This window comes from Rhizobium sp. J15 (assembly GCF_002531825.1).
Classification (GTDB): Bacteria; Pseudomonadota; Alphaproteobacteria; order Rhizobiales; family Rhizobiaceae; genus Rhizobium.
Map to the genome: position 1 here is coordinate 1 of NZ_NWSX01000021.1, position 57,671 is coordinate 57,671.

The following is a 57,671-nucleotide window of genomic DNA, read 5'->3' on the forward strand; positions in this document are numbered from 1 at the left end:
TGCCGCGCAACTCCATGCCGCGGGTGTAGTTCGGGCCCGGCTCGCCGGTCTTCTCGATGCCCATGTCGCCGGTGGCGACGCCGATCACCGCCCCCTTGTCGTCATAGAGCACTTCGGTGGCGGCAAAGCCCGGATAGATCTCGACGCCGAGTTCCTCCGCTTTGGTCGCCAGCCATCGACAGACGTTTCCGAGCGAGACGATGTAATTGCCGTGATTGTTCATCAAGGGCGGCATCAGCACATTCGGCAGGCGGATCGAGCCGGCCGGGCCGAGCACCAGGAAATGATCGGCCGTCACTTCAGTCTTGAAGGGATGATCGACATCCTCGCGCCAGCCGGGCAGCAGCCGGTCGATGCCGATCGGATCGACGACGGCGCCTGAGAGGATATGGGCGCCGACCTCGGCGCCCTTCTCCAGCACCACGACCGACAGTTCCGGATCGACCTGCTTCAGCCGGATCGCCGCCGCCAGACCGGCCGGACCGGCGCCGACGATCACGACGTCGAATTCCATGCTCTCGCGTTCGGGCAGGTCAGTCATCTCGCTCATCCATTCGTCTCCGCTTGGCCGCAAGCGGCCTCATCCCTCATGAGCACTTCTTGTCAAAACGAGATCGGATTGTCGAGCCGAGATACGACAGCCGATCTTCCAATTCGCACAATGATAGGCCTACTCCGTCAGGAGTATATAACGTTTACGTGAACGTCAATTATCAAACGGCGGCAAGCCCGTCAGCCTCCCTTTCCTTTTCCGCCGCTTGCGCCTTATACATCGCTCTAGGATATCGGAGGACAAAGTCATGGATCTCGGCATCGAAGGCAAACGCGCGCTCGTTCTCGCCTCCTCACGCGGCCTCGGCCTCGGCATCGCCGCGGCGTTGGCGCGGGAGGGCGCAAACGTGCTGCTGTGCGGGCGCAGCGGCGAACAGCTGGAGGCCAATTGCAAGGCGATCAACGCCGAAGGCAAGGGCAAGGCCGACTGGATCTGGGCCGATCTCGGCGACGAGCGCTTCGTCGAGACAGTCACGACGGCGGTGAAGGAAAAATTCGGCGGGCTCGATATCCTCGTCAACAATACCGGCGGCCCGACACCCGGCACGACCGAGGACATGACGGCCGAAAAGCTCGAGACCTATTTCCTCTCCATGGTCGCCCGCGTGATCACGCTCACCAACGCGCTGCTGCCCGGCATGAAGGCGCAGGGCTGGGGCCGCATCCTGACGGTCGCCTCGTCGGGCGTGATCGAACCGATCGCCAATCTGGCGCTGTCGAATACGCTGCGCCCGGCCCTTGCCGGCTGGAGCAAGACGCTTGCATCAGAAGTGGCAGGCTTCGGCGTCACCACAAACCTGCTCCTGCCGGGCAGCATCCTGACGGGAAGGCTCGACGACCTCGACGGCGCCGCGGCGAAGCGGACAGGCAAGAGCCTCGAAGAGATCCGCGCCGACAAGGAAGCGCGCATCCCGGTCGGCCGCTACGGCAAGGTCGAGGAGTTCGCCGCAACCGCCGCCTTCCTTTGCAGCCAGCCGGCGAGCTATATCACCGGCTCGCTCATCCGCTGTGACGGCGGCGCTGCCCGGTCCGTCTGACGGCCACGCTCAATCCGCGCGGGCCGCGACGGCGGCCCATGCCGCGGCACTTCGCACCATCTGTTCGACGTTAGCAGGATCGTCGGCAAGCTCGGCGAGCTCGGACAGGCGATGGAAGCCCGTCAGGATGGCAATGCGCCGCCGGTCGAGCCTGCGCCCGGTCAGGCTTTCATAGGCCGACACGATACGCGCCGTCAGATCCGGCGATATGAAGTTCGAATAGATGAACTCCTGGTGCAGCGGGCCAAAGCCGGAATCGGCGAAATCGTAGATGCCGTTGAGCCGTTTTTGCCCATGGTCGAAGGCCATGTTCCAGCCGTGGCCGTCGAAGAAGCCGTAGATATTTCCATAGGGATCGGGCGGCAGGATTTCGAAATCGGAAACGACCCTCTGCGCAAAACGCCTGATCTCAGGCGGCAGCAGCGGCAGGGCCTTGGTTCGCACGGCTTCCGGCGATTGCCACGGCTGGATCGCCCCGGCACCGGCCTCATGCATGCGATCGGCCTCGATCACATGCAGCTCGGCGTAAAACCGCGCGAGATCATCCGCAAGGCGCCGACGGTCGCCCTCCCCGAGCGCTTCGTAATCCTCGGTGATCAGGTGTTCGCCTTCGATCTTGGTGTGGCTGGAGAAGAACGGCGGCCCTTCGTGAATGCGCATGTCGGGTACTGCCATCGACAGCGACGGCCGCACGACGCCGAGCAAGGCAGCTTCCTTGCGAAGCGCCCGTTCCGCGCTGAGATCGCGGGGGAATTTGAAGATCAGCGTGTCATCGACGTCGACCGCTATCGAATCCCATCCCTTCGCCGCCAGCTTGAAGACAGCGCCGGTGAGATGAGGAAACACGTTTGTGATGAGAGAGCGAAATTCGCTGGCGTCCAACTCGGTCATGACGACCTACCTTCTCTTTCTTCCGCCTTCTTGCCGCGCAATGGACGGAGCTGCAGGTCGACGTCATCCCTGGTCAGAATTTGCCCGTCAAACCGCGTGAGGTTACACTGGCATTATATTAGTATAGTTTGAATATTACGGAATATTCATTACAAAAATTTAAGCCCTTATAACCACTTAGTGATCGCGACCGGGCAATTATGTCTTTTTTGCGCCGCAATAGAAGCGGCTCAATCGGGGCATAAATTTTCGCAACCTTGCCCAAGACCGGTCTCGCCCATGAAGAAATTTTGGATCACCGTCAGCGTTATCGCTGTTGCCGCCGTCGGCCTCTGGCAATTCGGCAATTTTATTCCCTATGCCGCCCAGGTGCCTTACCTCTCGAAGCTGATCAAACAGCCGGCAGGCGGCACCGGCGGGGAGCAGGCGCAGGCCGATCAGGGAGCGGATGGCGGGCAACATCAAGGCGGCGGCCGCCGGCGCGGTGGCGGCGGCCCAACGGTCGTCAAAACGGTCGCCGCGGTGAAAACGGCACTGCCGACCGATGTGACGGCGTCCGGATGGGCCGATGCCGACGACAACACGACCATCGCGGCGCAGGAGCAGGGCCTGATCGTCAGCATCAACGGCCAGGATGGGGCGACCGTCAAAGCCGGCGACCTGATCGCCAAGCTGGACGACCGGACGGCCAAGGCCGCCGTCGACAAGGACAATGCGATGATCGTGCGCGACACCGCGACCCTTTCGGAATCCGAGACGGCGCTGGTGCGGGCACAGGACCTGTTCGACCAGAAGGCCGGCCCCCAGCAGAGCCTCGATCAGGCGAGAGCCGCCCGCGACACCGCCGCCGCCACGGTCGACGCGGACAAGGCGACGCTCGCCTCGGATCAGATCATTCTCGAAAATACCGACATTCGCGCGCCCTTCGACGGCCGGCTCGGCGACATCGCCATCAGCAAGGGTGCTTTCGTCAATGCCGGCTCGGCAATCGTCACCATCGCGAAATACGATCCGATCTACGTGAAATTCCACCTGCAGGAACGCTATCTGCGTGAGCTGAAGAACGCGCTCGCAGCCGGCCCGGTCGAGGTCAGCACGGTTCCCTCCTCCAGCAAGGGGCAGGTCCGCAAGGGTGAGATCAGCTTCTACGACAATACGGTCGACACCGCCTCCGGCACGATCCTCGCCAAGGCGAAATTCGAGAATGCCTCCGGCGCGCTCTGGCCCGGCCAGTCGGTCAATATCGTCGTGCATTTCGACAATGCCGAACAGCAGGTGGTCGTGCCGACGGTCGCCGTCAGCCCCGGCCCGGACGGTTTCTTCGCCTTCGTCGCCAAGGACGGCAAATCGCATCTGACCCCCGTCACCGTCGCCCGGGCCAATGGCGGCTTTACCGCGATAGAATCGGGCCTTTCGGAAGGCGACCATGTGGTCGTCGAAGGTCAGGGCCAGCTCAGCGACCAGCAGGCGATCAAGGAGCAGTTCGACGACAAGACGCTCGATGTCGCATCCGCCGACGAGCCCAGGCAACAGCAGCCGTCCCAGACGATCGCGGTCGGAGGTCAGCAATGATCCCCAATTTCTGCATTCAGCGCCCCGTCGCGACGACGCTGCTTGCCATCGGCGTCATTCTGGCCGGCCTTGCCGGTTATCAGCTCGTGCCGGTCGCAGCCCTGCCGCAGGTCGATTTTCCCACCATCAACGTTTCGGCGCAGCTGAGCGGCGCCTCGCCGCAGACCATGGCGACCTCGGTCGCCACGCCGCTGATCAAGCAGTTCGAGACCATTCCCGGGATCAGTGAGATCAGCGCCTCAAGCTCGCTCGGCAGCACCAGCATCGTGCTGCAGTTCGACCTCAACCGCGATATCGACGCGGCAGCGGCCGACGTGCAGGCCGCGATCTCGCATGCGACCCGGCAGCTGCCCGACAACCTGACGACGCCGCCGAGCTACCGCAAGACGAACCCGGCCGATGCGCCTGTCATGCTGCTCTCCGTGCAAAGCAACACCATGCCCCGCAGCAAGCTCGACGAGATCGCCGAAGACATCATCTCGCCGTCGCTTTCAACGCTGCCCGGCGTTGCCCAGGTCAGCGTTTACGGCGCGCAGACCTATGCCGTGCGCGTCGAGGTCGATCCGAACAAGCTTTTGACCCGCGGCATCGGCATCGATACCGTCAACAAGGCGCTGGCTGCGGCCAACAGCCAGCAGCCTGTGGGAACGCTGCAGAACAATTCGCAGAGCATGACCATCACCGCGAACACCCAGCGCACCAATGCCGACCAGTTCCGCTCGCTTGTCATCGCCAATCCGAACGGCGCGCCGATCCATCTCGGCGATGTCGCCGATGTGCAGGACAGCGTCGAGAACCAGTATACCGGCAGCTGGTATGACGGCCAGCGCGGCATCATCCTCGCCATCCAGCGCCAGCCGGACGCCAACACGGTCGACGTCGTCGACGCGATCAATGCCAAGCTGCCGCAGCTTCACGCCGAAATCCCCTCCTCGGTCACCACTGTCGTCATGAACGATGCCGCAAAGCCGATCCGCGCGGCTATCGCAGACGTGAAGTTCACGCTGCTGCTGACCATCGGCCTCGTCGTCCTCGTCATCTACCTCTTCACCGGCCATGCGACCGCAACGATCATTCCGGGGCTTGCCGTTCCGCTGTCGCTGATCGCGACCTTCGGCATGATGTATGTGCTCGGCTACAGTATCGACAACATTTCCCTGCTCGGGCTGACGCTCGCGGTGGGGCTGGTGGTCGACGACGCGATCGTCATGCTGGAAAACATCCTGCGCCATGTCGAGGAAGGCATGCCGGTGCGGGAAGCGGCGATCAAGGGTGCCGGCGAGGTCAGCTACACCATCATTTCCATGTCGGTTTCGCTGATCGCAGTCTTCATCCCGATCCTCCTGATGGGCGGCGTCGTCGGCCGCGTGTTCAATGAATTCGGCATGGTGGTCGCCATCGCCATCATCTCGTCGGCGATCGTCTCGCTGACCGTGACGCCGATGCTCGGCTCGCGCCTGTCCAACAATCACAGCCGCCCGCCGCTTCTCATCCGCCTTTTCGATGCCGGCTTCGAACGGACGCTCAACGGCTATGACAGGGCGGTCGGCTGGTGCCTTCGCCATCGAGTCACGATCCTCGGCGTCTTCCTCGGCTCGGTGGCGCTGACGGTCTATTTCTTCATGACGCTGCCGACGAGCTTCTTCCCGCAGGAGGATATCGGCCGCCTGACGATCAGCACCCAGGCCCGGCAGGATATTTCCTATTCCGCCATGGAGGCGCTGCAGAAACAGGCCGCCGCCGCCGTCAAGGCAAACCCGGCCGTCAACCACGTGATGTCGACGATCGGCGGCAACCCGAACAAGCCGCAGAACAACGGCTCAATGTTCGTCGAACTCAAGGACAAGAAGGAGCGCCCGCCGCTCGACCAGACGCTGCGCGAACTGCGCACGGCAATCAACAAGATCCCGGGCATACAGGCCTTCGTGACGCCGAACCAGAGCCTGCGCTTCGGCGGCCGCCAGACCGCCAGCCAGTATCAGCTGGTCATCCAGGCGCTGAGCGCCGACCAGACCAACCTCTGGGCCGGCAAGATCCAGGCGGCGATGCGCAAGGAGCGGCTGTTCACCGACGTGACCTCGGACGCCCAGAACAACGCCCTGCAGGCCAATATCGTCATCGATACCGAGCGGGCGGCCGCCTACGGGATCGACAACGACACGCTGCGCACGACACTGCAGGAATCCTTCAGCGGATATGCGGCCGCGGAAATCCAGTCGACCGGCGACAGCTACGACGTCATCGTCGAATATGACACGAGCAAGCCCTGGGACGACCAGAAGCTGTCGGAAATCCGCGTCGCCTCATCCAATGGCAGCCTGGTGCCGCTTTCGAACTTCGCGCATGTCCAGCGCACCACCGGTCCCGTCACCATCAACCAGACCGGCCAGCTCGTCTCGACGACCGTCTCCTTCAACCTGCCGGAGGGCGTCTCGCTCAGCGACGCGACGGCGGCGATCGACCAGATCAAGAAGGACATCGGCATGCCGGCCGACGTCTTCACTTCCTATGGCGGCACGGCGGAGATCTTCCAGCAGTCGCAGGGCAATACGCCCTATCTGATCCTGGCGGCGGTCTTGACCATCTATGTCGTGCTCGGCGTGCTCTATGAAAGCTTCATCCATCCGCTCACGATTCTCTCCGGCCTGCCGGCGGCGGCATTCGGTGCGCTGCTGGCCTTGAAGATCATGGGCTTCGATCTGTCGATCATCGCGCTCATCGGCCTGTTGATGCTGATCGGCATCGTCAAGAAGAACGCGATCATGATGATCGACGTGGCGGTGGAGACCATGCGCACGACGGGAGAGAAGGCGACGGCGGCGATCCATGAGGCCTGCGTGCGGCGCTTCCGGCCGATCATGATGACGACCTTCTGCGCCCTGCTCGGCGCCCTGCCGATCGCGCTCGGCACCGGCGCGAGCTCGGAGCTGCGCCAGCCGCTCGGCATTGCCGTCGTCGGTGGCCTCGTCGTCTCGCAGCTGCTGACGCTGTTCATCACCCCGGTCATCTTCGTCGAGATGGACCGCTTCGGAAACTTCCTCGGCCGCCTGATCGGCAACAAGAAGGTCGAGGAGCCGGAGGTGGCGGAAGCAAGGGCAATGGCTGCCGAATGATGACGGCCCTCTGAGTTCGGCATCACCCATCAGCCCTTGCGGCGCACTTCTTTTCCCTGCCCGGGAGAAGAAGTGCGCCAGCGACCACATCCGCTTTCGATCCTCTTGAATGTGTCACGCCTCTGTGGCATCACCCGCCCTCCTTGATCCGGGCGCTGACACGCCCTTTCGCGGAGCAACGCTCCGTCTCCAATAACAATCGGCATGAAAGAGGTGCGGGCATGGCTCAGGCGCTGGGTTTGGACTTCGGCACGACCAATACGGTTCTCGCCATGGCGGATGGCGGAGCAACGCGCTCGATGGCGTTCACGAGCACGGCGGGAACGGCCGACAGCATGCGCACGGCGCTTTCCTTCATGAAGGATGCCCAGCTCGGCGCGTCGGCGCTGAAGGTGGAGGCGGGCCATGCGGCGATCCGCCAGTTCATCGACAATCCCGGCGAGTGCCGGTTTCTGCAGTCGATCAAGACCTTTGCGGCGAGCGCGCTCTTCCAGGGCACGCTGATCTTCGCCAAGCGCCATAATTTCGAGGATCTGATGGAGGTTTTCATCAGGCGCCTGCGCAACTATGCCGGCGACAGCTGGCCCTCGGACGTCAGCCGCATCGTCACCGGCCGGCCGGTACATTTCGCCGGGGCGAACCCCGATCCGGTGCTCGCGACCGAACGTTACAACGAGGCGCTGTCGCGTTTCGGCTTTCCCGAAATCCACTATGTCTACGAGCCGGTCGCAGCCGCCTTCTATTTTGCGCAGAACCTGAAGCAGGACGCGACGGTCCTGGTCGCCGATTTCGGCGGCGGCACGACCGACTATTCGCTGATCCGCTTCGAGACCATCGCCGGCAGGCTGACGGCAACACCGATCGGCCATTCCGGCGTCGGTGTCGCCGGCGATCATTTCGATTACAGGATGATCGACAACATTGTCTCGCCGCTGATCGGAAAGGGAAGCCATTTCAAGAGCTTCGACAAGATCCTCGAAGTGCCGTCCAATTATTATTCCAGCTTCGGCCGCTGGAACCAGCTGTCGATCTTCAAGACCACACGCGAATTCGAGGATCTGAAGAAGCTGGTGCGCACCAGCCTGGAGCCGGAAAAGCTCGAAATCTTCATCGACCTCATCGACCACGACGAGGGCTATCCGCTCTACCAGGCGGTTTCGGCGACGAAGATGGCGCTTTCGGCATCGGAAGAAGCGCCCTTCGATTTCGCGCCGCTCGGGCGCGGCGGGCACCGCAGCGTCCGGCGCAGCGACTTCGAGGGCTGGATTGCCGAGGATCTTGCCCGCATCGAAGGCGCGCTCGACGAGGTGCTCGAGAAGACCGAGACGAAGGCGTCGGAGATCGACAAGGTGTTCCTGACCGGCGGTACCTCCTTCGTGCCGGCGGTGCGCCGCATCTTCACCGAGCGCTTCGAACGCGACCGGATCGAAAGCGGCGGCGAGCTGCTGTCGATCGCTCATGGCCTGGCGCTGATCGGCGAACGCGACGACATCGCGCAATGGACTGTGCAATAGAACAGGCAGGAGCGGGCAATTTGCCGCCCGCCCTTTCAATGCCCATTTCTCTCCGCTAGACTTGCCGCATGATCTCCGCCAACGACCTTTCCCCCGCCGAGCTCGCAGCGCTTCTGCATTTCCATGCGGATGCCGGCGTCGAGTGGCTGCTGGAGGAAGAGGCGATCGACCGTTTCGCCGAATTCGAGGCGATGAAGGCCGCGCGCCGTCCGGCGTCGGCGCAGCAGGAGCGTCCCGCGGCCGGGGAGCGGTCAAACGTCGGAGAACGTCAGACATCGCCGCGCCCGACTGCCGCAGTCCGTCCGGCCCCGGTCTCTGGCCCGCAACCGGCGATCCCGGATGGCGAGGCGGTGCAGCAGGCGCGTTTCGTTGCCGAAAGCGCGCGCTCGCTCAGTGAACTCAAGACCGCGCTCGAAGGCTTCAACGGCTGCAATCTCAAACATAGCGCCCGTTCGACCATCTTTGCCGATGGCGATGCCGAAAGCGGCATCATGGTGATCGGTTCGGCGCCGAGCGCCGAAGACGATCGCGAGGGCACGCCTTTCTCGGGAAAATCCGGCCAATTGTTCGACAAGATGCTGGCGGCGATCGGGCTCAGCCGCTCGAGCGTTTTGCTGACCCAAGTCATTCCCTGGCGCCCGCCGGGCAACCGCGCGGCCTCGGCAGCCGAAATGGACATTTGCCGCCCCTTCATCGAGCGGCAGATCGCGCTGGCCGAACCCCAGGTCATCCTGCTGCTCGGCAATTTTTCGGCGCGCTTCTTCTTCGGGGAAAACGATACTATCCACGGGTTGCGCGGCCGCTGGAAGGAAATTGCGGTCGCCGACCGCGTCATTCCCACGATCGCCAGCCTGCATCCTCAGGATCTGTTGACCGCGCCCGTCAACAAAAGGCTCGCCTGGAACGACCTGCTGGCTTTTCAAGCAAAACTTAAGTCCCTCCCCCTGCTTAGAAATTAGCCGAAATTGAATAATTTATGAATCGATCCATGCGTTTTTCGCATGGCTGCATCGCGCCATGACGCATTGCGGAATCTATGCTGCATTGCAATATAGGCCTGTGTCTTGGGAGGAATCACAGGAACCAAGGCCATGAACAAGAGATTTCGTCCTATCCATTGCGGGTTTGAAACCCTTCGCCTAGCCAGCGATCCAGTTCGCTCCAGTCAGGGCTACAGCCGTCTCGGCTTTGCCACGAACGAACAGATGATTGCTCGCGGCACCGGCATCAACAGCCGTACGGCGCGCCCGACCGCCATTTTCTCCGACTTCCAGCAATATTGAGCGGCAGGCGTTTTCGCCTGCCTTTTACCGGTAAGAGTAACAAGATGACGATCCTGATATCGCTCCTGCGCAACATCGAGACTTTCGAGCATATCCGCGTCGCGGTTTGTGCAGCGCGGGAATATGAGCGCGAGCTTTCGGTCAAGCCGGCCGATGCCGGCGCAAGCGTCGCGGCCATCGTTCTCTGATCAGACAGCCATCCCATCGATCTGGCTTACGCTAAGCCCTGGCATCGTGCGTTCCTGATATCGATTCCGGTTTCCCGAGCGATGCGGCAGCCCACTCGAAGGCTTCGTCGACATAGGCGAATTTGACCGCCTGCCAGGCGCGATATTGCTCGACGAAATCCCGCGATACCCAAAGATGCGTCTTGCGCGTTTCGTCGTGCCAGCCGAGGCAGCCGCGCTGCGCCGCCTTTGCCAGCAAGCGCTGCAGATGGGTGCGCGACATCATGAAATCGGCGGCGAGCGCGCGGGTTTCGACGCGGCCGACGGGGAACCTGTCGGGCTCGGCGTTTTCGATATCCATGCGGGACATGAGGTGGTCGACGACGAGGCCGCCGGCTTCCGTCCAGAGGAACAGCGCCACCTGCTCCGGCGGTTCGCGCCAGGCGGCATCTTCCAGGCAATGGCAGGCGATACGCGGCTGGATGAGCCGCATCAGGGACGGATTTGCCTGGAAAATAGCGGCCCTTTCACCGCCATCGAGCAGGTCGAGCGCAGCGAGATTGGCGTGAATCCAGGCAAACATCGCCTGATGGCTGACTTCGGCCGGTTCGAAATGGCGCGGCCGCCGCCGCTCGTCGCCAGGCGTGTGGGTGATGAAGCGGTAGGTATAGAGTTCTTCGATGAAGGCGAGCACGGTGTTTCGGCTCGCGACCTTGTATGCGGTGATGCGCCCCGTCAGCCGCACGGCGGTCAAGCCCGATGTCGGATCGCTCGGATCATATTCCAGGTTGAGGGCAAAGGCGGTCTGGGTCAGAAGCCAGCGCTGCTGGGAGGCGAGCAAGCGCGCCAGCCGCGGGCCGGCATCGAACATGCCGCGCAACTGCCCGGCAAGAAAGCGGATGCTCATCAGAAAGGAAGGGTTCCCAACCAATTGCTCCGCCGTGAACGCCATTATGCTTTTCTCCACCTCCGCTCGCAGGCCAGCGTTCGGAGCAGTGGTACCGAAAGCTTCTCCGGCATCAACGGCCATTCAGACATGCACAGCTTCGAATAAATGATATCCGCTCATGTTCAAAAATCATATTCTGCGGGCAAGCGGTATCACTAGAATTCACCAGTGTTTTCGTCCCTTGCGCGCGGCTTTCAAGCCATAGCAATCTCTGCGTTGAAAATCTTCCATATCATAAGCTTACAGGCCGGTCAGGCTTGCGGCGTCGAGGCCTTGTGCGCCTCCCTTTGCTCGATGCCCAGCTGATGCTCGCGGTAGATGATGAAGATGCCGGCGGCGATGATGATGGCTGTGCCGATCAGCATGGTGATGCTCGGCACGTCGCCGAAGACGAAATAGGCGACGATGCTGCCGAGCAGGATCGAGGTATATTCGAACGGCGCGACGGTGGAGACATCGGCATGGCGATAGCTTTCCGTCAGCAGGATCTGCGCCACGCCGCCGCAAAAGCCGGCGACGATCAGATAAAGCGCCGACGGCCAAGGCAGGACGAGCCAGCCGAAAGGCAGGGAGGCGAGCGAAAAAACCGATGCGGTGAGCGAGAAATAAAGCACAATCGTCGCCGTCTTTTCCTCTTCGACGAGGCGGCGCACCTGGATCATCGCCATGCCGCCGAGAACGGCCGAGAGCAGTACCGCGAGCGCGCCGACAGCCTGTTCGGCCTCCATGCCGCCGTCACGAAACAGGGTAAGTTTCGGCCAGGAGACGATGGCGACGCCGACGATGCCGATCAGGACGGCGCTCCAGCGATAGACGCGCACGGTCTCGCCGAGAAAAACCGCGGCGAAGATGACGGCGACGAGCGGCAAGGCGTAACCGAGCGCGATCGCTTCCGGCAGCGGCAGATGCAGGAGACCGTAAAAGCCGAAAGCCATCGACAGGATGCCTATCGTGCCCCGCTTCAGATGGCCGATCGGATTGGCGGTATAGAAGGCGGCGCGCAGCTGCCCGATATAGGCAAGATAGGCCATGATCGGAAAGAGCGCGAAAAAGGACCGGCAGAAGGTGACCTGACCCGGCGGAATGTCCGATCCGGCCAGCTTGATGAAGGTCTGCATGGCCAGGAAGACCACGACCGACGAGACTTTCAGCGCAATGCCTCTCATCGGGTTTCTGAGAACCGAGTGCATGATCCTGGCTCTTGATGCTGACTGGAACAGAATGGGGAGACGCGTTCGACTCGGGAACGCAGCGGATGACGCCTTCCATCGTAACGAAAGAAAATCCTAATGGGCGAAAAAACCGCAGGCCACGAGGGAGAATCTTAAAATTGCCTCCGGTGACAGGCTCGACTGCTCGTATCGCGTAAAATTTTCCTTCCCTTGAGCCATTCGCCCTAAAATGTTCACCACTCGACGCTGCTCATTAACCAATTGAAAACCATAGCCAAGCATCGTTTTTCCACGCTTATGTAGAAATTTTCTTCACCGCCAATCGATTGCCCGACCTTCCAGGATCATCTGATGAAGCCGCTCAGCGCAGAAACCATTGCCCAGTCGCAGAACGCGACGCCGCGCTCCATGCGCATCGTCACCGACGGCATCAGCATCGATCTCGAGCGGTTCAGCGCCGACAACACCCATATCGTCAAGCAGATCAAACTGCTGGCGATCAACGCGCTGATCGAAGCGGCAAGAGCCGGCGAGACCGGAAAGGGCTTTGCGGTCGTTGCCAACGAAGTGCAGCGGCTGGCGCAGATCGCCACCGACATCACCGGCAGGTTCGAGAGCAACGTGCTCGGCCGCATCGGCCTCAGCCGCGCCATGGCCGATTCCCTGGTCGAGGAGATGGAGGGTGTTCGCCTCACCGATCTCGCCCAGACGCTGGTGCAGCTCATCGTCCGCAATCTCTTCGAGCGCACCGCCGACGTGCGCTGGTGGGCGACGGACCCGGCGCTCTGGCAGGCGCTGCAGGAGCCCGGCCGAGACACAGTTGCGTTTGCAGCAGAGCGTCTCGGCGCCATTAACCGCTTTTACACCGTCTATCTCGATCTCGTGATGACCGACCTCTCGGGCAAGGTGATCGCATCGGCAAATCCCGATTTCCAGCGCAAGATCGCCGGGACGGGCCTTGGCGGCGATCCGTGGTTCCGCGCCGCATCGGCCTGCGCCTCCGGCGACGCCTATATCGTCGACGAGGTCAAATCCAGCCCGCTGCATAACAACAGGCATGCGCTCGTCTATGCCACAGGCATCCGCGAAGGCGGCAAACTGAACGGAAAGCTGATCGGCACGCTCGGCGTTTATTTCGACTGGCAGAATCAGGGCCAGGCGATCGTCGAGAAGGAAGCCAATCTGCCGCCGCAGCTGGCGGAAAAGACCACCGTCATGCTGCTCGACGGCAAGAGCCGGGTGATCGCCACCACCAATCCCGCCCTGCTCTTTTCCCATTTTGCGCTCGCCAATCCCTCGGGCCAGGCAAAAGGCAGCTACTATGACAATAACGGCTCCATCGTCGCCTTCGCGCGCACTCTCGGCTACGAGGATTACGACGGGCTCGGTTGGTACGGCGTGGTCGTGCAGCGGACGGAAAGCGACGCGGAGATCAAGGCGGCGCTCAATCTGAAATAGCGGCCCTTCTTCCGGCCGCTGCCTTCATCAGCTCGAAATAAGATATTTTGCCCGCGAACTTCGTGTTCGCGGGCAATTTGCTTTAACTTTAGTTCAGACTTTAATGTAATCATGCCCGGCAAATTTATGGCAGAGTGCGCCCGCCTCTGTATTCCGCAGTGTCCAATAACGGTCTTCAGGAAACACCATGCGAACAGATACCGGCCAGGTCATTCATCTGGCAGATTACCGTCCCACCGACTTCGTGCTGGAACGCGTGGACCTGACTTTCGAACTCGACCCGACGGAGACGAAGGTCGAGGCACGTCTCATCTTTCACCGGCGCCCCGGCGCCGATCCCACCGCGCCGATCGTTCTCGACGGCGATGAGCTGACGCTGTCGGGGCTGCTGTTCGACCAGGTGGAGCTGGACCCTTCACGCTACGACGCGACACCGGAAAGCCTGACCGTGCGCGATCTGCCGGAAAGCGCCCCCTTCGAGCTGACGATCACCACGATCATCAACCCCGAGGCCAATACGCAGCTGATGGGCCTCTACCGCACCGGCGGCATCTACTGCACGCAGTGCGAGGCGGAGGGCTTCCGCCGCATTACCTATTTCCCTGACCGTCCCGATGTGCTTGCGCCGTTCACGGTCAACATCATCGCCGACAAGGACGCCAACCCGCTGCTCCTGTCGAACGGCAACTTCCTCGGCGGCGCCGGCTACGGCCCCGGCAAGCATTTCGCCGCCTGGTTCGATCCGCATCCGAAGCCGAGCTATCTTTTCGCCCTTGTCGCCGGCGATCTCGGCGTCGTCGAAGACACGTTCACGACCATGTCCGGCCGCGAGGTGGTTCTGAAGATCTATGTCGAGCACGGTAAGGAGCCGCGCGCGGCCTATGCCATGGACGCGCTGAAACGCTCGATGAAGTGGGACGAAGAGCGGTTCGGGCGCGAATACGATCTCGACATCTTCATGATCGTCGCCGTCTCCGACTTCAACATGGGCGCAATGGAGAACAAGGGCCTCAATATCTTCAACGATAAATACGTCCTTGCCGATCCCGAGACCGCGACCGACGCCGACTATGCCAATATCGAGGCGATCATCGCGCATGAATATTTCCACAACTGGACCGGCAACCGCATCACTTGCCGCGACTGGTTCCAGCTGTGCCTCAAGGAAGGCCTGACGGTTTACCGCGACCACGAGTTCTCCTCCGACCAGCGCTCGCGTCCGGTCAAGCGCATCGCCGAGGTGCGGCATCTGAAATCGGAGCAGTTTCCCGAAGACAGCGGTCCGCTCGCCCACCCGGTGCGGCCGACGAAGTACCGCGAAATCAACAATTTCTACACGACGACCGTCTACGAGAAGGGCAGCGAAGTCACGCGGATGATCGCGACGCTGCTCGGTAAGGATAGCTTCAAGAAGGGCATGGATCTCTATTTCGACCGTCACGACGGCCAGGCCGTGACGATCGAGGATTTCGTCAAATGCTTCGAGGATTCAAGCGGCCGCGACCTGAAACAATTCTCGCTCTGGTATCACCAGGCCGGCACCCCGCTCGTCACCGCATCGGGCAGCTATGATGCGGCCGCAGGCAGCTTCACTCTGTCGCTCGAGCAGATGACGCCCGCCACCCCCGGCCAGGCGAGCAAGGAGCCGATGCATATTCCGCTGAGCCTTGCGTTCTTCGGCGAAAACGGCGGCAAGATCGAGCCGGCTTCCGTTGAGGGCGCCGAATATGCCGGGGACGTGCTGCACCTGACCGGCCGCACGCAGACGGTGGTGTTCCACGGCATCGGCTCACGGCCGGTCGTTTCGATCAACCGCAGCTTCTCGGCGCCGATCAATCTCCATTTCGACCAGAGCCCGGCCGATCTGGCGCATCTCGCCCGCCATGAGACGGATCATTTCGCCCGCTGGCAGGCCCTAACCGATCTGGCGCTGCCGAACCTCCTGAAGGCAGCCCGCGACGCCCGCGAGGGCAAGCCTGTCGTCTGCGAGGCGACCTTCGTCGAGACATTGATCGCGGCCGCCGCCGACGAGAGCCTCGAGCCTGCCTTCCGGGCCCAGGCGCTGGCGCTGCCGAGCGAATCCGACATCGCCCGCGAACTCGGCGGCAACAACGATCCCGACGCCATCCATGCCGGCCGGCAGGCGATCCTGAAACAGATCGCCGATGCCGGAAAGGACGTCTTTGCCGCACTCCATACAGCGACGACGGCATCCGGCGGCTTCAGCCCGGACGCCAAGAGCGCCGGCCTGCGCGCCCTTCGCAACAGCGCGCTGACCTACCTCTCCTATGCAGAACAGACGCCAGCCCGCGCCAAGGCCGCTTTCGATGCGGCCGACAACATGACCGATCTCAGCCATGCGCTGACGATCCTCGCCCATCGTTTCCCCGACAGCGCGGAGACGAACGAGGCGCTGGCCGCTTTCCGTGAGCGTTTTGCGGAGAATGCGCTCGTCATCGACAAATGGTTTGCGATCCAGGCCGGGATTCCGGGTGCGAAAACCCTGGAGCGGGTCCGCGCCCTCATGGACAATCCGCTTTTCAAGCGGACCAACCCAAATCGGATGCGTTCGCTGGTCGGCACCTTCGCCTTTGCCAATCCGACCGGTTTCGGCCGTGCCGACGGCGAAGGCTACCGTTTCCTGGCCGGCCAGATTCTCGATATCGACGGGCGCAACCCGCAGCTTGCCGCACGCATTCTCACCTCGATGCGCTCCTGGCGCGCGCTGGAACCGGTGCGCGCCGATCATGCGCGCGCCGCACTCGCCGAGATCGAGCGGGCTCCTGCCCTTTCGACCGACGTGCGTGATATCGTCGAACGCACGCTTAAAGGGTAATTTCATTCGGCCAGCCGCAATGCCCAAATGCGGCGGCTGGTCGACCAGTGATTCGAATCACGCGAAAAACACGAAAATATAAATAGTTAACGGATTTTTACCTTTGCCTCTGGACAAGGCGAATCACCCATGATTCTCTAGGTCAGGTTCGAGCGAGCGGCGCGCGAATCACATGAGGGACAAGGCGAAGAGATGATGGACGTGCGGCGGGCAACCGTGGCCGGAGGACGGCTGCGTGTCGATTTTGGCGGGCTGAAAGCCTGGCGCGACAGCCTTTCCGGTCAGGCAAAATCGGAACCGCTTCTTCGTCACCTGCCGAAGGCCGAGCTTGCCTTGAAGCGCGCCATTCCGGCTCTGATCGTCGCCTTCCTCTCCGTCGTCGCCGCTTCGCATTTCTTCGGCATGATGAGCGAATATGCGCGCCTGGAATCCTCGGCTCGCCATGCCACGGCACTGTCGGCGGCGACCGCCGCTGCCGTGTTCGACGATGCGGCCGAGATTTTCGACAGCGGCGATATCGGCAAGGCGCAGGCCCGCCTCGCCAAATACCTGCCTCAGGACCGGCTGGACAACGGCGCTTTTGTGCTGCTCGTGCAGGCAAGCGGCAAGGTTTTTGCCGCGACGACCGCCGGGCTCCCGCATGTCGGCAACAATGTCGGCGATTTCTTCCCGGAGGTTTCGGCGATCCGCCGTTTCGGCGATCGGGCCGGCGTCATCGAAACGACGATCGGCGGCGTGCCGCACTATGCAGAGATCACGCTGGTGGGCAATGCCGGCGGCTATATCGTCGCCGCCACCTCGCTCGAGGAGGTCGGCCGGCTCTGGCGCGAGGAGTTGGCGCTCAATGTGACGCTGTTTGCCGGCATTTCCTCGATCCTGCTCGTCATCCTCTATGCCTATTACACGCAGGTGAAGCGCGCCCGTGACGCCGACGACATCTTCCTGGAATCGAACTTGCGCGTCGAGACGGCGCTGTCGCGCGGCCGCTGCGGCCTTTGGGATTTCGATTTCGAGAACCGCGAATTCTTCTGGTCTCGCTCGATGTACGACATGCTCGGCCTGCCGGGCTCTGACAAGACGATGGGCTTCGGCGAAGCCGCAAGGCTGATGCACCCCGATGACGGCGGGCTCTACGAGATCGCACGCGCCATCGCCAACGGCCACTCCGGCCAAGTCGATCAGATCTTCCGCATGCGCCATGCCGGCGGCCACTATGTCTGGATGCGCGCCCGCGCCCAGGTGATCCGCAGCAATTCCGGTCGCATGCACCTGATCGGCATCGCCATGGACGTGACCGAGCAGCATCGGCTCGCCCAGCGCTATGCGGAAGCCGACCAGCGGCTCGCCGATGCCATCGAATGCACCTCTGAGGCCTTCGTGCTCTGGGACAAGAACGACCGGCTGGTCATGTGCAACACGCATTTCCAGCAGGCCTACGGCCTGCCGGACAGCGTGCTGGTGCCCGGCACCGAGCGCTCGACCGTCAATGCCGCCGCCGCCCGCCCCGTCATCGAGCGGCGGATCGCCGATGCCGATGGTTCCGGCTATTCGCGCACGACGGAAGTACAGCTCGCCGACGAGCGCTGGCTGCAGATCAACGAACGGCGCACCCGCGACGGCGGCAGGGTCTCGGTCGGCACCGACATCACGCTGATGAAACGCCATCAGGAGCGGCTGCGAGAATCCGAACGCCGGCTGATGGCGACGATCGGAGATCTTTCCGCCTCGCGCCAGACGCTGGAGATCCAGAAATCCGAGCTTTCGACGGCGAACGCCAATTACCAGGCGGAGAAGGAACGCGCCGAGGCGGCCAACAAGGCGAAATCGGAATTCCTCGCCAACATGTCGCATGAGCTGCGCACGCCGCTCAACGCCATCCTCGGCTTCTCCGAAATCCTGCAGAACCAGATGTTCGGGCCGCTCGGTTCGGCGAAATACGACGAATATGCCCGTGATATCCATGACAGCGGCAAACATCTGCTCAACGTCATCAGCGACATTCTCGACATGTCGAAGATCGAAGCCGGTCACCTCAAGCTGCACCGCGAGCGGATCGATCTCGTGCCGCTGATCGAGGAAAGCCTGCGCTTCACCGCCATTCCGGCCGCCGAAAAGAACATCGTCATCGACCAGCGCATCTCATCCGGCCTGACTTTGATGGCCGATCGCCGGGCGATGAAACAGGTGCTTCTCAACCTGCTTTCCAATGCGGTGAAGTTCACCGACAATGGCGGCCGCATCGCAGTGCGCACGCGCCGCATCGACGGCGCCGTCCTCGTCACCATCGCCGACACCGGCATCGGCATTCCGCGCTCGGCGCTCTCCAAGATCGGCCAGCCCTTCGAACAGGTGCAGAGCCAGTACGCCAAGAGCAAAGGCGGCTCCGGCCTCGGGCTCGCCATCTCCCGCTCGCTGACCTCGCTGCATGGCGGGCGCATGAAGATCCGCTCCCGCGAAGCTGTGGGCACGGTGATCTCGCTGCGTATTCCCGATGATGTTTAAGCTTTCACCGTCGTCGAGAATATCTTCCTGACCGCTTTCGAAAGCCGCTTCACCTCCCCCTCCAGCGTCCTGATGTCGGGGCAGTCGCCGGCGCGGCAGACGAGATCGATGAGGCCGGCCGGCGCGTCATTCGGGTCGAACAGGCCGTCGATGCAGAGGCGGATCAGCTGCGACAGGCTGGTGTAGAGCGCGAAGGCCTCGAGGCAGATGTCGAGATCGGCCGCCGGCATCAGCCCGTCGCCGAGCGCCTTCAGGGCCTCGCCGGTGCTCATGCCATTTACGGCAATGCCGACGCCCCGCGTCGGTGCGATCAACGCCAGATATTGCGCGATGAATTCGAGATCGATGACGCCTCCGGGCATCAGCTTCAGGTCCCAAGGGCCTGCCGGCGGTTTTTCCTTGTCGATCAAGTCGCGCATCTCGGCCACGTCATGCGTCACCTTGGCGATGTCGCGATCAGCCGTCAGCACCTCCCGGACGATATGCTCCGCCTCGGCGATCAGGCTCTCATCGCCTGAGATCAGCCGGGCGCGGCTGAGCGCCATATGCTCCCAGGTCCATGCCTCCTCGCGCTGATATTTGCCGAAGGCATTGATGCGGGTGGCGACCGGGCCTTTGTTGCCGGAAGGGCGCAGCCGCATGTCGACCTCGTAGAGCACACCTTCGGCGGTCGGCGCCGACAGGGCGGCGATCAGCCTCTGGGTGATGCGAGTGAAGTAGCGCGTCGCATCGAGCGGCTTCGGCCCATCGGATTCCGAGGCGGTGCCGTCATAATCGTAGAGCAGAATCAGATCGATATCGGAACCCGCCGTCAGCTCGAAGCTGCCGAGCTTGCCCATGCCCGCAATGGCGATGCGCCCGCCCGGATAATCGCCGTGCGCGGTCCGCATTTCGCTGACCACGGCATCGAGTGCCGCCGCGATGATGAGGTCTGCCAGGTGGGTGAAGGCGCGGGCGGCCATCGCGCCGTTGATCGCGCCGGTCAGCAGGCGGATGCCGATCAGGAAACGCTGCTCGGCGGCGAAGATGCGCAGCCGGTCGAGCACTTCCTCATAGTGGCGCGCCTGGACGAGCGAACCTTTCAGCCGCTCGCCGAGATAATCGCGCGTCGGCAGTTCGGCCATCAGACCAGGGTCGAGCATGCCGTCGAAGACATGCGGCTTGGCGGCAATTACCTCGGCCAACCGCGGCGCCGAGGACATGATGTTGACGATCAGCGACAGGAGCGCCGGATTGCTGCCGAGCAGAGAGAAGAGCTGGATGCCGGAGGGCAGGCCTGAGATGAAACTGTCGAAACGCAACAGCGCCTCGTCGGCGCGCTTGCTTTCGCCGAAGACGCGCAGGAGTTCCGGCGCGAGCTCCGTCAGCCTTTCGCGCGCCTCCACGGATTGCGTGGCGCGATAGCGGCCGTAATGCCAGGTGCGGATGATGCGGGAAATGTCGGAGGGCCTGTCGAAGCCGAGCTTCTTCAGGGTCACCAGCGTATCCGGATCGTCGCCCTGGCCGGTGAAGACGAGATTTCCGGTCTCGGCGGAAAGCTTGCTCTCCTGTTCGAAGAGCTGGGCGTAGCGCCGCTCCACCGTCTTCAATACGCCGACTAGCCGCTCGGCGAAGCTCGGCGTATCGGTGAAGCCCATCATGAAGGCGATGCGCTTCAGATCGGCATCCGTTTCCGGCAGCAGGTGGGTCTGCTCGTCGCGCACCATCTGGATGCGGTGCTCGACATCGCGCAGGAACCAGTAGGCCTCCGTCAGTTCGTCACGGGTTTCCGCGTCGATCCATTTCGCTTTGGTGAGTTCGCCGAGCGTTTCTTCCGTTCCCCTGCCGCGCAGCGCCGGCATGCGGCCACCGGCGATCAGCTGCTGAGTCTGAACGAAGAATTCGATCTCTCGGATGCCGCCGCGGCCGAGCTTGACGTTATGGCCCTTCACCGCGATCGCGCCGTGGCCCTTATGCGCATGGATCTGCCGCTTGATCGAATGGATATCGGCAATCGCCGCATAGTCGAGATATTTGCGGAAGACGAAGGGGGCGAGCCCGCGCAGAAATTCGCCGCCCGCCGCGAGGTCGCCGGCCACCGCGCGCGCCTTGATGAAGGCTGCCCGCTCCCAATTCTGGCCCCTGCCCTCATAATAGATCATCGCCGCATCGACGGGGATCGCGAGCGGCGTCGAACCGGGGTCGGGACGTAGCCGGAGATCGGTGCGGAAGACGTAGCCGTCCGCCGTCCGCTCCTGCAGGATGCGCACCAGCCGGCGCATCATCCGGGGAAAGATCTCGATCGCATCATCCGGGTCGGGCACGATGCCGGCCTGTTCGTCGAAGAAGACGACGAGGTCGATATCGGAGGAATAATTGAGTTCCGACGCGCCGAGCTTGCCCATGCCGAGCGCGATCAGCCCCGAGCCCTCGCTCGGCTTCACCGGATCCCGCAGCTTTAGCTTTCCGCCCTCATGCGCGGAGAGCAGCAGATGGTCGATCGCGGCAGCGACCGAAGCCTCGGCAAGCCTGCTCAGCCAGGCAGTCGTCACCCGGCCGTCGAAGATGCGTGAGAGATCTGCGAGCGCCACGAGGAAGGCCACCTTGCGCTTGATGATGCGCAGCCTGCTCATCACCGCGGATTCGGTGGGTGCGGCTCCCTCGCCGTCCGGCTGCCAGCAGCCGCGCGCCTCGGCCACCAACGCCTCGATCTGCGGCTCCAGCGGCTCGCTGACGGCGCCCGCCAGCACGGCGGGATCGAGATTGACGATTTCGCGCAGATAGGGCGACAGGGTCAGCACGGCCGCGATGAAGTCACGCAGCGGCCCCTCCGTCTTCAGCATCGCGGCCACCGACGGCTCGCTTTTACCGGCCTCCTGAAGGTCGGCCAGCGCCAGCTTCAGCTCCGTCTGGCTCAGCGGACGCAGCAGCCCTTCCGCCACATCCTTCAGGCCATGCGTCGATTTCGTCAGCATGCGCTCTCCCTGTCTTACCGCTGAAGGACGCCGTCCACGCAGAATCGCGGGAGCACCTCCTTCGATCGCCAATAAACTAGAGCCCCGGCGGCAAACCGCCAATACGCGATTCAGCCGATCGGATTTCGACGGAAAAATCAGGCAGCCTTGGCGGGGAAGATCATGCTGACGGTCAGGCCGCGCTGTTCGGGCTTGTCGGGATCGGTATCGGAGAGTTCCAGCCGGCCGTTGTGCAGCTCCATCACGGCTTCGACAAGCGAAAGCCCAAGCCCGGTGCCGGGCTTCGTGCGGCTTTCGTCGAGGCGAACGAAGCGCTTCACCACGTCGTCGCGCCTGTCGGCCGGGACGCCCGGTCCGTGGTCGGCCACCGAAAGGCAGATCCCATCCGGGTGGCGGGCGAGCTTCAACGTCACCTCGCCTGCTCCTTCCGTGTCGGAGGAATATTTGATCGCATTGTCGAGCAGATTGAAGATCGCCTGACCAATCAGCTCGCGATTGCCCAGCACCTCGACATCCGGCTCGATGCTGGATCTCAAGCCAAGCCCAGCCTCCTCCGCCGCCGGCTCGTACAGTTCGGCGCTATCGGCGACGATGGCCGAAAGCTCCACCGGCGACATCTCCGCCGCGACCGATCCGGCCTCGACCCGGGAGATCATCAACAGCGCGTTGAAAGTGCGGATCAGCTGGTCCGATTCGGAAATAATGCCTTCCAGCGCTGCGCGCCGGGTATCGCCGTCGCTCATGTCGAGCGCATCGGCCGCCTTGTTGCGCAGCCGCGTCAGCGGCGTCTTGAGATCGTGCGCAATGTTGTCGGAAACCTGCCGCAGGCCCTCGTTCAGCTTCTCGATGCGTTCGAGCATGGTGTTCAGCGACATCGACAGCCGGTCGAATTCGTCGCCGGATCCGCCGACCGGCAGGCGCTGCGAGAGGTCGCCGGCCATGATCTTCTTGCTCGCATCCGACATGCGGTCGATGCGTTTCAGGGCGTTGCGGCCGATGCCGAACCAGATGATGATCGCGCCGAGCCCCATGATCGCCAAGGCCACCATCAGCGCCTGGCGCACAAGCAGGCGGAAACGTTCCGGATCGCCAAGATCGCGGCCGATCAGGATTCTCAAGCCGTTGTCGAGCACGAAAATATTGGCGATGGCCTTATGCCGGCGCTCGACGCCGCCGCCGTCGGTATAGCGCTGGTAGGCGAAGGGAGCCGACGTCCAGCCGATCTCCTCGAAAACACCCGGCTGGACCGATGCGACGTTGCCCGCAAGGATATCCCCCGAGGGGCCGGCGATGATGTAGAGATTGGCACCGGGCTGGCGGGCGCGCCGTTCCATCGTGCGCAGGAGAAGGTTCATGCCGCCGGCATCATAAGCGCGCTGCACCTGCTCCACCTCCTGCTTGACGGCGTCACGGATCTGGCCCGTCAGCAGCCGTTCCGACATCGCCGTCACATAGAAGACGAGCGTTGCGGCGCAGATGGCGAAAAGCAGGATATAGAGTGCCGAAAGGCGGACAGCGGTGGACTTGAAGAGAACCCTGAAGCGGCTCATCCCTCATCCTTGATCATGTACCCCGCGCCCCGAATGGTTTTCAGGAGCGGCTGGCTGAAGTCCTTCTCGATCTTCGAGCGCAGGCGCGAGACATGCACATCGATCACGTTGGTCTGAGGATCGAAGTGGTAGTCCCAGACGTTTTCGAGCAGCATGGTGCGGGTCACCACCTGGCCGGCATTCTTCATCAGATATTCGAGCAGGCGAAATTCGCGCGGCTGCAGCGGGATTTCCTTGCCGCCGCGGCGCACCTCGTGGGAAAGCCGGTCGAGTTCCAGATCGCCGACGCGGTAGACGACATCCTGCTCCGGCGTGCCCTTGCGGCGACCGAGCACTTCGACCCGCGCCAGCAGCTCGCTGAAGGCGTAAGGCTTCGGCAGGTAATCGTCGCCGCCGGCGCGAAGGCCGGTCACGCGGTCGTCGACCTGGCCGAGAGCGGAGAGGATGAGGACCGGCGTATGAATGCCCTTGCGGCGCAATTCGCTGATGACGGAGAGCCCGTCCCGGCGCGGCAACATGCGGTCGATGACGATGACGTCGTAGGTATTTTCCGATCCCATGAACAGGCCGCTCTCGCCGTCGCTGGCATGATCGGCGACGATGCCCGCCTCGCGAAAGGCTTTCGTGAGATAGGCCGCGGCTTCGAGATCATCTTCGATGATGAGAATCTTCATGCGGCCGACATTACCCGCCGGCTGCGTTTCGGCAAGGCTCAAAGCATGTTCCTGCGGGGCGGCGCTCATCGAGATCGTCCTTCAAAGGTCAGATGAATTAAGCCGTGCGGACTTTCGTCCGCACGGCTGCAGTTTCCCGGGGGAGATCAGCCCTGGCCGTTGATCGGAAGCGCTACGAAGCGGCTTCCTTCGCTGGACTGGATCTGGAACAGCGCACGGGTGCGGCCGTCCTTCTTCGCCTGGTTCAGGACCTTGACGACATCGTCGGGGCTGGAGACCTCCTGATTGTTGACCGAGGTGATCTTCTCGCCTTCCTTGATGCCCTTGTCGGCGGCGTCGGAGTCCGGATCGATGCCGGTGATCGCCAGGCCCTTTCCGTCATCGGAAGGACCGACCGTCAGGCCGAGATCGGCAAGCGCCCGTTCGGAGGCCGGCGCCTGCGGCTGCTGCGGCTGGTTGTCGTCATCGGCGTTCGCATCCTTCTGGTCGGCCGGCAGTGTGCCGAGCTCAACGGTGAGCGACTGGGCCTTGCCGCCGCGCCAGACCGAAAGCTCGACCTTGCTGCCCGGCTGCATGGCGCCGATGCGGCGGCTGAGATCACGCGCATCCTTGACCGTTTCACCGTTCAGGGCGGTCACGACATCGCCGGCCTTCATGCCGGCCTTGTCGCCGGGCGATCCTGCCTGCGGGGCGACAACCAGCGCGCCGCTCGGCTCGGAAAGACCGATGGATTCGGCGATGTCCTTGGTCACCGGCTGGATCTGGACACCCAGCCAACCGCGCGAGACCTGGCCGTCCTTCATCAGATCGGCGACGACGTCCTTGGCGGTCGAGGCAGGAATGGCGAAGGCGATGCCGACGCTGCCGCCCGAGGGCGAGAAGATCGCCGTATTGATGCCGACGACTTCGCCATTGAGGTTGAAGGTCGGGCCGCCGGAGTTGCCGCGGTTCACGGCGGCATCCACCTGCAGGTAATCGTCATAGGGACCGGAGCCGATGTCACGGCCACGGGCCGAGACGATGCCGGCCGTCACCGTGCCGCCGAGACCGAAGGGGTTGCCGACGGCGACGACCCAGTCGCCGACGCGGACATTGTTGTCGTCGGCCCAGTTGACGTAGGTGAACTTCTTGCCCTTGCCGTCGACCTTCAGCACGGCGAGGTCGGTGCGCGGATCCTTGCCGATCAGCTTGGCGTCGAGTTCGGTGCCGTCATTCATGACGGCGACGAAGGCCTGACCATCGGAAACGACGTGGTTGTTGGTGACGATGTAGCCGTCTTCGGAGATGAAGAAGCCCGAACCCTGGGCGACCGGACGCAGGCGGCCCTTGCCGCCGGGACCGTTCGGACCCTGGCCGAAGCGGCGCGAATGACCCTGCTGATCATTCGGGTCCTGACCGAACTGCCGGAAGAACCGCTTCAGCGGGTGATCGTCAGGAAGATCGTCGAAGCCGCGGCCGTTGAAATCGAAGGAAAAGCCGTCATTGTTGTCGGCGACGGGATTGACGCGGTTTTCGACACGAACGGAAACAACAGCCGGCGAAACGGCGTCGACGACGTTGGCGAAGCTCGGAACCGCGGGCGCCTGGACCTTGACGGCCTCAGCATAAGACCGGGTAATTTCGAGCGGAACGCCAGTTGCGAGCACAGCGGCCGCGATACCGGCGACGGTAGACGCCTTGAGCACGGTGGCGAGGGACGGACGTCCGTTGAAATTCTTGAGCATTGGAGCACCTTCTCTTGTTCTTAAATCTTCAGACCGGCAGAACCGGATCAGTCGATGACTGAAGATATAGGACGCCGCACCTTACTGCGAACTGTCCGGCCAATGAAAAGTTCGTAATGTTTGGGATCTTTGCTTGCCCGCATCCGAGCATCGCGGCGGAGGATTGCCGTTTCGGCGTTATTTATCCAGAAGCTCGCTCAGCCGCGCCTGTTCTTCCGCCGTCAGCTTGCTGCCGGTCGGCTTGCCAACCCTCTTGCGGGCAAAGACCAGCAGCGACAAGCCGCCGGCAATGACCAGCAGCACCGGCGCGCCCCAGAGCAGCACCGTCTTGATATTGAAGCGCGGCTTCAGCAGCACGAATTCGCCGTAGCGCGAGACGATATAGTTCAGCACCTGATCGTCGCTGTCGCCATCTTTGATGCGTTCGCGCACCAGCAGGCGCAGATCCTTGGCGAGATCAGCATTAGAATCATCGATCGACTGGTTCTGGCAGACCATGCAGCGCAGCTCCGCCGAAAGCGTCCGGGCACGCGCCTCGAGCGCCGGATCGGCCAGCACCTCGTCGGGATTGACGGCGAAGGCGGAAATTGGCGCGAAGAGGATGAACAGAGCGACGAGGAGACGCGAGGGAAGCCGTGAGCGCGTCATTCCGCCGGCTCCATCGCGGGTGCTGCTGGCTTCGCCTTGGCCTTCCTGCGCGGCGCGCCGACGCGCAGGCGCCGGTCGGACAGGGAGACGAAGCCACCGAGGGCCATGAGAATGGTTCCGCCCCAGATGCAGAGGATGAACGGCTTCCACCAGATGCGCACGACGATGCCGCCGTCCTTGGTGGCGTCGCCGAGCGAGACGTAGAGCTGGCTCAATCCGAAGGTCAGGATGCCGGCCTCCGTCGTCGGCATCTGGCGGGCAGAATAGAGGCGTTTGGCCGACCAGGTGTCGGCGACCGTGACACCGGCGCGCCGGACGGTGAAGTGGCCGCGCTCCTCGCTATAGTTCGGCCCCCTGCCCGCCTGCATGCCGTCGAACTGCAGGCTGTAGCCGCCGGCTTCCGCCGTTTGCCCCGGCTTCATCTCGATGACATGTTCGCTCTGGAAGGTCGTGACCACGACGATGCCGAGCACGGTGACGCCAAGCCCGGCATGGGCAAGCGCGGTGCCGAAGGCCGAGCGCGGCAGGCCGGCAAGGCGGCGCCAGGCAACACCGATGGCGACCTTGCCGATGCCGGCGCGATACCAGAGATCGGCCGCCGCACCAAGGATCAGGAACAGCCCGGCCGCCAGCCCGAGCACGGAGAGCACCGGCCCGCCATGTTCGATATAAAAGAGGATCACAGCCGCGGCGAAGGCCAGCCCCGCCACCGCATAGAGCCGCTGCAGGGCGCCGAGCAGATCGCCGCGCTTCCAGGCAAGCAGCGGCCCGAAGGGCACGATGACGATCAGCGGCGCCATCAACAGGCCGAAGGTCATGTTGAAGAAGGGCGGACCGACGGAGATCTTGTCGCCGGTGATTGTCTCCAGAAGCAGCGGATAGAGCGTGCCGGTCAGCACCGTGCCGCAGGCAACCGTCAGGATCAGATTGTTGAGAACCAGCGCGCCCTCGCGCGAGATCGGCGCAAACAGCCCGCCGGACGAAAGCTTCGGGGCGCGCAGGGCAAACAGCGACAGCGCGCCGCCGATGAAGAGCAAGAGGATGCAAAGGATGAAAACGCCGCGGGAGGGATCGCTGGCGAAGGCATGCACCGAGGTCAGCACGCCGGAGCGCACCAGGAAGGTGCCCATCAGCGATAGCGAGAAGGTCAGGATCGCCAGCAGCACCGTCCAGATCTTCAGCGCCTCGCGCTTTTCCATGACGAGCGCCGAATGCAGCAGCGCCGTGCCGGCGAGCCACGGCATGAAGGAGGCGTTCTCCACCGGATCCCAGAACCACCAGCCGCCCCAGCCGAGCTCGTAATAGGCCCAGTAGGAGCCCATGGCGATGCCGAGCGTCAGGAAGGTCCAGGCGGCGAGCGTCCACGGCCTGACCCAGCGCGCCCAGGCAGCGTCGATCCGGCCTTCCAGAAGGGCTGCGACCGCGAAGGAGAAACAGACGGAGAAGCCGACATAGCCGAGATAGAGCAGCGGCGGATGGATGGCGAGGCCGATATCCTGCAGCACCGGGTTGAGATCCCTGCCCTCGGCCGGCGCCGGATCGAGCCGCAGGAAGGGATTGGAGGTCAGCAGGATGAAGAGCGTGAAGGCGACCGAGATCCAGGCCTGAACGGCAAGCACATTGGCCTTCAGCGTCTCCGGCAGGTTGCGGCCGAAGATGGCGACGAGCGCGCTGAACAGCGTCAGGATCAGAAGCCAGAGCATCATCGATCCCTCGTGATTGCCCCAGACGCCGGAATATTTGTAGATCAGCGGCACCAGCGAGTGCGAATTCTCCCAGACGTTCTCGACCGAGAAGTCGGAGACGACATGGGCGTAGGTCAAAACCGCGAAGGCGAAGCTCACGAGCAGGAACATTGCCAGCGAACCGACGGCGGCGACATCCATCATCGCCCGGTCATGGCGGCGCGCGCCGATGACAGGAACGATCGAAAGAATGAGCGCCGTCGCCAGCGCCAGCACCAGCGCGTAATGGCCGATCTCGATGATCATTGCGTCGCTTTCGCCTCCTGCCCCTGGCCTTCTGCGCCCTCGCCTTCCTTCCACAACCCCTGCTGCTTCAGCCTGTCGGCCACGTCCTTCGGCATATAGGTCTCGTCATGCTTGGCGAGCACGGTGTCGGCGATGAAGACATTCGTTCCCGATGAAAACATGCCCTCGGTGACGACGCCTTGGCCTTCGCGGAAGAGATCGGGAAGAATGCCGGTATATTTCACCTTCACCGCATTGGCGCTGCCGTCGGTGACGGCAAATTCGACCGTCGAACCGGCGCCGCGTACGACGCTGCCTTCACCGACCAGGCCGCCAAGCCGGATGCGGGTTTCCGGCGCCACCGGCGTCTTCGCCAGATCCGCCGGCATGTAGAAATAGGCCACAGACTGGCTGAAGGCGAACATCACCAACAGAACCGCGGCAATGATGAAACCCATCCCGCCACCGATCACGGCTAGGCGCTTCTGCTTGCGGGTCATTCCGTCATTCCCTCCGTGGCTATGCCGAGTTCCCTGGCAAGCGCCAGCAACTGCCTGCCCTGTTCACCGGCGGGCGGAAAGGCCGCAAGCCCGCGCTTCAGCGCGCCGGCTGCGCGCTCCCTGTCGTTCAAGACGGCGTAAGAGCGCACCAGCCGCATCCAGCCCTCGAAATTGTTCGGATCCTGGCTGAGTTTGGCATCGAGGCTTTCGACCATGCCGCGGATCATCTGCTGCCGGTCGCCGGCGCTCATGTCCTCCGCCGCCGCCACATCTTCCTCGGTTGGGTTGCCGGGAGCAGCCGGATTGGCGGCCGGCGCACCGCCGTTCATCGCAATATGTTCGCTGACGAGCGGCAGCCAGGGCGCATCGGGGGGTGATTGTTTCGCCAGCGCCTCAAAGGCCTGGCGGGCCTCGTCGCGCCGTCCCGCCTGCTCCAGACTCAGCGCAATATAGAAGCGCGCCCGCGGATTGTCCGGCTCCAGCGTCAGCGACTGTTCGAGAACCTGGCGCGCCTCCTCGGTCACCACACCGTCGGAGACCGCCATCAGCGTTTCGGCCAGACCGTCGAGCCGGATGGGGCTCGGGCCAAGAAGGCGGATGGCGTTGCGGTAGGCAGCCTGCGCGTCATCAACCCGCATCGTGCGCAAATAGATCGGCGCCAGCACGTCCCAGCCCTTGCCGTCATCGGGATTTTGTACCAGATGCCGCTCCGCCTTGGCGATCAGCATGGCCACATCGCTGCCGGGATTTTCCAGCCGCGCTTCCAGCGGCTGCGACGGCAGGTCCGGCCTGCCCGTCGTCAAATAAAGACAGAGCCCGAAAACGGGCAGGAGCAAGAGAACGAAGGCCTCGGTGACACGGTGATGCCGTGCAGCCTTCGGCTTCTCGGCAGGCTCATCGACAGAAACGGCAATCAGCCGCCGGCCGATTTCCGCCCTGGCATAATCGGCTTCTTCAGGGCTGATCAGCCCACCATCGAGATCCCGATCGAGTTCGCGCAGCTGGTCGCGATAGACCGCCGCCTCGCCCACGCGGCTATCCTCAGCCACCTTCGCTCCGCGCAGAAGGGGGTAGAGCAGGACGGCGGCGACGACTGCCGTCAGAACGGCAACGAGAATCCAGAACAGCATATCGGCCCAAATACGTGAAGCGCGCCGCTATTCCAACTGCCAAAGCCGGAATGACGAAGATTTGAGGCTATTCGCCGCAATAGGGACCGAAAACCACCTCAGCCGAGCGGCGACCAGGTGCCGTCTTCATTGCGGCAGGCAACGCCCCGCACCACCGTTTCCTTGCCGTCGGCGGTCACTGTGTGGGTATATTGCCGGCAATTCTGCGAACCGACCTGATAGGGTGCCGCCGCAACGACCTTGCCGCTGACGCCCTTGCCGGTCCAGAGGACAGGCTGGCCCACGGCCGCACCTTCCAGCGCCCGGTATTCCGCCTCGAGCGCCCGCTGCTTGTCGCTGTCGCTCAGGCTCACGCCGCTGCGGCCGACGATGCCGCCCTGCAGCGCGGTGATGAAGGTGGCCGAAGCCGGCGGCTTGCTCGAAAAAATGCCGCGCGAAGCGGCGCCCTTCGTCGTCGTGCAGCCGGATAGCGCAACGGCGACGAAAAGGGCCGAAACGATCATGCCTTGCGAGCGTAAAATCATTGCGTCGAACCACGATCAGAGGTCAAAATCAGCCGATCGAAGTGCAGCGTCCCCGTGTCAGCATTAAGGCAAAGCATGCTATGCAATTGCCACTATCTTTGTGGCATCAAGCAGTTGCTCATGCAACATCCTTTGTGACACCGGGGAGGATAAGCTTCGCCTTCAGCCCGCCCCATTCGCCGCGGGATAGCTCGAGCCGCCCCTGATATTCGTTGGAAATCTCGGTGACGATCGACAGGCCGAGACCGGTTCCAGGCTTGCTTTCGTCGAGCCTGCGGCCGCGCTTCAGCGCTTCCCGGATCTGATCCGGCTCCAGCCCCGGCCCGTCATCTTCGACGGCGAGCTCCACCCAGTGGCGGCGCGCGCTCGCCTCTGTGCCTTTCACGTCCTCGCCGGCCTCGACGGCGGAAAGCCGCACGCGGCTCTTGGCGAAACGCGCCGCATTTTCGAGGAGATTGCCGACGGTCTCCTCCAGATCCTGCTGCTCCATGGCGACGGCGAGATGCGGCGGTGAGACCGTAAGATCGAATTGGGTGTCGACGTTCAGGCGGCGCATGACGCGCACCAGCCGCTCCAGCGCCGGCTCGGCATCGGTGCGGGCGAGCACGGATTCGCGTTGCGCGGCGATGCGCGCCCGGTTGAGATAGGACTGCACTTGGCCCTGCATGGATTCCGCCTGGCTGCGCACCAGCTCGCCATGGGATTTTTCCAGCACCCGCGCCTCGTTCAGAAGAACGGCGATCGGCGTCTTCAGCGAATGGGCGAGGTTGCCGACCTGCATGCGCGCCCGTTCGACGATGCGGCGGTTGCTGTCGATCAGCGCATTCACTTCGTTTGCCAGCGGCAGGATCTCCCGCGGAAAATCGCCCTTCAGCTGCTCGCTCTCGCCGGCGCGGATGCGCTCCAAGGCAGCGCGCGCCTTGTCGAGCGGCTTGAGGCCATAAAGAATCGCCAGCGCATTGACGATCAGGCTGCCGACGCCGAAGCCGGCGAGCGCCAGATAGAGACTGTGGGAAAAGGTGCGCACGTCGTCTTCGACGACATCGACATTGCCGGTGACGCGGAAGCGCGCCGCGCGGCCGTCGGTGTCGAGCACCACTTCGGTTTCGGCCACCTGCACGCGGTTTCCGGAGGCGTCGGTCACCTGATAGTAGCGCTCGTAGTTCTTGTCGAAGGGCGCCTCGACGACGGAGGGAACCGGAATGAGCGCCGAGCCGAGCGAGGGCGATACCAGCGGCGCGGTCGTATAGGTGCCGAGCGGTTCCACCACCCAATACCAGCCGGTCTTCGGCTGGGCGAAGCGCAGGTCACCAAGCTGCGGACTGCCGCTCAGCGCGCCCTGGTCGCCGATCGTCACCGAATTGATGACGTTGTAGAGCTGCGCCCGCAGCAGGTCCTGAAAGCCGCGCTCCGCGCTCTTGCGGTAAAGCGTGGAGATCAGCAGGCCGATCACCACAAGCGCCACCGTCGACCAGACCGTGGTCAGCAGCAGCACACGTGCGGTGAGCGACTTAATTCGCATGTTTCGGCGCTTGGATGCGGTAGCCGAGACCGCGCACCGTTTCGATCAGATCGACGCCCATCTTCTTGCGCAGGCGGCCGACGAAGACCTCGATCGTGTTGGAATCGCGGTCGAAATCCTGGTCGTACATGTGTTCGACCAATTCCGTGCGCGAGACGACCTCGCCCATGTGATGCATGAGATAGGCAAGCAGGCGATATTCGTGCGAGGTCAGTTTCAGCGCCGTGCCGTTGACAGTCGCCTTGGAAGACTTGGTGTCGAGCCGCACCGGGCCGCAGACGATCTCGGACGAAGCATGCCCGGCCGCACGCCGGATCAGCGCCCGGATGCGCGCCAGCACCTCCTCGACATGGAACGGCTTGGTGACGTAATCGTCGGCGCCGGCATCGATGCCGGCGACCTTGTCGCTCCAGCGGTCGCGCGCCGTCAGGATTAGCACCGGCATGCCGCGGCCGGCGCCACGCCATTTTTCAAGCACCGTCACACCGTCCATCTCGGGCAGGCCGATATCGAGGATGATGGCATCATAGGGTTCGGTATCGCCGAGGTAATGGCCCTCTTCGCCGTCGAACGCCTGGTCGACGACATAGCCCGCCTCCTTCAGCGTGTCGGCAAGCTGCCGGTTCAGATTAACGTCGTCTTCGACTACCAGAATGCGCATCGGTCCGCCTTCGTCCGCTTCAAATCGATCATGTCCTGAATAAGCCGATTCCGCTTACATCGGAACCTTTACCGTCACTTTGCGTGGACGCTGGCCGTTCCCCTGCACGAGAACGGTGATGATGCAGGTATCGCCCACCGGTTGCACAGACAGCAGCTGGCCGCCGGTCTGCTCTACGACCTGGGCTGCGGCGGCGCTGCAATCGCCCGCCACCCGCACGACAAATGTTTCCGCGGCGTCCGGTGAGGGCGCCGATACCACCAGTCCGGCGGCCAATGCTGCGACGCTCAGAGGAAAGGCCATGTGCTATGCTTTCAAGGTAATCCAACTTGCTGCGAATATGTACTCACGCGACCTGAATGGCAAATGAATGCGCTGTATTGCAGGGTATTTAGAACCATTCTCGCCTTTTGGCGGCCGCCGATTTCAGCCGCCCGAATCGCCGCCGCGGCAAGCCTCGGCGCTAACTTCCGCACATCGAAACAATGCCTTTCCGCCGACATGGCCAAGGGGCTCGCATGCCTCCCCAAAGGAGCGGGCAACCGGCGAGACTCACGCGCGGCAACCGTTCCGAATCGGCTGCGCCGCACCGACGTCATGGTCACGGGCGGCGCCGACACGTCTCATCGCCCCAATCGTCCAGGAATTGTACCAGTCTTTCATGTCAATCATGCCATCGCTCTTATATTTTACTTTCGAGGAAAAGCGCAGGCCAGAGCGCCGGACCTGGTTTGGGCGGCTTTCACCGGCGGATTGAAACTGCTACGGTCGCGCAACTCCCGCATTTCACGCCTTCTCAGCACCGATGCCAAAATTCTTCCGCCACCGCTCGGCGCAGACGGTCATCGTCCTCGCCGTTACCCAGCTGATCGGCTGGGGCACGACGTTCGACATGCTCGGCGTCATGGGCCGCACCGTCGCGCCCGATCTCGGCCTGCCGAACGAGGCGGCGTTTGCCGGCCTGACGATCATGATGACGGTCAGCGCCATCGCCGGTCCCGCGACCGGACGCTGGCTCGGCCGCTATGGCGCCGCTCGGGTGCTTTCGGCCGCCTCGCTGATCTTCGCGCTCGGCCTGCTTCTGCTTGCCGCCGCAAGCGACATCATGCTCTATGCCGCCGGCTGGATCGTCATCGGCCTTGGCGGCGCGCTCGGCCTATCGGCGCCGGCCTATACGGCCGTCGTCGAGCGTGAAGGGCTGAACGGCAAACGTGTCATCGCCATTCTGATGCTGTTCACCGGGCTTTCGAGCGCCATCTTTTGGCCGATCCTCAGCCTTCTCAACGAAGCGGTCGGCTGGCGCCTTACCTTCGTCGTCTGCGCGGCGCTGCAATTCTTCATCTGCCTGCCGCTGCATCTTTTTGCCCTGCCGAAGCCGAGCGCGACGCATGTCGAAGGCGCCGCGGCGGAAATCGCCCCGGTGCCGCTGTCGAAGATGGCGCAGCGCAAGGCCTTCCTGCTGATTGCAGCCGCCACGACGATCACGACCTTCATTACCTTCGGCATCTCGCCGTCGCTGCTCGAAATCTTCCGCCAGTCCGGCGCTTCGCCGGCCTTCGCGCTGCAGCTCGGCTCGGCCCGCGGCGTTCTCGGCATCTCGGCGCGTTTCCTCGACATGCTGCTCGGCCGACGCGGCAATCCCATGCTCAGCGCGGCAATGGGCATCGGCATGATGGCGAGCAGTTTTCTGATCATGCTGGCCGCCAGTCCGTCGACGCCGCTGCTGATCTCTTTCATCCTGCTCTATGGCTTCGGCGCCGGCGTCATGACCGTCGCCCGCGCGCTGCTGCCGCTCGCGCTGTTTTCACCGCGCGAATTCGGCCTGCAATCGGCGCGGCTGTCGCTGCCGCAAAACCTCGCCAACGCCATCGCTCCGGTCATCTTCACCGCCATCCTCGACCGCGCCGGCACCGGCCCGGCGCTTGCAACCGCCGCCGTTTTGGCAGCCTTGTCGCTGGTCTTCGTGCTCATGCTCATGGCGCTGGTGCGCGGCGCCCGCGCTACCCAACCGAGCCCGGTCGTGCCCCAGGAGCTTTGATGGGGCATCAATCGCGAATCTTTTGAATCGCTTGCCGCTGCTTTTTCGAACGTTGAATCCGGTGGCTCAAATGTTGAATCAACTTCGGACGATCTGAATCCGAAAAATCATTCATCCATTTGAATCTCAATGGAGAGCCGCGGCGAAAGCCTGCGAAATTCAGAGCGCCTGCTTCACCGCTGTGCGGCTGTCGTAATCGGCGGCGATGCGCTTTTCCCGGAGCGGCCGCACGCGCTCGATCGAGAGCTGGTAATCCGGATGCGCCTTATAGGCGGCAAGAGCCGCCTCGTCGTCGAATTCGCCATAGACCACAAGGTCGATCTCGGTGCCCAGCTGATCGGTCTTCACATTGGTGCCAATCTCGAGCAGCCGCGCATGGGGAATTCCGGTCAGGATTGAAAGCCCGGCCCTCACCTCCTCCAGATGTTCCTCCGGCACGGTGAAGAAGACGATGTGGCGGATCACGCGGAAGCTCCTGTCAGATTTCAGAGTGTCAGCCGCGCGATAACACGCAAGCCCCGGGCCTTCAACCGCGTAAGCGGTCAGATGCAGCATCGAGACGTATCGCCGCATCGAAGGCCATGGCATAGGCCGCGAGCTTCTCCGCCCGATCGGTGCCGTTGACGATGCGGCGGGCATTCAGCCAGTCCTCGGTCGTCTCATTCAGGTGATCTTCGAGCTTGTGGCCGGTGAAACTGCCCTGCAGCATGCCTTCGATCAGGATCGTCACCGCCACATCCATTTCCATCGCCCGGTCGGGCTCGGCAACGAGGTCGATACCGGTCAGCACGCTCATCGCCTCATAGTTCCGCTTATGGGTGAGCTGCACCAGGCCGCGCCCCAGCCAGCTGCGGCCATCCTCGTCCGGCCGCCAGTATGGCGTCCTCACCCAGGACAGCCTGCCTCCTGAAAAGGCCGCTTCCAGGATCTCGATCGCGCGCGCATCGCTTTCCGCCAGCGTCTCGCGCACGGGCTGCATGGTATAGGCGGTCTCGTGAAAGGCGGTTGCCAGGATGTAAGCGAGCCACCGACGGTCGGCATCGGCAAAGCGCCGTTCCCAAGCGTCGAGAATCGCAGTGATGCCCACTACCTGAAGCTGAGTGATTTCCCCTTTGAAGAGTGCATCCCGCACCGCGTCAAAAAAGAGTACCCTATCCATGTGGACAACCATCCCGCGCTTTACCTGTCGTATCAAAGTTAACATCACCTTAATCGATTAAAATCAACTTAATCGTTTAAAGCGTTTAACCCCCTGATTTACACGCCAATTATCTTGTGCAATGCATCTGCCTGCCCTGAAGCCTTGACCCCGAAAGAGGAGACTTCCGATGCAGACGCCCGCCAATACACAAACCACCATTCCCCAGCACGTGGTCGACCAGATGGAAAATGAGTGGCGCCAGATTCGCCTTGAACGGGAAAATCCCCGTCCGGCCCAGCAGCCTCAACAGCAGCGCTGAGACATATACTCAAAGCGGCGCCGATGTAAGGCCAGCGCTTGATCGGGCCGCTCGTCCGCTCTTTCCAGCGCTTCGCCACGCCCCACCTAAAGCGCCGTCAATGCCCGCCCAATGCCCCGGCCAGTCGATAATGGCCGGTTTTTTGATGTCTCTTCGGCTGAGATCTCATTGCACCGCAGCGTCAAGCCGTCTCGCCAGCGTTTCCAGCGACCGGGTGAAAACCGTTTTGTCGCCTAGCGCGCGAGACAGCACCAGTGCGCCCTGGATGCCGGAGACGCATTCCTCGGCGAGCGCCTGCGCCTCTTCCCCAGTGCAGCCCGCCCGCGTCAGCGCCGCACCCAATGCATCGATCCAGCGGGTGAAATAATTGCCGATCGCAGCCGAAAACCGTTCCCTGGTGTCATCGAGCGCGAAAGCCCCGACGAGGCAGATGCGGCCGCCGGAGCGAAAATAATCGTTCACATTCGTCCACATGGCGGCGATCGCCTTGCGGACGTCGTCGTTTCTCAGCGGCCGATAGATCGCGTGTTCGAACCAGGCGTCGATCTCGGCAATGACAGCGCTTGCCATCTCCTCCTTGCCGCCGGGAAAGAAGTGATACAGGCTGCCCTTGCCAATGCCGGTGCGTTCGGTGATCCGGCTGAGCGACGTGCCCTCGTAGCCGAGCTCGCGGAAGATTTCCGCCAGCAGCGGCACGACGTCGGCGCGTTCATGAACTGTCTTCACCCGCACGACCTTCAGAGGCCGAGTTCGGTGAGACCGGGATGATCGTCCGGTCGCCGGCCGAGCGGCCAGTGATATTTACGATCCGATTCTTGAATCGGCAGGTCGTTGATCGATGCGAAGCGACGCTGCATCAGGCCGGCGGCATCGAATTCCCAGTTCTCATTGCCGTAGGAACGGAACCAGTTGCCGCTGTCATCACGCCATTCATAAGCGAAGCGCACCGCGATGCGATTATCGGTGAAGGCCCAGATCTCCTTGATCAGCCGGTAATCCAACTCCTTTGCCCATTTGCGGGTGAGGAAGGCGACGATCTCGGCGCGGCCGGTGATGAACTCGGCGCGGTTCCGCCAGCGGCTGTCGGGGGTATAGACGAGCGAGACACGCTCGGGATCGCGGCTGTTCCAGCCATCCTCGGCAAGGCGGACTTTCTGGGTGGCGGTTTCCAGGGTGAAGGGCGGAATGAGGCTGGACATCGGATCTCCTGTACTTATCAGTCTTGACTGTACCTATCGGTACAAATATTGGCAAGGCGCCTTTGGACAGGATTTCAGACGGGCTCCGAGTTCCATCGCAGCGGCAGAGCATCCGGGCGAAATACGATGTGTTCGGGCGTGAAGCGCCACAGCCGTTCCGCCCGCTGGAAGGTTGCGATATCAGGCGAAGAGAGCAGCACCTCTGCCCTTCCCCTCATCTGCAGCAGGTCGCCGGTTTCAAAATCGACGAAGACCAGCCCCGCCTTCGGATTGACCAGGAAGTTGCCGAGCGTGTTGAAAAACCGATTGCCGGGAAAATCGGGAACGGTCAGTACGCCGTCGGCGCCGACACGCACGAAACCGGCATAACCGCCGCGATGGGACACATCCACCTGCCGCTCGCCGTTCTCGCGGTCGACATAGGAGGCGACGAAAAACGTGTCGGCCTGCTCGACGAGCCGCCGCGCCCGATCATCGAGCTGAACGGAATGGCGCGGCGGCACAGCTGTCGGCACATCGGGATCGCGGACGAAGGCAGAGGAGCGGAACTGGATGTATTGCGGACAATTGCCGAAGCTTTGGCCGACGCGCACGCGGAACGCCTCGGCGTCCATCCTGTGGATCGCGCCGTTCAGCCGATTGCGCCGCCGCGTTTCCAGCTGGATTCCGAGCATCGCAATTGCATCGCCATCCTCCATGCCGCTGTCGGCAGGATCGGCCGGGTCGCGCGGCAGGCGGACGTCAAGAGCCTCCGGGTCCGGCGAGGACATGAAACCCGGCCGTCCGGCCCGCACCGTCGCCCAAACGTCACCCTTCGCATCGACCGCGCCGAGCACGACGAAGGGCAGCATCGGAAAGAAGGCGCGGTGCTGTTCCGGCATGGCCCGGCGGACGAAATTCCGTCCGGGCCCGTCCATGCGCTCGACGACGCCGACGCTGCGCTGCATGGCGAGCTCGCCTTCGTGCCAAGGCGACGGAGCATCCTGTCTTGTCTGATCCATCATGACCTCCTTTGGGGTGATCGGAAGCGGGAGCGGCCATCCGCCCCGTTGGCTCTTATGCGGCAAGGCCGATCTTTGTCTTGCGGAAGCCGACGAAACCCGGCAGCGCCTCGATGCGCGCCAGCCAATCGCGGACACGTGGATAGGCCGAAATATCGACATTGCCCTCCGGCGCATTGGCGATGTAGCTGTAGAGCGCGATATCGGCGATCACAGGATCGCTGCCGAGCAGGAAGCGGCGGCCGTCGAGCTCTGCCTCGATCAATGAGAGGATGCGATGCGCCCGGGCGATCACCTCCTCGGTGCGGAAATCGGCGCCGAAAACGGTGACCAGGCGTGCGGCACATGGCCCATAGGCGATTTCGCCCGCGGCGACCGAAAGCCACTTCTGCACCCGCGCAGCCGCGACCGCCTCCACCGGCAGCCAGTCGGTGCGGCCATATTTGCGCGCGAGATAGACGAGGATGGCGGAGGAATCGGCAATCACCGTGCCGTCGTCGTCGAGCACCGGCACCTGGCCGAAGGAATTGAGCTTGAGAAACTCCGGCGCCTTGTGAGCGCCCGCCGCCAAATCGACTTCGATCAATTCATAAGGCACGCCAAGCAGCGACAGGAACAGGTGAGCCCGGTGCGCGTGGCCGGAAAGCGGGTGATAATAAAGCTTCATGACGAGGTCCTCTGATCTTCTGGTGAAGGCAAGCTTGCGCGTTCGAAGATGGCTGGTTGCGCAATCTGCAGGCAAATCTATTGCCTTCCATCCACTGCCACTAGAATGCTAATCTGGAAGCCGTTCTATCATTTTTTGGAAGGCTGGAATGGACCGTCTCGACGCCATGACCGTGCTTCTCGCCGTTGTCGAACAGGGGAGCCTGTCGGCCGCTTCGCGGCATCTGCGTTTGCCGCTTGCCACCGTCAGCCGCAAGGTTTCGGACCTGGAAGCACATCTCAATGCCCGGCTGCTGCAAAGGACGAACCGCAAGGTCGCGCTGACCGAGGCCGGCCGCTCCTATGTGGAGGCGGCGCGCGAGATTCTCGGTCGGGTGGAGGAGGCGGAACGAGCGGCGGCGGGCGAATACAGCGCGCCGAAGGGCGAATTGACGATGACGGCGCCGATCGTTTTCGGGCGGCTGCATGTCCTGCCGGTCGTGGTGGATTTCCTGAAGGCCTACCCCGAGATCAATCTGCGGCTGATGCTGGGAGACCGGGTGTCCAACCTCGTCGAGGACCACATCGATCTCGCGCTCAGGATCGGCAACCTGCCGGACAGCAATCTGATCGCCACAAGGCTCGGCGCGATCCGCCGCACGGTCTATGCCAGCCCGGATTACCTGGCGCGGCATATGGTGCCCAAACATCCGCGCGATCTTTCGGCCCATGACTGCATTACCTTCGAGGGCATGGCCTCGACGCGAAGCTGGACATTCATCGACGGGAAACACGACCTGCTCGTGCCGATCCGCTCCCGGCTTGCCGTCAATACGGCCGAAGCCGCGGTCGATGCCGCCGTCGCCGGTCTCGGCATCACCCGCGTTCTCTCCTATCAGGCCGCGCGCGCCGAGAAGACCGGCCGGCTGGTGCCGCTGCTTGCGGATTTCGAGCCACCGCCGGCGCCGGTGCATCTCGTCTACCCCTCACAGGGTCTGGTGCCCTTGAAGCTGCGGGCGTTGATCGATTTTGCGACGCCGCGCCTGCGCGCGACGCTGAAGTAGCGTCAGGCGATCCTGCCCTCCTCCGCCTTGTAGAAATACTGGCTGGCGACCAGCCAGCCCTTGAGAGGCCGGAGGGGAGGAATGCAGGTGGCGAGCATGAATGGGCCGGTGAACAGGAACTGCGCCCAAATCGGTGCTGAAAAGGCCACTTCCAGCCAGACGCCGAGCAGCACGCTCGGGATGCAGGCGAAGCAGATGACGAAGAAGGCCGGACCGTCGGCCGGATCGGCGAAGGAATAATCGAGGCCGCAGACCTCGCATTCCGGCCGTAATGTCAGGAAGCCCTTGAACATATGGCCCTGGCCGCAGCGCGGGCAGCGGCCCCTGATTCCGGTCTGCATCGGAGGAAGTGGGGGATATTCGGTATCCATGGTGCCTCGCTTTCGATCCACAGGCATTGATGCAATCAATGCCATAAATGTATGCATTCAATATAATTACATTAGACCGCTTTCGCCGATCAATTTGTCAGAATGACGCAGATCCGCGATGGCTAAGGCAGCTGGTTGCCGCGCCCGGGCGCGGCACGGAAACCGCACTTGCGTGGCAGCGGCAAAGCTCTGGGTGATTGGTGATTTCAGCGCCGCTCGTCAGAAGAACGAAGCGGCCATCTCCGGCGGGCCTTCGAGCGCATGGGCCATGAATTCCAGTGCGCCCTGCAGTTTCTCCCGCGTGATCGGACCGCCGAGGCAGACCCGCACAGCCTCCGGGGCGGCGCCCTCGACCGTGAAGGCATCACTTGCCACCACACCGATGCCCGAGGAGCGCATATGGCTGCCGAATGTGGAGCGGGTCCAGCCGTTCGACAAGGGCAGCCAGATGTTGAAACTCAGCGGATCGGCGCGATAGCTGCCGGCAGGCAGGATTTCAGCCACCATCTGCTGGCGCGCGGCAGCCTCGGCGCGGATGAACCGCAGGATCGCATCCGCCGTCCCATCCTCGATCCAGCGGGTGACGAGCGCCACGTTCAGCGGCGAGGCCATCACATTATTGGCGCGCATGGCGCTGACGAAAGGCCAGACGGCCTTGGTATCCGGCGCCACGACATAGGCAAGGCGCAGGCCCGCGCCGATGCATTTTGCCAGCCCGCCGATATGCCAGGTCAGATCAGGGGCTATTGCCGCAAGCGGCGACGCCCCCTCCAACGGAATGAAGCCATAGGCATCGTCCTCGACGATCGGCACCTGATATTTGCGGGCAACGGCTGCGATCTCCTCGCGGCGCCCGGCGGGGATCGTCAGCGTCATCGGGTTCTGCAGCGTCGGATTGACATAGAGCGCCCTCGGCTTCAGGCTCTCGCAGGCCTTGGCAAAGGCGTCCGGCAGGATACCGTCCTCATCCATCGGCAGGCCGGCGAGATTGAGCCGCAGCTGGGCGGCGATCGAGCGCATGCCGGGATAGGTGATGATTTCCGAAAGCACGGTCTCGCCGGGTTTTGCGAGCAGGCCGAAGATCGCAAGTAGCGCCGGATGGGCGCCTGGCGTGACGAAGATCCGCTCCTGCGCTGGCTTCAGCCCGCGGCGGCCAAGCCAGGCGGAAGCGGCTTCCTTGTCCATGCCGGCGCCGCCGAAACCCTGGTAGCGCAGCAGCGGAACGAGGTTTGCCGCCACCGCAGACATGCCCTCACGCATGCGCGCGATCAGTTCCGGATCATCCGGTTCCGGCGGCATGTTCATCGAAAAATCGACGATGGATGCGCGGCGGGGATCGGACGCGGCCTCCGGCGCGAAAGCCCGGCGTTCCCTGTCGGCGCCACCGGTGACGAAAGTGCCCCGGCCGACATGGGAATCGACAAGGCCACGCTTTTGCGCCTCGACATAGCCTCTTGCCACCGTGGTGAAGTCGACATTCAGCCGCTTGGCGAGTTCGCGTTGCGGCGGCAGCCTATCCCCCGCCGCCAGATGCCCGCTGCGCAGATCCATTTCGATCAGATCGGCAATCGCCATATAGCGGGGGCTGCTGCTGCGGCTGAGATCGGGATGCCAATCCTTCATTTCGGATCCATACCAGTCTGATTCCTGATAGGATTGACTGTATATTGTTGTGTAAAGCTGCTGTCATCAAGAATATGGCGTCAGGGTGCGGCGTGGAAAATCCGTTCGCCAAGCCTTGCCTCCGCTCATCCATCTTCTTACCTATTCAAGCGGGATGCGCGGCTTCCAGCTTCCGCGCCGGCGCTCCATTGGGATGAAAGCATGAATATCGATCCGATCCTGCGGTCTGTCGTGGCCGTGCGCTCCTCAATTCCGGAAGATGCCTTCACCGCTGAGACGCTGGGCACCCTCCGGGAGGGCAGCGGTGTGGTCATCCGGGACAACGGGCTGGTGCTGACGATCGGTTATCTCATCACCGAGGCCGACGAGGTGTGGCTGACGACCCGTGACGGGCGCGTGGTTCCCGCTCATCCCCTTGCCTATGATCAGGAAAGCGGCTTCGGCCTGGTACAGGCGCTCGGCACGCTCGGCGCTCCGGCGGTGCCTTTTGGCGATGCACCCGGAGCCAAGCCGGGCGATCCGGTCGTGCTTGTCGACGGGATGGGCGAATTCGTCGAGGCGAATATCGTCGCCAGGCAGGAATTCGCCGGTTACTGGGAATATCTGCTGGATGAGGCGATTTTCACCGCACCGGCCCATCCGGCATGGGGCGGCGCGGCGCTGATCGGCTCGGACGGCAAGCTCCTCGGCATCGGCTCGCTTCGCCTTCAGATGAGCCAGGGCAGCGAGACCGCCGATATCAACATGGCCGTGCCGATCGACCTGCTGCTGCCGATCCTCGACGACCTCCTGAATCGCGGCCAGGTCAACAAGCCGCCGCGGCCCTGGCTCGGCGCATTCTCCGCCGAGAGCAATGGCGGCGTCGTGGTCATGAGTGTCGCCGAAGGCAGTCCCGCCGCTCAGGCAGGGCTGCGCCAAGGCGACATCATCTCCGAAATCCGGGATGAAGAGGTCGATGGCCTGGCCGATTTTTATCGCAAAGTGTGGAGCAGCGGCCCCGCCGGCGCCGAAATTCCCATGCGGATCCTGCGCAACGGCCGGGAAGCATGGCTGCGCATCAAGTCCGCCGATCGCAACAGTTTTCTCCGGAAACCGCAGCTGCAATAGAGCCCCGCCGCCTCAACGATTCCCCCGCCGAGCAGGCGGGCGGATACCGCGTGGATATCAATTCACCCTCCCCGGAAATGACGTGACAGCGTCGCTCGCCTTATCGTAGCTAAAGCTGTGCCGGTCGGGGCGACTCGCACCGGAACGCCGGACTGCCGGCATCGATGTCTTTGAGCGGGGGCGCTTCACATGACAATCCTGGCGACAGGCGCGGCCGGAAGGATAGGCGGCGAACCTGGCAGCTTGCCGGAGCTTTTCTGACATGCTGCTTGGAGCCATTGCCGATGATTTAGCCGGCGCCGGCGAACTTGCCAACGCTCTTGCAAGGGGTGGCATGTCGACCATGTAGTTCGTCGGTCCCGGCCGCGGAAGGGCGGATTGCGAGGCCGGCGTCGTCGCGCTGAAAGCCCGCTGGGCGCCGGTCGACGATGCGGTGCGCCAGTCGCTGGAGGCGGCCCGCTGGCTGCTCGACCAGGGCTGCGAGCAGATTCTTTTCCAATATTCCTCGACCTTCGATTCGGCGCCGGGCGGCAATATCGGGCCGGTGGCCGAAGCATTGCTGCGGCTGACCAATGCCGGCGTTGCCGTTGTCTGCCCGGCCTTTCCGGCGATGGGCCGGCGGCTCTTCATGGGACATCTCGTCGTCGGCGACCGTTTGCTCAGCCAATCCGGCATGCAGGACCATCCGCTGACGCCGATGAGCGATCCCGATATCCGCCGCTGGCTGCAGCAGCAGAGCCGCGGCGAGATCGGCAGCCTTGCGCTCGATACCGTACGCGCGGGCATCGAAGTCCTGCGCAACGGCCTGCGCTCCGAGTTGACCGCCGGTCATCGCCTCGTCGTCGTCGACGCCATCGAGGAGAGCGACCTTGCAACGATCGCGGCTGCGGTCGCCGACCACAAGCTCGTCACCGGCAGCCTCGGCATCGCGCAGGCCCTGCCGCGGAATTTCCGCAAGCAGGGCAAGCTCTCCGGCATGGCGGGGGCGGTGCCTCTGGTGGACGGTCCCGGCGTCGTGCTCTGCGGCTCCTGCTCCACGGCGTCGCAGAACCAGGTCGCCTGCCACCTCCAGAACCATCCCGGCCTTGCGATCGATCCTGCCGTGCTGATGCGCGGCTCGATGTCGGTGGAGCGCGCGGCGCGCTGGGTGGAGCAGAATGCCGCCGAACATCCCATCGTCTATTCCACCGCCGCCCCTGAAGTGGTGGCCTTCGTGCAGCAGCGTTTCGGGCAGGCGGAGGTTGGCAAAAAGCTCGAGGCCTTCTTCGGCGGGCTGGCACGGCGGCTCGCCGACGCCGGCATGCGGCAGATCGTCGTCGGCGGCAGCGACACCTCCATCGCGGTGGTGGAAGCGCTCGGCCTCAAAAGCATGACGGTCGGGCCGGAAATCGATCCCGGCCTGCCGGTTCTCGTCGCCGACCGCGCCGGGCCGCTCGGTCTCGCCTTGAAGAGTGGCAATGCCGGTGCGCCAGATTTCTTCATCAGGGCGATGGATAGAATCGCCGGCCTGGAACGCCATTTCGCCATCCTATGATGGACGCATCTCGTTGACCTCAGACTGCGGTTGAAAGAGGATGACGTCGCGCCATCTCTTCGGGGTGGGCAATCCATCTCAGGCATGAACCGACGAAGAGGAGTTCGCAGCCCATGTTCGATCATGTCTCCATCGGCGTAAAAGACCTCGAAAGAGCCCGCCGCTTCTATGATGCGGCGCTGGCACCGCTCGGATATGAGCGCTTGTCCAACTCCGACGGCATGGTCGGTTATGGCCCGGAAAGCGTCGGGTTCTGGGTGATGCAGGTCGAGCATCCGATCGTTGCAGACATGCGGTCGGGACTGCATTTCTGCTTCGTCGCCCCGAACGAAGCCGCCGTAGACGCCTTTCATGCTGCAGCCGTCGCATCCGGCGGCACGGACAATGGCGAACCGGGCATCCGGCCGGATTACGGACAGTTCTACTACGCTGCCTTCGTCATCGATCCCGATGGCTACCGTCTCGAAGCCTATTTCCACAAAGGCGAGCTGTAACGGACCTTCAGGCCGCGGCTCTCGATATCGAGACGCGGCATCCCGAGGCTTCGAGCGCCTCGCCGGCGACGTCGATAAACAGACGGCGGAACCAGCGCGCCCGGCCGTCCGCCTGATCGACGCGGCGGTAGAGCATGGTGACGGGATCGGCCGGCAGCGAAAGCGGCGGCGCGCAAATGGTCAGCCCATGCAATTGCGCCATGCAGCGGCCAATCGATTCCGGCACGGTGGCGATTGCCGGCATCGCCCTCAGCGCCGTCGGCAGGGCCGAAAAGCGCGGCACGGTCGCCACCACCCGGCGGCTGCGGCCGGTGCGGCCGAGCGCGATATCGATGCCCGTCGAAGCATTGCCTTCGAACGAGACGGTGACATGCGCAGCATCGGCAAAATCCTGCAGGCTCAACGGCGCCGTCAGCCGCAGCTGGGCATCGTCGTAAATGCAGATCGAGGCCTGGTTGAACAGCGGCGCGCGGATATGCCAGGAGGCCGGCTCGTCATGCACGGAGACGCTGAAGTCGAAAACACCTTCGTCCAGCCGGCGCGAGGCATCGCGCTTTTCCGAGGCAATGCCGATGAGCCGGGCGCCCGGCGAAAGCTGGAGCAGCCGGGCGGCAAGCGGACCGAAGAAGGCCGATTCGAGATTGTCGCACATGCCGATGCGGAACTCGCCCTGCCAGCTCGCCGGATCGAACTCGGCCTGCGGGCGGATGGCGCGCTCGATGCCCGACAGGGCATCCTCGATCGCCGGAGCGATGGAAAGGGCGCGCGGCGTCGGCTGCAGGCCGCGTCCGACACGCACGAACAATTCGTCGTCCAGCGCCTCGCGCAGGCGCCGCAAAGCCGCCGACAGGCCCGGCTGCCCCAGCAGCAGGCGCTCGGCGGCGCGGCTGACATTGCGCTCCTGCATCAGCACGGAAAAGGCCAGCAGGAGGTTCAGGTCGATTTTGCGGAGCGTGGCGTCATTCATCATTATGAGTAATACCTGGCATGGCTACTATCAATTTGCAATAGGATTGGAAGCTGTACATTTTCTTGTTCCCTGCCGCTGCGGCACCCTCCCCCGATGAGGCGGCAGCCAACAAGGAACAATTTCGATGACTCTTTCCAAATCGCAAAATGGCGCATGGCTGGCATTGCTGCTGCTCTGCACCGCCAATTTCCTCGACGCCATGGACGTCTCCACGATCGGCGTCGCGCTCCCGGCCATCCAGGCCGAACTCGGCATGGAGGCGACATCGCTGCAATGGACCGTCAGCGCCTATGTGCTCGGCTACGGCGGCTTCCTGCTGCTCGGCGGTCGGGTCGCCGATGTCTTCGGCCACCGGCGCGTCTTCCTCTGGTCGCTGGCGATCTTTGCCGCCGCCAGCATCGCCGGCGGCTTCGTCGATAGCGGGCCGACGCTGATCGCAGCCCGCCTGATCAAGGGCATTGCCGCCGCCTTCACGGCGCCGGCAGCACTCGCCCTGCTGCTCTCCGTGTTCGGCGAAGGTACCGCGCGAGCGAAAGCGCTCGGCGTCTTCGCCTCCACCGGCGCCACCGGCTTCGTGCTCGGCATGGTGATCGGTGGTGCGGCGACGGTGTTCAGCTGGCGGGCAACGCTTGTCATGGGCGCGCCCGTCGCCATCCTGACGCTCGTTCTTGCGCCGCTGGCGCTGCCGGCCGATCCGAAAAGGACGGGACCGCGGCCCGCCTTCGACTGGGCCGGCGCCCTGACGATCACGCCAGGGCTGCTGCTCTTCGTCTTCGGCATCACCAATGCCGCAGCCGCCGGCTGGCAGGCTTTCCCGACCTGGGCTTCGCTGCTGGCGTCGCTGGTGCTGATCCTGCTGTTTCTCGCAGTCGAAGCACGCCATGCCGATCCGATGGTGCCGCTCGGCATGTTCCGCCGGGCCAAGCTCCGGCATGCCAATGCGATTGCCGCCCTGTTCCAGGGCGCTTATGTCGGCTTCCAGTTCCTGGCGACGCTCTATTATCAGAACGTCATAGGGTGGTCGGCCTTCACGACCGGTTTCTGCTTCGCGCTTGGCGGCGTCTTCGTGATGTTCCTGGCGCCACGCTTTGCGAGCGTCGCGCAGAACCGCGGCGCCACCGGACTGATGGCGGCAGGTGTCGGCTTGCAAGCGTTCAGCTACATCTTCTGGGTCGCCGCGGTCGGACATGTGGACCCGATCCTGCTCGTCATCTTCTCGCAGATCCCGCTCGGCCTCGGCTACGCCATGACCTACCCCTCGGTGCAGGTCGCTGCCCTTTCCGACGTGGAGGACGACAAGTCGGGGCTCGCCTCCGGGCTGCTCTTCGCCTCCTTCCAGATCGGCGGCGGCATCGTGCTTGCGGCCGCCTCCGCCGTCTTCGGCGCATCGCCGCATTTCGGCTGGGATCCCTACTTCGCCGGCATCGCCTTCGTAGGCTTGCTTGCGGTTGCGATCACCCTGCTCGCGGCTGCCGGTCCCCGCAAATCGACCGCCAGACCCGCAGCCTACCAGCCGGCGGAATGACCGCCATCGGCCCGCACCCGAGAGGTGCGGGCCTTCATGATTGCACGCGTGATCGGCGGCGAGAATCCCGTTGTGTTGCCGGGAGGAAAGGCGCATGATCCCGCCTTCGGCAGCTATAGCACGGGCGCTGCCGACGAGGGTTCATACCCTAGCCCCGACGAAAGGAGGACCGATGTCTTCCACCTCCGAAAAGCCATATCTTACGTCATCCGATCTCGACATGCTCCAGTCCGTGCTCGATGACGCCGGTTACCAAGCCAAGATCGTGATCGACGACGGAGCGAACTTCAATGTGGCGGCGACGCTCCTGATCAAGCTCTTCCAGGAGGGCGTAACGTCTCCAGAGATGCTTTCGCTGGCACTCGAACACCACTTCGGCAAGCTGAAGAAGCCGCCGAAGCCGATAACGCCCGTCTACGACCGATATGCGATACAGGGATTGCCACGCGAAAGGCGCGCCGCCAGCTAAAGCATGTCGCGCAAAAGTGTGCAGCGGTTTTCCCGGGCAAAGCGTAAAGCGCTTTTGCGGCAACGACATGCGTTAAAACAAAGAGCCGGCGCACTGTTCGGCAGCAAGAATTGCGCTGCGGACCAATGAGCGAACACGGCGCAGACCGCAGCTCATAATTTCGTCTGAACAGAGGAGATCGATCCATGGCCAAAGGACAGCTGAGAAGCAATCGCGAGGTTCGGAAACCGAAGAAAGACAAGCTGGCGCCGAAGACGGCAGGGACATTCGCAAGCCAGATGAAGACAGCCGCCCAAACCGCTCCGCACGGAAGCAGCGCGCCGAAGAAATAACGCGATCCCCGAACCTGATCATCGAAGCAGTTTGAGCCGCGGTTTGCATGTCGCCCCGCTTTTGGGGCGACGCGCAATACGGGCAGCGTCACCGATAACCCGTCACATCGGCCGGCTTGCCCGCCTCCTGGACCTCGGTCAGGTAGCGCCAGCAATCCGGCCGCGAACCGTCGATATCGTCGAAGCCATAGGCCTTGGCCATTGCGCCGCTCGAAAGCGACTGGCCGTTCCAGCGGGCGCGATCGGGATCGGCGGCGATCGCCGCGACGGCGCGGCCGAGGAAGCGCGGCGTTTCGGAAATGGCGAAGTGCGGCTGTGCCTTGGTCGCGTCGCGCCAGTTGTCCTCGCGCACACCATAAGCTTCCAGCATCATTTCGGAGCGCAGCCAGCCGGGCGTGATCGAAACGGCAGTGGCGCCGTGTTTCGCCAAATCCTGCGCATGCGCCCAGGCCATGCGGGTGACGCTCGTCTTGACGAGATCGTAGAAAGGCGAAAGCCGGTAATGGGTGGCATTGTATTCGGCGGTGCCGTCGGTCACCTCCACCAGCAAGCCGCCTGGCCGTTCGATCATCAGCGGCAGGGCGTAATGGGCGGTGATCAGATGCGTTTCGATGCCGAGTTGCAGCATGCGCAGGCCCTTGTCCAGCGAATGCTCCCAGACAGCCTTGTCCCATTCGAACAGTTTCTCGCAGCCCCAGATGTCGTTGACGAGGATATCGAGCCGGCCGGCCTCGCGGCGAATGCGAGCAACCAGCGCTTCGACCTCCTGCTTGACGAGGTGATCCACGCGCACCGCAATGCCCCTGCCGCCCGCCAATGTGACCAGTTCGGCGGTCTCCTCGATCGTCTCCGGTCGCTGATATTCGGATTGCCGGGCGCGTGTCGTGCGCCCCGTGACGTAAACGGTCGCGCCGGCCGCGCCGAGTTCCACCGCAATGCCGCGGCCTGCGCCGCGCGTCGCACCTGCGACCAAGGCCACTTTATCCCGCAAGTCTGCTGTCACTCCTTTATCCTCCACGCTAGAACGGCTGGAAGGGCCGGACCATGATTGACGCCCTATTGAATATAAACGAACGTTCGTTCATATTTATGACGAATGCAAGAGGAATTTCATGCCGCGCCACCGCACGCTTTCCGATGAACAGCTTCTCGCCATGGTGCTGGCGCTGATCCACGCCGAGGGGCCGGATGCGGCGACCTTTGCGGCGGTGGCGAAAGCCAGCGGCCTTTCCGGCTCGACGCTGGTGCAACGGTTTGCGACGAAGGCGGCGATGCTGCGCGCGGCATTGCTCCATGCCTGGGACAGGCTGGACGCGGAAACGGCGCGGCTCGCCGAGGCCGTTCCGAAGACCCCGGAGGGCGCCGTCGCGCTGCTCGTCGGCCTGTCGCAGGATTACGGCGACAATGCCGCCGCCTATGGCGAAGGTTTGCTGGTGCTTCGTGAGGATTTTCGCGATCCGGTGCTGCGTACGCGGGGTGCTGCCTGGGGAACGGCTCTGACGGCGGCGATTGCCCGCTGTTTCGGATCGGCGAAGGCGCCGGAGACCATCGCCCGGCTGATGCTGTCGCAGTGGCAGGGCTCGCTCACCTGGTGGGGTTTTGGCTCGGAAGGACCAGTGGACGCCTATGTGGAGACGGAGCTGCGGCGCTTCCTCGCCGTGGTGAAACCCTGAACTGCCGTGCTACGCCTAATAGGCCGTGACGATCATGGCCTGGATAAAATAAAGCAGAGCGGCGGTCACGCCGATCGTCACCGTTGTCAGCAGCAGCCCAATCAGGGTGACGAGCCCGTCGCGCTCCATCAAGGCGACCGCCAGGACCACCAGCGAGAATACCGGCAGGATATTGCCGAAGGGGATCGGCAGCGCGATCACCACCGCGAGCAGGAAGACGGGAATGCCGAGAAGCACCTGCACCATCGGGCCTGTGAGCGCCTTCAGCCGGCCGGCGCGGACCACCTTCTCCACCCGGGCAATGACGGGAACCGCGTGACGCACGACCAGATCGAGCGCTGTCAGGGAGACCTGGCGATTCCTGATGACGGCGGGCAGCCACACCTTCCGGCCACCCGCGACGATCTGGAGGGAGACCAGCGCAAGCGCGGTGCCGAACACCATTCCGAACGGACCGGGAATCGGCGTCAGCGCCGGGATTGCCAGGAAGAGGATGGTGAAGGCGATGCTGGTCCTGCCCATCGTTTCCAGTGCCTCGCCGATGGAGAGGCCGCCTTTCTCCCGGGCAAGCTCCAGCATCTCCCGGAGCCGCGCGGTGGCCATCCCTTGGGATGGCCGTGCACTTCCGTTTCGATCAGACATTAAAAGCCCATTCCAGCTGGTATCCGTCACGCATCTCCATCGGCCCCCTTCAGGACGCCGATCAGGGTTGCGCATTGCGGATCCCTCGCATCGAGAAGCTCGGCCGGCGACGTATGGCCGATCGCCATGCTGACGACGGTGGCCGCAGCCCAGCCGTAATCGTCCGCGGCGCGCTTGATGAGCTGCGGCCCCTGGGATGTCAGGCAGGCCTGGGACTGGCTGACAATTTCGGCGGGAAGCCGGGCACGCTCAACCTGTTCCTGTATCTGGGCGTGCAAGGGATCGACGACGAACAGGGCAAAAATCCAGCCGATGAAATCCGAGATCATATCTGTTTCCCTCCTTGGCTAACGCTTTTCTACAGCGTCTGTTCAGACGGTTGCTGCGGATCGCGCGTCTTGATGAGGCTCCAGACCACGCCCGAGGCGATGATCGCGAAGGTGATCCCAAGCGAGAGAGCAGCCGGGAATTTTTCCAGGCCCAGCAGATCCGCGAGGAAGATCTTCGAGCCGATGAAGACCAGCACGATGGCAAGTGCGGGCTTCAGGTAGCGGAAGCGATGGATCATCGCCGCGAGCGCGAAATAGAGCGCGCGAAGACCGAGGATCGCGAAGATGTTCGAGGTGTAGACGATGAACGGATCGGTGGTGATCGCGAAGATCGCGGGGACCGAATCGACGGCGAAGATGACATCGGCCACTTCGACCATCACCAGCGCCATGAAGAGCGGCGTGATGAACCAGGTCGTCTTGCCCGTCGCCGGATGCGCCTTTTTGACGAAGAACCGCTCGCCGTGATGCTCCTCGGTGACGTTGAAGCGGTTGCGCATGAAGCGAACGAGCACGTTCTTCGAGACATCGGGCTCAGCTTCCTTGACGACCAGCATCTTGATGCCGGTCGCGATCAGGAAGGCGGCGAAGATATAAAGAACCCAGGCGAATTCGGCGACCAGCGTCGCGCCGACGCCGATCATGATGGCGCGCAGCACGATGACGCCGAGAATGCCCCAGAAGAGCACGCGGTGCTGATAGATGCGCGGCACGGCAAAGAAGGAGAAGATCAGGGCGATGACGAAGACGTTGTCGAGGGCGAGCGTCTTTTCAACGACAAAGCCCGTCAGATAGGCAAGGCCGGGCTCCGAGCCGAGATACCACCATACCCAGCCGCCGAAGGCGAGGCCGAGCGTGATATAGAGAGCGGAAAGCTTGACGCTTTCCCGGACGCCGATTTCCTTGTTCTGCTTATGAAGAATACCAAGGTCGAACGACAGGATGGCGATGACGAGGACGAAAAAGCTCGACCACATCCAGAGCGGCGTTCCCAGCCACTCGACGAACAAAAAAGAGAAATCCAAAGATGGTCCCCTATCGGCACGGGTTGTCGGAAAAAGGTCCGACATCGCAAGAGTGCCGAAGCTCTCGCCAGAGGGGCCCGGACCAGCGGGTCGCACCCCAGATGGGATCTCGCTTTTCAGGATTCAAGCAGCGGCCGACACCAATTTTTGCATGTGGCGGGGCTTTGAGTGTCCTAGCCCGAACGCCTCGCTCCCCGTGGGAAAGCCGGCTTGCGGCGCATGCAGACGCCGCCCTATCCGTCTTGCGGATCGTCCTTGTCCTCGCCCACGGTCAGTGGCCAGTCGACGACGTAATCCTCGAGATCGTCGATATCGATCTCGTTTTCGTTGATCGTGCGGCCCCGCGCGGAAATACCGGCGGCATGGACGGTTTCGGGATCGCCGGAAACAAGCGGATGCCACCAGTAGAGATCGCGGCCTTCGTTGATCAGCCGGTAGCCGCAGGTGGGCGGCAGCCAGGCGATATCAGGCACGTTCTCCTTCGTCAGCTGCACGCAATCCGGCACGAAATCCCAGCGGTTCTGGTAGCTGGAGCAACGACAGCTTTCGCCGTCGAGCAGCTTGCAGCTGACCGAGGTGAAATAGATATCGCCGCTATCCCATTCCTCGATCTTGTTGAGACAACAGAGGCCGCAGCCGTCGCAAAGGCTTTCCCACTCGGCGGGCGTCATTTCGGCAAGAGTCTTGCTCTTCCAGAAGGGTAGATCGTTCATCGTTCGTTTCTTGCAACAGCGGCCCGCAAATTCACGTGACCGCCGACGTATCTCTCTTGTTATCGGCTGAGAAATCAATCAATTCTTCAGCATACTCCTGGTATCGGAGATACCGGAGAGCTTTTCTGCCCCATGCGGGCCTCGCGCTTTCGTCACCTTCCGGCCGCCGGAACGACCGATGCGCGATCAGGCGGGAATACAGGACGTGCAGGATCCGGACAAGCCAGAAAACGGGCCAGGAAAAGAGACGACAGACGCGCCGGACAAGCGGCCGGCGAAGAGACGTCACATCCTGCTGCGCATCGATTCATGGATCGATTCGACCGTCTGGAACGCCGGCTTCCGCGCCGCCGAGATCTGGGAAGACACCACCATCTTCTTCCGCCGCTTCCGCGTGCGCGGCTGGAAACGCATGGTCTTCGAACTTGCCGGCGAAGGGCTGACGCTCGGCGCGGCCGGATCCGTGCTGATGCTCGTGCTTGCCCAGCCGGCCTTCGAGGCAACCAAGGAAGACTGGCGCAATCGCGGCGATTTCGCCGTCACCTTCACCGACCGCTACGGCAACGTCATCGGCCATCGCGGCGTCATCCACCAGAATTCCGTGCCGATCGACGAGCTGCCCGATTCCCTGATCAAATCGGTGCTCGCCACGGAAGACCGGCGCTTCTTCGAGCATTTCGGCATCGATTTCATCGGCCTCTTCCGCGCCATAAGCGAAAATGCGCGCGCCGGCGAAGTCGTCCAGGGCGGCTCGACGCTGACCCAGCAGCTCGCCAAGAACCTCTTCCTTTCCAACGAGCGGTCGATCGACCGCAAGGTCACAGAAGCCTTCCTGGCCCTGTGGCTCGAGGCGAACCTTTCGAAGAAGGAAATCCTGTCCACCTATCTCGACCGCGCCTATATGGGCGGCGGCACCTTTGGCGCTGCGGCAGCCGCACAGTTCTATTTCGGCAAGAACATCGCCGATGTGAACCTTGCCGAATCCGCCATGCTCGCAGGCCTCTTCAAGGCGCCGGCGAAATATGCGCCGCATGTCAACCTGCCGGCCGCGCGTGCGCGCGCCAACGAGGTGCTGACCAATCTCGTGCAGAGCGGGCTGATGACCGAAGGCCAGGTGATCGCCGCCAGGCGCAGCCCGGCGACAGTCGTCGACCGCAACGAGATGGAAGCGCCTGATTTCTTCCTCGATTGGGCTTTCGACGAGGTGCAGCGGCTTTCGCCGCGCTTCCACCAGCATTCGCTGATCGTGCGCACGACGATCGATATGGGGATTCAGAAGGCGGCCGAGGATTCGGTCGAGACCTCGCTGCGTGAATATGGCGAGGCCTATCACGCCAAGCAGGGCGCCCTTGTCATGATCGAAAACGGCGGCGCCGTGCGCGCCATGGTCGGCGGGCGGGATTACGGCGAAAGCCAGTTCAACCGCGCCACCAAGGCGCTGCGCCAGCCGGGCTCCTCCTTCAAGGTCTACACCTATGCGGTGGCGATGGAGAGCGGGATGACACCGCAGACGACGGTCGTCGACGCACCGATCTACTGGGGCAACTGGAGCCCGCACAATTATGCAAACCGCTATGTCGGTCGCATAACGCTCGAGACCGCGATCGCCCAGTCGATCAATACGATCCCGGTGCGGCTCGCCAAGGAGAAGCTCGGCATCCAGCCGATCCGGGCGATGGCGAAGAACCTCGGTGTCGAAACACCGATCCGCGACGACGTCACCATTCCGATCGGCACGTCGGAGGTGACGGTGCTCGACCAGGCGACCGCCTATGCCACCTTCCCGGCCGGTGGCTACCAGTCGCGCCGCCACGGCATTACCCAGATCCTCGACTACGACGGCGACGTGCTCTACGATTTCGACCGCGACGAGCCGGCGGCCAAACGCGTGCTGTCCCAACAGGCAGACGCCTACATGAACCAGATGCTGTCGCGCGTCCCCTATGTCGGCACGGCGCGCAAGGCAGCGCTCGACAACGGCATCGTCACGGCAGGCAAGACCGGCACGACCCAGGCCTATCGCGACGCCTGGTTCGTCGGCTTCACCGGCAACTACACCTGCGCCGTCTGGTTCGGCAATGACGACTACACATCGACGAACAACATGACCGGCGGCTCGCTGCCGGCGATGACCTTCAAGCGCGCCATGGACTACGCCCACCAGGGTGTGACGCTGCGCGCCATTCCCGGCATCGAAAACCCCCTGCCCTCGGCAGAGGACGTCGCCAAGACCGCAGCCGCCAAGCCGCAGGACGGATTGCCGCAGCTCATCCGGCCGCGCATGCTCTCGGTTCAATCGACCGGCATCCTCAAGGATCTCGGCGAGAAGCTGAAAGACGCCGCGCCGCTGGCGCCGCAGAAGGTGGCGAGCGCCGAATAGCTCGACCGCAATCATGCCGAGATCCTGACATCGATGGATCGACCGTGCCGGTTTGCCGCCGAGAATGCGGCATGAACCGTGGATAGATCGCCGCTCGTGTCACGGCGCGGCATTCCACCCTGCCAGAATCAGTGGTAACCCTTTCATCCAATGTGGTTTCCAAGGTCATGACGTGTTTCGGTTTCCCCTTTTCATCCTGATCACGCTGATCGTCGCCTTCGGCGGCGGCATCATGATCACGCTCTATGCGCTGGATGCGACACAGGGTTTCGGCGCCATCAAGCTCGGCGCCTGGGAAGCCTTTCCGGCATTGCAGACGGTTGACGCCGACCCTTACGCCAAGTCGCATCGGGCGCGCGCCGGCAAACTGCTCTATGGCAGCGCCGAGGGCCTGACCTTCACGGCGAGCGTCGATGACGAGGGCGCGCGGCTGAATGCCGGCTGCCGCTACCGCATCAGCGGGCAGACGCCGCCTGCCCGCCTCTGGACCCTCTTCACCGCCGACAATGGCGGCAATCCGGCAGCGGTGAAAAACGGGCTTCCCTCGGCGCTGAATTCCTGGACGGTGCTGCGCCAGCCCGACAGCAGCTTCTCGATCGAGATCTCCGCCGTCGCGCAGCCGGGCAACTGGCTGGCGCTGCCGCAAGCCGGCACCTTCCGGCTCGTACTGACGCTGTTCGACACGCCGACGGCCGGCAGTTCCGGCGTGATCGATCTCGCCATGCCGAAGCTCACCAAGACCGGATGCGGCAATGCTTAGAATAATATTCGCCGTTCTCACCGGCCTTTTCGGCGCAGCACTGCTGCATCTCGTCATCATCCTGTCGCTCCCGCACTTCACCGGCCGGGATGCGGCGACCCGCGTCGCGGCCGAAGGCGACCTCAACAATTTCTACCTGCTGAACGACCAGTATGACGAGGCAGGCCTTGCCAATGGCGACCCCTTCCTGCGCACCGCCGTCTGCTCCTTCGACGTCGAGGATGCGCCGGTGCACTTTACGGCCAGAGGCAACGTGCCCTTCTGGTCGATCGCGATCTATGACAGCGCCTCCAACGAGGTCTTCAGCATGAACGACCGGACATCGGTCGGCGGCGCGCTCGACGTGCTGGCGGGCGGGCCGATCCAGCTGACGGACCTGCGCAAGAACTTGCCGCAGGAGCTGCAGCAGACGATCCTGGTGGAGATGGCGCGGCCGGACGGTTATGCCGTGCTGCGCACGCTGGCGCCGCAGGCGAGTTTCGATGAAGCTGCGCGCAACTTCCTGACTGAAGCCGGCTGCGAACAGTTCGCCACGCGCTGAAGTTGAAAGCACGTTACTTTTTATTGACGCGCGGCGCAGGCGCCGGACGCCGTTTCGGGCTCTCGGCCAGCCGCTCATAGCGGACGCCGGTGAACCAAAGAATCTTGGCTTCGCGGGGTTCCTTGTCCAGGCGACGCGGCGCCCGCGGCCGCCGATCCGCCAATGCGACTACTATTGCCATTCTCGTCTCCATGCACTGCCCGAGACGGATGAACTTGCGAAGGATTTCACCCTGCCCGCCAATCTGCGGGCCGGCGCGTCCTGCGGCGCCGGGATGACCGGACCGAGGGCATTCGCGCCTTTCCCACGGCACCTGACTGAAATACCGTGATGCGGAGTTTCAACGATCCAGATACTCAAATCGCGTCGTTCCTATCCGAATTGAGACACATGACAGTTAACAGATTCCTAATATTCAGCCGAGGCCAAACACAGTTCACGTGATTTGCTTGTAACGTCCGGACAGTTGTTTTGGTTTCACGCCGCCCGCGCAAAAATGCGGCGTGGCGGCGAAGCATAAAATTAGAAGAGATTCATATAGTTGGCTATAAGGCGGCAACCGAAGCCTCCGCCAGAGGCGGATGTTGCAAATATACGTCACGAAAATATTCATTGCGGCGGAACCGGATGAGCGTATGTTCGCGATGTCGATCAAACGTTTCCGGCTCCGATCGATCGGGGGATCATCCACGCTCCTGCCGGAAAGCGGAGGGCAGACGGTGTCTTTGCTCGTGAATGCGTCTTTCTCATCGCAGGATTTCGACGTGCTGTGCAGCGCACTCGACGCATGGTGCGCCGAACGGCATATCGACATCGTCAGCGTCGAGGCCCAGTCTGCGGCGTCCACGGCGCTCGACCTCTATCAGGCCGGCT

51 protein-coding genes and 3 pseudogenes (1 of these 54 running past the window's edge) are annotated in these 57,671 nt (G+C 63.1%); 23 read left to right on the top strand and 31 right to left on the bottom strand.

All coding sequences use genetic code 11. From position 1 onward, the window contains the following. Nucleotides 1-550 (bottom strand): NAD(P)/FAD-dependent oxidoreductase (locus CO670_RS18620; protein WP_141502340.1); only part of this gene is annotated, 550 nt, incomplete at its 3' end. Between the two features lie 250 nt (nt 551-800). On the opposite strand from CO670_RS18620, the gene CO670_RS18625 reads away from it, so the two are divergent. After that, the gene (locus CO670_RS18625) at nt 801-1,589 is read left to right on the top strand and encodes an SDR family oxidoreductase (protein ID WP_097591604.1); all 789 of its coding nucleotides are present in this window, start codon (nt 801-803) and stop codon (nt 1,587-1,589) included. Nucleotides 1,590-1,598: 9 nt separating this feature from the next. Here the strand turns inward: CO670_RS18625 and CO670_RS18630 are convergent, their stop codons facing one another. Continuing rightward, nucleotides 1,599-2,480, bottom strand: coding sequence for an aminoglycoside phosphotransferase family protein (locus CO670_RS18630; RefSeq protein ID WP_097591605.1), 882 nt, complete (start codon nt 2,478-2,480; stop codon nt 1,599-1,601). Nucleotides 2,481-2,759: 279 nt separating this feature from the next. Between CO670_RS18630 and CO670_RS18635 the strand changes: the two genes are divergently transcribed. From CO670_RS18635 to CO670_RS33020, 6 genes are all read left to right on the top strand, one after another. Further along, nucleotides 2,760-4,052 (top strand): efflux RND transporter periplasmic adaptor subunit, encoded by a 1,293-nt coding sequence (locus CO670_RS18635; RefSeq protein ID WP_097591606.1) that lies wholly within the window; start codon nt 2,760-2,762, stop codon nt 4,050-4,052. Beyond that, a complete protein-coding gene (locus CO670_RS18640; protein WP_097591607.1) occupies nt 4,049-7,165 on the top strand; it encodes an efflux RND transporter permease subunit in 3,117 nt (1,038 codons plus the stop codon). The genes CO670_RS18635 and CO670_RS18640 overlap by 4 nt, the downstream gene beginning before the upstream one ends. A 221-nt stretch (nt 7,166-7,386) precedes the next feature. After that, entirely contained in the window at nt 7,387-8,679 is a 1,293-nt protein-coding gene (locus tag CO670_RS18645; RefSeq protein WP_097591608.1) for an Hsp70 family protein, read from the top strand. 68 nt (nt 8,680-8,747) lie between these two features. Then, entirely contained in the window at nt 8,748-9,638 is an 891-nt protein-coding gene (locus CO670_RS18650) for a uracil-DNA glycosylase (protein WP_097591609.1), read from the top strand. A 132-nt stretch (nt 9,639-9,770) separates the two neighbouring features. Continuing rightward, nucleotides 9,771-9,962: a hypothetical protein gene (locus CO670_RS18655; protein WP_097591610.1), complete on the top strand. Its 192-nt coding sequence runs from the start codon at nt 9,771-9,773 to the stop codon at nt 9,960-9,962. 44 nt (nt 9,963-10,006) lie between these two features. Next, on the top strand, nt 10,007-10,150 hold the full coding sequence (locus CO670_RS33020) for a hypothetical protein (protein WP_176538976.1): 144 nt from the start codon (nt 10,007-10,009) through the stop codon (nt 10,148-10,150). 31 nt (nt 10,151-10,181) lie between these two features. On the opposite strand, the gene CO670_RS18660 is transcribed toward CO670_RS33020, so the two are convergent. Together CO670_RS18660 and CO670_RS18665 are read right to left on the bottom strand one after the other, a co-directional pair. Further along, the gene (locus CO670_RS18660) at nt 10,182-11,081 is read right to left on the bottom strand and encodes a hypothetical protein (protein ID WP_097591611.1); all 900 of its coding nucleotides are present in this window, start codon (nt 11,079-11,081) and stop codon (nt 10,182-10,184) included. 248 nt (nt 11,082-11,329) lie between these two features. Further along, nucleotides 11,330-12,268 (bottom strand): DMT family transporter, encoded by a 939-nt coding sequence (locus CO670_RS18665; protein ID WP_097591612.1) that lies wholly within the window; start codon nt 12,266-12,268, stop codon nt 11,330-11,332. Nucleotides 12,269-12,601: 333 nt separating this feature from the next. Between CO670_RS18665 and CO670_RS33655 the strand changes: the two genes are divergently transcribed. The 3 genes from CO670_RS33655 (at nt 12,602) to CO670_RS18685 (ending at nt 19,046) form a co-directional block, all read left to right on the top strand. Then, on the top strand, nt 12,602-13,708 hold the full coding sequence (locus CO670_RS33655) for a methyl-accepting chemotaxis protein (protein WP_097591613.1): 1,107 nt from the start codon (nt 12,602-12,604) through the stop codon (nt 13,706-13,708). 187 nt (nt 13,709-13,895) lie between these two features. Next, complete coding sequence (gene pepN / locus CO670_RS18680) at nt 13,896-16,544, top strand: aminopeptidase N (RefSeq protein ID WP_097591614.1); 2,649 nt, start codon at nt 13,896-13,898, stop codon at nt 16,542-16,544. A 192-nt stretch (nt 16,545-16,736) separates the two neighbouring features. Then, nucleotides 16,737-19,046 (top strand): ATP-binding protein, encoded by a 2,310-nt coding sequence (locus tag CO670_RS18685; protein ID WP_097591615.1) that lies wholly within the window; start codon nt 16,737-16,739, stop codon nt 19,044-19,046. Here CO670_RS18685 and CO670_RS18690 read toward each other — a convergent pair. From CO670_RS18690 to CO670_RS18745, 12 genes and pseudogenes are all read right to left on the bottom strand, one after another. Then, nucleotides 19,043-22,000 carry a bifunctional [glutamine synthetase] adenylyltransferase/[glutamine synthetase]-adenylyl-L-tyrosine phosphorylase gene (locus CO670_RS18690; RefSeq protein ID WP_097591616.1) on the bottom strand — a complete coding sequence of 986 codons (2,958 nt, stop codon included), beginning with the start codon at nt 21,998-22,000 and terminating at the stop codon, nt 19,043-19,045. The genes CO670_RS18685 and CO670_RS18690 overlap by 4 nt on opposite strands. A 137-nt stretch (nt 22,001-22,137) precedes the next feature. Continuing rightward, entirely contained in the window at nt 22,138-23,550 is a 1,413-nt protein-coding gene (locus CO670_RS18695) for a HAMP domain-containing sensor histidine kinase (protein WP_097591617.1), read from the bottom strand. Further along, a complete protein-coding gene (locus CO670_RS18700) occupies nt 23,547-24,293 on the bottom strand; it encodes a response regulator transcription factor (RefSeq protein ID WP_088674507.1) in 747 nt (248 codons plus the stop codon). Before CO670_RS18700 ends, CO670_RS18695 begins: the two co-directional genes overlap by 4 nt. Nucleotides 24,294-24,370: 77 nt before the next feature. Next, on the bottom strand, nt 24,371-25,948 hold the full coding sequence (locus CO670_RS18705) for a Do family serine endopeptidase (protein WP_097591618.1): 1,578 nt from the start codon (nt 25,946-25,948) through the stop codon (nt 24,371-24,373). Between the two features lie 177 nt (nt 25,949-26,125). After that, a complete protein-coding gene (locus tag CO670_RS18710) occupies nt 26,126-26,596 on the bottom strand; it encodes a cytochrome c-type biogenesis protein (protein WP_097591619.1) in 471 nt (156 codons plus the stop codon). Continuing rightward, nucleotides 26,593-28,587: a heme lyase CcmF/NrfE family subunit gene (locus tag CO670_RS18715; protein WP_097591620.1), complete on the bottom strand. Its 1,995-nt coding sequence runs from the start codon at nt 28,585-28,587 to the stop codon at nt 26,593-26,595. Before CO670_RS18715 ends, CO670_RS18710 begins: the two co-directional genes overlap by 4 nt. Then, entirely contained in the window at nt 28,584-29,066 is a 483-nt protein-coding gene (ccmE, locus tag CO670_RS18720) for a cytochrome c maturation protein CcmE (protein WP_097591621.1), read from the bottom strand. The genes CO670_RS18715 and ccmE overlap by 4 nt, the downstream gene beginning before the upstream one ends. Further along, nucleotides 29,063-30,227 (bottom strand): annotated as a pseudogene (ccmI, locus tag CO670_RS18725) (c-type cytochrome biogenesis protein CcmI). Before ccmI ends, ccmE begins: the two are co-directional and overlap by 4 nt. A 67-nt stretch (nt 30,228-30,294) precedes the next feature. Continuing rightward, nucleotides 30,295-30,720 (bottom strand): hypothetical protein, encoded by a 426-nt coding sequence (locus CO670_RS18730; RefSeq protein ID WP_097591623.1) that lies wholly within the window; start codon nt 30,718-30,720, stop codon nt 30,295-30,297. A 118-nt stretch (nt 30,721-30,838) separates the two neighbouring features. Continuing rightward, the gene (locus tag CO670_RS18735; protein WP_088688095.1) at nt 30,839-32,242 is read right to left on the bottom strand and encodes a HAMP domain-containing sensor histidine kinase; all 1,404 of its coding nucleotides are present in this window, start codon (nt 32,240-32,242) and stop codon (nt 30,839-30,841) included. Further along, nucleotides 32,232-32,903, bottom strand: a complete 672-nt coding sequence (locus tag CO670_RS18740; RefSeq protein WP_088688096.1) for a response regulator transcription factor — start codon at nt 32,901-32,903, stop codon at nt 32,232-32,234. Before CO670_RS18740 ends, CO670_RS18735 begins: the two co-directional genes overlap by 11 nt. 54 nt (nt 32,904-32,957) lie before the next feature. Then, on the bottom strand, nt 32,958-33,206 hold the full coding sequence (locus CO670_RS18745) for a hypothetical protein (RefSeq protein WP_088674499.1): 249 nt from the start codon (nt 33,204-33,206) through the stop codon (nt 32,958-32,960). Nucleotides 33,207-33,708: 502 nt separating this feature from the next. Between CO670_RS18745 and CO670_RS18750 the strand changes: the two genes are divergently transcribed. Then, nucleotides 33,709-34,941, top strand: a complete 1,233-nt coding sequence (locus CO670_RS18750) for an MFS transporter (protein WP_097591624.1) — start codon at nt 33,709-33,711, stop codon at nt 34,939-34,941. A gap of 159 nt (nt 34,942-35,100) precedes the next feature. On the opposite strand, the gene CO670_RS18755 is transcribed toward CO670_RS18750, so the two are convergent. Continuing rightward, nucleotides 35,101-35,406, bottom strand: coding sequence for a Dabb family protein (locus tag CO670_RS18755; RefSeq protein ID WP_088674497.1), 306 nt, complete (start codon nt 35,404-35,406; stop codon nt 35,101-35,103). 20 nt (nt 35,407-35,426) lie between these two features. After that, nucleotides 35,427-36,112, bottom strand: a pseudogene (locus CO670_RS18760) (hypothetical protein). Between the two features lie 157 nt (nt 36,113-36,269). On the opposite strand from CO670_RS18760, the gene CO670_RS33660 reads away from it, so the two are divergent. After that, on the top strand, nt 36,270-36,401 hold the full coding sequence (locus CO670_RS33660) for a hypothetical protein (RefSeq protein WP_280950928.1): 132 nt from the start codon (nt 36,270-36,272) through the stop codon (nt 36,399-36,401). Between the two features lie 165 nt (nt 36,402-36,566). Here the strand turns inward: CO670_RS33660 and CO670_RS18765 are convergent, their stop codons facing one another. The 4 genes from CO670_RS18765 to CO670_RS18780 form a co-directional block, all read right to left on the bottom strand. Continuing rightward, complete coding sequence (locus CO670_RS18765) at nt 36,567-37,127, bottom strand: TetR/AcrR family transcriptional regulator (protein WP_097591625.1); 561 nt, start codon at nt 37,125-37,127, stop codon at nt 36,567-36,569. 11 nt (nt 37,128-37,138) lie between these two features. Next, nucleotides 37,139-37,600 carry a nuclear transport factor 2 family protein gene (locus CO670_RS18770; protein WP_097591626.1) on the bottom strand — a complete coding sequence of 154 codons (462 nt, stop codon included), beginning with the start codon at nt 37,598-37,600 and terminating at the stop codon, nt 37,139-37,141. Between the two features lie 74 nt (nt 37,601-37,674). After that, the gene (locus CO670_RS18775) at nt 37,675-38,604 is read right to left on the bottom strand and encodes a pyridoxamine 5'-phosphate oxidase family protein (protein WP_097591627.1); all 930 of its coding nucleotides are present in this window, start codon (nt 38,602-38,604) and stop codon (nt 37,675-37,677) included. 52 nt (nt 38,605-38,656) lie between these two features. Further along, a complete protein-coding gene (locus tag CO670_RS18780) occupies nt 38,657-39,268 on the bottom strand; it encodes a glutathione S-transferase (protein ID WP_097591628.1) in 612 nt (203 codons plus the stop codon). 148 nt (nt 39,269-39,416) lie between these two features. On the opposite strand from CO670_RS18780, the gene CO670_RS18785 reads away from it, so the two are divergent. Next, nucleotides 39,417-40,310, top strand: coding sequence for a LysR family transcriptional regulator (locus tag CO670_RS18785; protein WP_097591629.1), 894 nt, complete (start codon nt 39,417-39,419; stop codon nt 40,308-40,310). Nucleotides 40,311-40,312: 2 nt separating this feature from the next. Here the strand turns inward: CO670_RS18785 and CO670_RS18790 are convergent, their stop codons facing one another. Together CO670_RS18790 and CO670_RS18795 are read right to left on the bottom strand one after the other, a co-directional pair. Continuing rightward, nucleotides 40,313-40,681 (bottom strand): DUF983 domain-containing protein, encoded by a 369-nt coding sequence (locus CO670_RS18790; RefSeq protein ID WP_088674491.1) that lies wholly within the window; start codon nt 40,679-40,681, stop codon nt 40,313-40,315. A gap of 219 nt (nt 40,682-40,900) precedes the next feature. After that, on the bottom strand, nt 40,901-42,304 hold the full coding sequence (locus tag CO670_RS18795; RefSeq protein ID WP_097591630.1) for a PLP-dependent aminotransferase family protein: 1,404 nt from the start codon (nt 42,302-42,304) through the stop codon (nt 40,901-40,903). A gap of 201 nt (nt 42,305-42,505) precedes the next feature. Here CO670_RS18795 and CO670_RS18800 point away from each other — a divergent pair, with 201 nt between their 5' ends. The 3 genes and pseudogenes from CO670_RS18800 to CO670_RS18810 all read left to right on the top strand — a co-directional run bounded on the left by CO670_RS18800 (nt 42,506) and on the right by CO670_RS18810 (nt 45,439). Next, a complete protein-coding gene (locus tag CO670_RS18800) occupies nt 42,506-43,411 on the top strand; it encodes a S1C family serine protease (RefSeq protein WP_097591631.1) in 906 nt (301 codons plus the stop codon). Between the two features lie 385 nt (nt 43,412-43,796). Beyond that, nucleotides 43,797-44,945 (top strand): annotated as a pseudogene (gene otnK, locus CO670_RS33735) (3-oxo-tetronate kinase); the annotation flags it as partial. A gap of 113 nt (nt 44,946-45,058) precedes the next feature. Continuing rightward, nucleotides 45,059-45,439: a VOC family protein gene (locus CO670_RS18810; RefSeq protein ID WP_097591632.1), complete on the top strand. Its 381-nt coding sequence runs from the start codon at nt 45,059-45,061 to the stop codon at nt 45,437-45,439. A gap of 7 nt (nt 45,440-45,446) precedes the next feature. Here CO670_RS18810 and CO670_RS18815 read toward each other — a convergent pair whose 3' ends face one another. After that, nucleotides 45,447-46,409, bottom strand: a complete 963-nt coding sequence (locus CO670_RS18815) for a LysR family transcriptional regulator (protein ID WP_097591633.1) — start codon at nt 46,407-46,409, stop codon at nt 45,447-45,449. Between the two features lie 124 nt (nt 46,410-46,533). On the opposite strand from CO670_RS18815, the gene CO670_RS18820 reads away from it, so the two are divergent. Together CO670_RS18820 and CO670_RS18825 are read left to right on the top strand one after the other, a co-directional pair. Further along, entirely contained in the window at nt 46,534-47,934 is a 1,401-nt protein-coding gene (locus CO670_RS18820) for an MFS transporter (protein ID WP_097591634.1), read from the top strand. A 94-nt stretch (nt 47,935-48,028) separates the two neighbouring features. After that, a complete protein-coding gene (locus tag CO670_RS18825) occupies nt 48,029-48,403 on the top strand; it encodes a hypothetical protein (RefSeq protein WP_176538977.1) in 375 nt (124 codons plus the stop codon). Nucleotides 48,404-48,823: 420 nt separating this feature from the next. On the opposite strand, the gene CO670_RS18830 is transcribed toward CO670_RS18825, so the two are convergent. Beyond that, on the bottom strand, nt 48,824-49,738 hold the full coding sequence (locus tag CO670_RS18830; protein ID WP_097591636.1) for an SDR family oxidoreductase: 915 nt from the start codon (nt 49,736-49,738) through the stop codon (nt 48,824-48,826). Nucleotides 49,739-49,847: 109 nt separating this feature from the next. On the opposite strand from CO670_RS18830, the gene CO670_RS18835 reads away from it, so the two are divergent. Next, a complete protein-coding gene (locus CO670_RS18835) occupies nt 49,848-50,408 on the top strand; it encodes a TetR family transcriptional regulator (RefSeq protein WP_097591637.1) in 561 nt (186 codons plus the stop codon). Between the two features lie 15 nt (nt 50,409-50,423). Here the strand turns inward: CO670_RS18835 and CO670_RS18840 are convergent, their stop codons facing one another. The 4 genes from CO670_RS18840 to CO670_RS18855 form a co-directional block, all read right to left on the bottom strand. Beyond that, nucleotides 50,424-51,050 (bottom strand): exopolysaccharide biosynthesis protein, encoded by a 627-nt coding sequence (locus CO670_RS18840; RefSeq protein WP_097591638.1) that lies wholly within the window; start codon nt 51,048-51,050, stop codon nt 50,424-50,426. 26 nt (nt 51,051-51,076) lie between these two features. Further along, the gene (locus CO670_RS18845; RefSeq protein WP_097591639.1) at nt 51,077-51,379 is read right to left on the bottom strand and encodes a hypothetical protein; all 303 of its coding nucleotides are present in this window, start codon (nt 51,377-51,379) and stop codon (nt 51,077-51,079) included. Between the two features lie 29 nt (nt 51,380-51,408). After that, nucleotides 51,409-52,404, bottom strand: a complete 996-nt coding sequence (locus CO670_RS18850) for a TerC family protein (RefSeq protein ID WP_097591640.1) — start codon at nt 52,402-52,404, stop codon at nt 51,409-51,411. A gap of 233 nt (nt 52,405-52,637) precedes the next feature. After that, nucleotides 52,638-53,117 (bottom strand): YcgN family cysteine cluster protein, encoded by a 480-nt coding sequence (locus tag CO670_RS18855; RefSeq protein WP_097591641.1) that lies wholly within the window; start codon nt 53,115-53,117, stop codon nt 52,638-52,640. A 178-nt stretch (nt 53,118-53,295) separates the two neighbouring features. Between CO670_RS18855 and CO670_RS18860 the strand changes: the two genes are divergently transcribed. From CO670_RS18860 to CO670_RS18870, 3 genes are all read left to right on the top strand, one after another. Next, entirely contained in the window at nt 53,296-55,497 is a 2,202-nt protein-coding gene (locus tag CO670_RS18860; protein ID WP_245425890.1) for a PBP1A family penicillin-binding protein, read from the top strand. A 172-nt stretch (nt 55,498-55,669) separates the two neighbouring features. Further along, entirely contained in the window at nt 55,670-56,257 is a 588-nt protein-coding gene (locus tag CO670_RS18865) for a DUF1214 domain-containing protein (protein WP_088688115.1), read from the top strand. Further along, complete coding sequence (locus CO670_RS18870) at nt 56,250-56,798, top strand: DUF1254 domain-containing protein (protein WP_097591642.1); 549 nt, start codon at nt 56,250-56,252, stop codon at nt 56,796-56,798. The genes CO670_RS18865 and CO670_RS18870 overlap by 8 nt, the downstream gene beginning before the upstream one ends. 13 nt (nt 56,799-56,811) lie before the next feature. Here the strand turns inward: CO670_RS18870 and CO670_RS33025 are convergent, their stop codons facing one another. After that, on the bottom strand, nt 56,812-56,979 hold the full coding sequence (locus CO670_RS33025) for a hypothetical protein (RefSeq protein ID WP_176538978.1): 168 nt from the start codon (nt 56,977-56,979) through the stop codon (nt 56,812-56,814). 538 nt (nt 56,980-57,517) lie between these two features. On the opposite strand from CO670_RS33025, the gene CO670_RS18875 reads away from it, so the two are divergent. Beyond that, nucleotides 57,518-57,671, top strand: the 5' portion of a protein-coding gene (locus CO670_RS18875) for a hypothetical protein (RefSeq protein WP_097591676.1). Its footprint extends 53 nt past the window's final position; only the first 154 of its 207 coding nucleotides appear in the window; the start codon lies at nt 57,518-57,520; its stop codon lies beyond the right edge, outside the window.

Coding starts and splice junctions, on each gene's coding strand:
- CO670_RS18745 (WP_088674499.1), bottom strand. CDS start 33,206: ATGGCCTTTCCTCTGAGCGTCGCAGCATTGGCCGCCGGACTGGTGGTA.
- CO670_RS33660 (WP_280950928.1), top strand. CDS start 36,270: ATGCAGACGCCCGCCAATACACAAACCACCATTCCCCAGCACGTGGTC.
- CO670_RS18820 (WP_097591634.1), top strand. CDS start 46,534: ATGACTCTTTCCAAATCGCAAAATGGCGCATGGCTGGCATTGCTGCTG.
- CO670_RS18795 (WP_097591630.1), bottom strand. CDS start 42,304: ATGAAGGATTGGCATCCCGATCTCAGCCGCAGCAGCAGCCCCCGCTAT.
- CO670_RS18750 (WP_097591624.1), top strand. CDS start 33,709: ATGCCAAAATTCTTCCGCCACCGCTCGGCGCAGACGGTCATCGTCCTC.
- CO670_RS18710 (WP_097591619.1), bottom strand. CDS start 26,596: ATGACGCGCTCACGGCTTCCCTCGCGTCTCCTCGTCGCTCTGTTCATC.
- CO670_RS18815 (WP_097591633.1), bottom strand. CDS start 46,409: ATGATGAATGACGCCACGCTCCGCAAAATCGACCTGAACCTCCTGCTG.
- CO670_RS18730 (WP_097591623.1), bottom strand. CDS start 30,720: ATGATTTTACGCTCGCAAGGCATGATCGTTTCGGCCCTTTTCGTCGCC.
- CO670_RS18775 (WP_097591627.1), bottom strand. CDS start 38,604: ATGATGGATCAGACAAGACAGGATGCTCCGTCGCCTTGGCACGAAGGC.
- CO670_RS18735 (WP_088688095.1), bottom strand. CDS start 32,242: ATGCGAATTAAGTCGCTCACCGCACGTGTGCTGCTGCTGACCACGGTC.
- CO670_RS18650 (WP_097591609.1), top strand. CDS start 8,748: ATGATCTCCGCCAACGACCTTTCCCCCGCCGAGCTCGCAGCGCTTCTG.
- CO670_RS18695 (WP_097591617.1), bottom strand. CDS start 23,550: ATGAGCCGCTTCAGGGTTCTCTTCAAGTCCACCGCTGTCCGCCTTTCG.
- CO670_RS18660 (WP_097591611.1), bottom strand. CDS start 11,081: ATGGCGTTCACGGCGGAGCAATTGGTTGGGAACCCTTCCTTTCTGATG.
- CO670_RS18655 (WP_097591610.1), top strand. CDS start 9,771: ATGAACAAGAGATTTCGTCCTATCCATTGCGGGTTTGAAACCCTTCGC.
- CO670_RS18740 (WP_088688096.1), bottom strand. CDS start 32,903: ATGCGCATTCTGGTAGTCGAAGACGACGTTAATCTGAACCGGCAGCTT.
- CO670_RS18835 (WP_097591637.1), top strand. CDS start 49,848: ATGCCGCGCCACCGCACGCTTTCCGATGAACAGCTTCTCGCCATGGTG.
- CO670_RS18800 (WP_097591631.1), top strand. CDS start 42,506: ATGAATATCGATCCGATCCTGCGGTCTGTCGTGGCCGTGCGCTCCTCA.
- ccmE (WP_097591621.1), bottom strand. CDS start 29,066: ATGACCCGCAAGCAGAAGCGCCTAGCCGTGATCGGTGGCGGGATGGGT.
- CO670_RS33020 (WP_176538976.1), top strand. CDS start 10,007: ATGACGATCCTGATATCGCTCCTGCGCAACATCGAGACTTTCGAGCAT.
- CO670_RS18700 (WP_088674507.1), bottom strand. CDS start 24,293: ATGAGCGCCGCCCCGCAGGAACATGCTTTGAGCCTTGCCGAAACGCAG.
- CO670_RS18790 (WP_088674491.1), bottom strand. CDS start 40,681: ATGGATACCGAATATCCCCCACTTCCTCCGATGCAGACCGGAATCAGG.
- CO670_RS18630 (WP_097591605.1), bottom strand. CDS start 2,480: ATGACCGAGTTGGACGCCAGCGAATTTCGCTCTCTCATCACAAACGTG.
- CO670_RS18665 (WP_097591612.1), bottom strand. CDS start 12,268: ATGCACTCGGTTCTCAGAAACCCGATGAGAGGCATTGCGCTGAAAGTC.
- CO670_RS18645 (WP_097591608.1), top strand. CDS start 7,387: ATGGCTCAGGCGCTGGGTTTGGACTTCGGCACGACCAATACGGTTCTC.
- CO670_RS18785 (WP_097591629.1), top strand. CDS start 39,417: ATGGACCGTCTCGACGCCATGACCGTGCTTCTCGCCGTTGTCGAACAG.
- CO670_RS18860 (WP_245425890.1), top strand. CDS start 53,296: ATGCGCGATCAGGCGGGAATACAGGACGTGCAGGATCCGGACAAGCCA.
- CO670_RS18690 (WP_097591616.1), bottom strand. CDS start 22,000: ATGCTGACGAAATCGACGCATGGCCTGAAGGATGTGGCGGAAGGGCTG.
- CO670_RS18845 (WP_097591639.1), bottom strand. CDS start 51,379: ATGATCTCGGATTTCATCGGCTGGATTTTTGCCCTGTTCGTCGTCGAT.
- CO670_RS18640 (WP_097591607.1), top strand. CDS start 4,049: ATGATCCCCAATTTCTGCATTCAGCGCCCCGTCGCGACGACGCTGCTT.
- CO670_RS18780 (WP_097591628.1), bottom strand. CDS start 39,268: ATGAAGCTTTATTATCACCCGCTTTCCGGCCACGCGCACCGGGCTCAC.
- CO670_RS18705 (WP_097591618.1), bottom strand. CDS start 25,948: ATGCTCAAGAATTTCAACGGACGTCCGTCCCTCGCCACCGTGCTCAAG.
- CO670_RS18825 (WP_176538977.1), top strand. CDS start 48,029: ATGATCCCGCCTTCGGCAGCTATAGCACGGGCGCTGCCGACGAGGGTT.
- CO670_RS18810 (WP_097591632.1), top strand. CDS start 45,059: ATGTTCGATCATGTCTCCATCGGCGTAAAAGACCTCGAAAGAGCCCGC.
- CO670_RS18840 (WP_097591638.1), bottom strand. CDS start 51,050: ATGTCTGATCGAAACGGAAGTGCACGGCCATCCCAAGGGATGGCCACC.
- CO670_RS18635 (WP_097591606.1), top strand. CDS start 2,760: ATGAAGAAATTTTGGATCACCGTCAGCGTTATCGCTGTTGCCGCCGTC.
- pepN (WP_097591614.1), top strand. CDS start 13,896: ATGCGAACAGATACCGGCCAGGTCATTCATCTGGCAGATTACCGTCCC.
- CO670_RS33655 (WP_097591613.1), top strand. CDS start 12,602: ATGAAGCCGCTCAGCGCAGAAACCATTGCCCAGTCGCAGAACGCGACG.
- CO670_RS18685 (WP_097591615.1), top strand. CDS start 16,737: ATGATGGACGTGCGGCGGGCAACCGTGGCCGGAGGACGGCTGCGTGTC.
- CO670_RS18870 (WP_097591642.1), top strand. CDS start 56,250: ATGCTTAGAATAATATTCGCCGTTCTCACCGGCCTTTTCGGCGCAGCA.
- CO670_RS18855 (WP_097591641.1), bottom strand. CDS start 53,117: ATGAACGATCTACCCTTCTGGAAGAGCAAGACTCTTGCCGAAATGACG.
- CO670_RS18715 (WP_097591620.1), bottom strand. CDS start 28,587: ATGATCATCGAGATCGGCCATTACGCGCTGGTGCTGGCGCTGGCGACG.
- CO670_RS18770 (WP_097591626.1), bottom strand. CDS start 37,600: ATGTCCAGCCTCATTCCGCCCTTCACCCTGGAAACCGCCACCCAGAAA.
- CO670_RS33025 (WP_176538978.1), bottom strand. CDS start 56,979: ATGGCAATAGTAGTCGCATTGGCGGATCGGCGGCCGCGGGCGCCGCGT.
- CO670_RS18625 (WP_097591604.1), top strand. CDS start 801: ATGGATCTCGGCATCGAAGGCAAACGCGCGCTCGTTCTCGCCTCCTCA.